Source organism: Amorphus sp. 3PC139-8 (assembly GCF_040750475.1).
GTDB lineage: Bacteria > Pseudomonadota > Alphaproteobacteria > Rhizobiales > Amorphaceae > Amorphus.
Genome location: NZ_JABJVY010000005.1, coordinates 56,175 through 113,588, shown reverse-complemented (window position 1 = coordinate 113,588; position 57,414 = coordinate 56,175). Strand labels below are relative to the sequence as shown.

52 protein-coding genes (2 of these 52 running past the window's edge) are annotated in these 57,414 nt (G+C 64.0%); 41 read left to right on the top strand and 11 right to left on the bottom strand.

Going from position 1 to position 57,414, the window contains the following annotated elements; genetic code table 11:
- From HNS03_RS07075 to HNS03_RS06990, 18 genes are all read left to right on the top strand, one after another.
- Positions 1-4,823, top strand: the 3' portion of a protein-coding gene (locus tag HNS03_RS07075; protein ID WP_367194054.1) for a hypothetical protein. The gene continues 1,411 nt to the left of window position 1, outside the view; 4,823 of the gene's 6,234 nt are visible here — the last part of the coding sequence; the start codon falls outside the window, past its left edge; it ends in the stop codon at positions 4,821-4,823.
- 426 nt (positions 4,824-5,249) lie between these two features.
- The gene (locus tag HNS03_RS07070; protein WP_367194052.1) at positions 5,250-6,839 is read left to right on the top strand and encodes a putative bifunctional diguanylate cyclase/phosphodiesterase; all 1,590 of its coding nucleotides are present in this window, start codon (positions 5,250-5,252) and stop codon (positions 6,837-6,839) included.
- 246 nt (positions 6,840-7,085) lie between these two features.
- Positions 7,086-7,856, top strand: a complete 771-nt coding sequence (locus tag HNS03_RS07065; RefSeq protein ID WP_367194051.1) for an SDR family NAD(P)-dependent oxidoreductase — start codon at positions 7,086-7,088, stop codon at positions 7,854-7,856.
- Positions 7,857-8,041: 185 nt separating this feature from the next.
- Positions 8,042-8,968: an ABC transporter ATP-binding protein gene (locus HNS03_RS07060; protein ID WP_367194049.1), complete on the top strand. Its 927-nt coding sequence runs from the start codon at positions 8,042-8,044 to the stop codon at positions 8,966-8,968.
- Positions 8,965-9,726 (top strand): ABC transporter permease, encoded by a 762-nt coding sequence (locus HNS03_RS07055; RefSeq protein WP_367194048.1) that lies wholly within the window; start codon positions 8,965-8,967, stop codon positions 9,724-9,726. The genes HNS03_RS07060 and HNS03_RS07055 overlap by 4 nt, the downstream gene beginning before the upstream one ends.
- 241 nt (positions 9,727-9,967) lie before the next feature.
- Entirely contained in the window at positions 9,968-10,597 is a 630-nt protein-coding gene (rimP, locus tag HNS03_RS07050) for a ribosome maturation factor RimP (RefSeq protein WP_367194046.1), read from the top strand.
- Positions 10,598-10,662: 65 nt separating this feature from the next.
- Complete coding sequence (nusA, locus tag HNS03_RS07045; protein WP_367194045.1) at positions 10,663-12,270, top strand: transcription termination factor NusA; 1,608 nt, start codon at positions 10,663-10,665, stop codon at positions 12,268-12,270.
- 72 nt (positions 12,271-12,342) lie between these two features.
- Complete coding sequence (locus HNS03_RS07040; protein ID WP_367194044.1) at positions 12,343-12,984, top strand: RNA-binding protein; 642 nt, start codon at positions 12,343-12,345, stop codon at positions 12,982-12,984.
- 32 nt (positions 12,985-13,016) lie between these two features.
- A complete protein-coding gene (gene infB, locus HNS03_RS07035; protein ID WP_367194042.1) occupies positions 13,017-16,097 on the top strand; it encodes a translation initiation factor IF-2 in 3,081 nt (1,026 codons plus the stop codon).
- A gap of 273 nt (positions 16,098-16,370) precedes the next feature.
- Complete coding sequence (gene rbfA / locus HNS03_RS07030) at positions 16,371-16,757, top strand: 30S ribosome-binding factor RbfA (protein WP_367194040.1); 387 nt, start codon at positions 16,371-16,373, stop codon at positions 16,755-16,757.
- A gap of 92 nt (positions 16,758-16,849) precedes the next feature.
- Positions 16,850-17,758, top strand: a complete 909-nt coding sequence (gene truB / locus HNS03_RS07025; RefSeq protein WP_367194199.1) for a tRNA pseudouridine(55) synthase TruB — start codon at positions 16,850-16,852, stop codon at positions 17,756-17,758.
- A gap of 345 nt (positions 17,759-18,103) precedes the next feature.
- Positions 18,104-18,373, top strand: coding sequence for a 30S ribosomal protein S15 (rpsO, locus tag HNS03_RS07020; RefSeq protein ID WP_367194039.1), 270 nt, complete (start codon positions 18,104-18,106; stop codon positions 18,371-18,373).
- Between the two features lie 280 nt (positions 18,374-18,653).
- Positions 18,654-20,783, top strand: a complete 2,130-nt coding sequence (gene pnp, locus HNS03_RS07015; RefSeq protein ID WP_367194037.1) for a polyribonucleotide nucleotidyltransferase — start codon at positions 18,654-18,656, stop codon at positions 20,781-20,783.
- A 171-nt stretch (positions 20,784-20,954) separates the two neighbouring features.
- Positions 20,955-21,659 (top strand): ZIP family metal transporter, encoded by a 705-nt coding sequence (locus HNS03_RS07010; RefSeq protein ID WP_367194036.1) that lies wholly within the window; start codon positions 20,955-20,957, stop codon positions 21,657-21,659.
- A gap of 123 nt (positions 21,660-21,782) precedes the next feature.
- The gene (locus tag HNS03_RS07005) at positions 21,783-22,520 is read left to right on the top strand and encodes an autoinducer binding domain-containing protein (protein ID WP_367194034.1); all 738 of its coding nucleotides are present in this window, start codon (positions 21,783-21,785) and stop codon (positions 22,518-22,520) included.
- Positions 22,521-22,628: 108 nt separating this feature from the next.
- Positions 22,629-22,940 carry a hypothetical protein gene (locus tag HNS03_RS07000; protein WP_367194032.1) on the top strand — a complete coding sequence of 104 codons (312 nt, stop codon included), beginning with the start codon at positions 22,629-22,631 and terminating at the stop codon, positions 22,938-22,940.
- Positions 22,930-23,391, top strand: coding sequence for a hypothetical protein (locus HNS03_RS06995; RefSeq protein WP_367194030.1), 462 nt, complete (start codon positions 22,930-22,932; stop codon positions 23,389-23,391). The genes HNS03_RS07000 and HNS03_RS06995 overlap by 11 nt, the downstream gene beginning before the upstream one ends.
- Before the next feature lie 7 nt (positions 23,392-23,398).
- Positions 23,399-24,277: a hypothetical protein gene (locus HNS03_RS06990; protein WP_367194028.1), complete on the top strand. Its 879-nt coding sequence runs from the start codon at positions 23,399-23,401 to the stop codon at positions 24,275-24,277.
- Positions 24,278-24,295: 18 nt separating this feature from the next.
- Here the strand turns inward: HNS03_RS06990 and HNS03_RS06985 are convergent, their stop codons facing one another.
- From HNS03_RS06985 to HNS03_RS06975, 3 genes are all read right to left on the bottom strand, one after another.
- Positions 24,296-25,111: an ABC transporter permease gene (locus HNS03_RS06985; protein ID WP_367194027.1), complete on the bottom strand. Its 816-nt coding sequence runs from the start codon at positions 25,109-25,111 to the stop codon at positions 24,296-24,298.
- Positions 25,108-26,106 (bottom strand): ATP-binding cassette domain-containing protein, encoded by a 999-nt coding sequence (locus HNS03_RS06980; protein ID WP_367194025.1) that lies wholly within the window; start codon positions 26,104-26,106, stop codon positions 25,108-25,110. Before HNS03_RS06980 ends, HNS03_RS06985 begins: the two co-directional genes overlap by 4 nt.
- Positions 26,107-26,494: 388 nt before the next feature.
- Positions 26,495-27,628 (bottom strand): acyl-CoA dehydrogenase family protein, encoded by a 1,134-nt coding sequence (locus tag HNS03_RS06975; RefSeq protein WP_367194024.1) that lies wholly within the window; start codon positions 27,626-27,628, stop codon positions 26,495-26,497.
- A 336-nt stretch (positions 27,629-27,964) separates the two neighbouring features.
- Here HNS03_RS06975 and HNS03_RS06970 point away from each other — a divergent pair, with 336 nt between their 5' ends.
- The 7 genes from HNS03_RS06970 (at position 27,965) to HNS03_RS06940 (ending at position 35,680) form a co-directional block, all read left to right on the top strand.
- Complete coding sequence (locus HNS03_RS06970) at positions 27,965-28,819, top strand: ABC transporter ATP-binding protein (protein ID WP_367194022.1); 855 nt, start codon at positions 27,965-27,967, stop codon at positions 28,817-28,819.
- Positions 28,819-29,697: a branched-chain amino acid ABC transporter permease gene (locus HNS03_RS06965; protein ID WP_367194021.1), complete on the top strand. Its 879-nt coding sequence runs from the start codon at positions 28,819-28,821 to the stop codon at positions 29,695-29,697. The genes HNS03_RS06970 and HNS03_RS06965 overlap by 1 nt, the downstream gene beginning before the upstream one ends.
- A gap of 4 nt (positions 29,698-29,701) precedes the next feature.
- Positions 29,702-30,745, top strand: coding sequence for a branched-chain amino acid ABC transporter permease (locus HNS03_RS06960; RefSeq protein WP_367194019.1), 1,044 nt, complete (start codon positions 29,702-29,704; stop codon positions 30,743-30,745).
- An 87-nt stretch (positions 30,746-30,832) separates the two neighbouring features.
- Positions 30,833-32,014, top strand: a complete 1,182-nt coding sequence (locus tag HNS03_RS06955) for an ABC transporter substrate-binding protein (RefSeq protein ID WP_367194018.1) — start codon at positions 30,833-30,835, stop codon at positions 32,012-32,014.
- Between the two features lie 2 nt (positions 32,015-32,016).
- Positions 32,017-32,871 carry an ABC transporter ATP-binding protein gene (locus HNS03_RS06950; protein ID WP_367194017.1) on the top strand — a complete coding sequence of 285 codons (855 nt, stop codon included), beginning with the start codon at positions 32,017-32,019 and terminating at the stop codon, positions 32,869-32,871.
- 8 nt (positions 32,872-32,879) lie between these two features.
- Positions 32,880-34,673, top strand: coding sequence for a long-chain fatty acid--CoA ligase (locus tag HNS03_RS06945; RefSeq protein WP_367194016.1), 1,794 nt, complete (start codon positions 32,880-32,882; stop codon positions 34,671-34,673).
- Positions 34,674-34,738: 65 nt separating this feature from the next.
- Positions 34,739-35,680: an NAD(P)H-dependent flavin oxidoreductase gene (locus tag HNS03_RS06940; RefSeq protein WP_367194014.1), complete on the top strand. Its 942-nt coding sequence runs from the start codon at positions 34,739-34,741 to the stop codon at positions 35,678-35,680.
- Positions 35,681-35,782: 102 nt separating this feature from the next.
- On the opposite strand, the gene HNS03_RS06935 is transcribed toward HNS03_RS06940, so the two are convergent.
- Entirely contained in the window at positions 35,783-37,669 is a 1,887-nt protein-coding gene (locus HNS03_RS06935; protein ID WP_367194013.1) for an FAD-binding monooxygenase, read from the bottom strand.
- 139 nt (positions 37,670-37,808) lie between these two features.
- On the opposite strand from HNS03_RS06935, the gene HNS03_RS06930 reads away from it, so the two are divergent.
- Entirely contained in the window at positions 37,809-38,267 is a 459-nt protein-coding gene (locus tag HNS03_RS06930) for a MarR family winged helix-turn-helix transcriptional regulator (RefSeq protein WP_367194011.1), read from the top strand.
- A gap of 116 nt (positions 38,268-38,383) precedes the next feature.
- Here the strand turns inward: HNS03_RS06930 and HNS03_RS06925 are convergent, their stop codons facing one another.
- Positions 38,384-39,139: an SDR family NAD(P)-dependent oxidoreductase gene (locus tag HNS03_RS06925; protein ID WP_367194010.1), complete on the bottom strand. Its 756-nt coding sequence runs from the start codon at positions 39,137-39,139 to the stop codon at positions 38,384-38,386.
- A 170-nt stretch (positions 39,140-39,309) separates the two neighbouring features.
- Here HNS03_RS06925 and HNS03_RS06920 point away from each other — a divergent pair, with 170 nt between their 5' ends.
- From HNS03_RS06920 to HNS03_RS06880, 9 genes are all read left to right on the top strand, one after another.
- Positions 39,310-40,713, top strand: coding sequence for an aldehyde dehydrogenase family protein (locus HNS03_RS06920; RefSeq protein ID WP_367194008.1), 1,404 nt, complete (start codon positions 39,310-39,312; stop codon positions 40,711-40,713).
- Positions 40,694-41,533 carry an N-formylglutamate amidohydrolase gene (locus tag HNS03_RS06915; RefSeq protein ID WP_367194006.1) on the top strand — a complete coding sequence of 280 codons (840 nt, stop codon included), beginning with the start codon at positions 40,694-40,696 and terminating at the stop codon, positions 41,531-41,533. Before HNS03_RS06920 ends, HNS03_RS06915 begins: the two co-directional genes overlap by 20 nt.
- A 35-nt stretch (positions 41,534-41,568) precedes the next feature.
- Complete coding sequence (locus HNS03_RS06910; protein WP_367194005.1) at positions 41,569-42,162, top strand: helix-turn-helix domain-containing protein; 594 nt, start codon at positions 41,569-41,571, stop codon at positions 42,160-42,162.
- Between the two features lie 108 nt (positions 42,163-42,270).
- Entirely contained in the window at positions 42,271-43,005 is a 735-nt protein-coding gene (locus HNS03_RS06905) for an ABC transporter ATP-binding protein (RefSeq protein WP_367194003.1), read from the top strand.
- Between the two features lie 114 nt (positions 43,006-43,119).
- On the top strand, positions 43,120-44,274 hold the full coding sequence (locus tag HNS03_RS06900) for an ABC transporter substrate-binding protein (RefSeq protein WP_367194002.1): 1,155 nt from the start codon (positions 43,120-43,122) through the stop codon (positions 44,272-44,274).
- A gap of 57 nt (positions 44,275-44,331) precedes the next feature.
- Complete coding sequence (locus tag HNS03_RS06895; protein WP_367194000.1) at positions 44,332-45,036, top strand: ABC transporter ATP-binding protein; 705 nt, start codon at positions 44,332-44,334, stop codon at positions 45,034-45,036.
- A 7-nt stretch (positions 45,037-45,043) separates the two neighbouring features.
- A complete protein-coding gene (locus HNS03_RS06890; RefSeq protein ID WP_367193999.1) occupies positions 45,044-45,943 on the top strand; it encodes a branched-chain amino acid ABC transporter permease in 900 nt (299 codons plus the stop codon).
- Position 45,944: 1 nt separating this feature from the next.
- A complete protein-coding gene (locus HNS03_RS06885; protein WP_367193997.1) occupies positions 45,945-47,081 on the top strand; it encodes a branched-chain amino acid ABC transporter permease in 1,137 nt (378 codons plus the stop codon).
- A complete protein-coding gene (locus HNS03_RS06880) occupies positions 47,068-48,462 on the top strand; it encodes a glutamine synthetase family protein (protein ID WP_367193996.1) in 1,395 nt (464 codons plus the stop codon). Before HNS03_RS06885 ends, HNS03_RS06880 begins: the two co-directional genes overlap by 14 nt.
- 185 nt (positions 48,463-48,647) lie before the next feature.
- Here HNS03_RS06880 and HNS03_RS06875 read toward each other — a convergent pair whose 3' ends face one another.
- The 6 genes from HNS03_RS06875 to HNS03_RS06850 all read right to left on the bottom strand — a co-directional run bounded on the left by HNS03_RS06875 (position 48,648) and on the right by HNS03_RS06850 (position 52,674).
- Positions 48,648-48,947: a monooxygenase gene (locus HNS03_RS06875; RefSeq protein WP_367193994.1), complete on the bottom strand. Its 300-nt coding sequence runs from the start codon at positions 48,945-48,947 to the stop codon at positions 48,648-48,650.
- A gap of 95 nt (positions 48,948-49,042) precedes the next feature.
- Positions 49,043-49,726, bottom strand: a complete 684-nt coding sequence (locus tag HNS03_RS06870) for a helix-turn-helix transcriptional regulator (protein WP_367193993.1) — start codon at positions 49,724-49,726, stop codon at positions 49,043-49,045.
- Between the two features lie 112 nt (positions 49,727-49,838).
- Positions 49,839-50,198, bottom strand: a complete 360-nt coding sequence (locus HNS03_RS06865) for a DoxX family protein (RefSeq protein ID WP_367193991.1) — start codon at positions 50,196-50,198, stop codon at positions 49,839-49,841.
- Positions 50,199-50,310: 112 nt separating this feature from the next.
- A complete protein-coding gene (locus HNS03_RS06860; RefSeq protein ID WP_367193989.1) occupies positions 50,311-50,889 on the bottom strand; it encodes a flavin reductase family protein in 579 nt (192 codons plus the stop codon).
- A 38-nt stretch (positions 50,890-50,927) separates the two neighbouring features.
- Positions 50,928-51,530: a superoxide dismutase gene (locus HNS03_RS06855; protein ID WP_367193987.1), complete on the bottom strand. Its 603-nt coding sequence runs from the start codon at positions 51,528-51,530 to the stop codon at positions 50,928-50,930.
- Between the two features lie 520 nt (positions 51,531-52,050).
- Positions 52,051-52,674 (bottom strand): flavin reductase family protein, encoded by a 624-nt coding sequence (locus tag HNS03_RS06850; protein WP_367193985.1) that lies wholly within the window; start codon positions 52,672-52,674, stop codon positions 52,051-52,053.
- A gap of 184 nt (positions 52,675-52,858) precedes the next feature.
- On the opposite strand from HNS03_RS06850, the gene HNS03_RS06845 reads away from it, so the two are divergent.
- The 6 genes from HNS03_RS06845 to HNS03_RS06820 all read left to right on the top strand — a co-directional run.
- On the top strand, positions 52,859-53,275 hold the full coding sequence (locus tag HNS03_RS06845) for a Zn-ribbon domain-containing OB-fold protein (protein ID WP_367193984.1): 417 nt from the start codon (positions 52,859-52,861) through the stop codon (positions 53,273-53,275).
- A 44-nt stretch (positions 53,276-53,319) separates the two neighbouring features.
- Positions 53,320-54,519: an ABC transporter substrate-binding protein gene (locus tag HNS03_RS06840; protein ID WP_367193982.1), complete on the top strand. Its 1,200-nt coding sequence runs from the start codon at positions 53,320-53,322 to the stop codon at positions 54,517-54,519.
- Positions 54,520-54,588: 69 nt separating this feature from the next.
- Positions 54,589-55,353, top strand: a complete 765-nt coding sequence (locus tag HNS03_RS06835; protein WP_367193981.1) for an ABC transporter ATP-binding protein — start codon at positions 54,589-54,591, stop codon at positions 55,351-55,353.
- Positions 55,346-56,089 carry an ABC transporter ATP-binding protein gene (locus HNS03_RS06830; RefSeq protein WP_367193979.1) on the top strand — a complete coding sequence of 248 codons (744 nt, stop codon included), beginning with the start codon at positions 55,346-55,348 and terminating at the stop codon, positions 56,087-56,089. Before HNS03_RS06835 ends, HNS03_RS06830 begins: the two co-directional genes overlap by 8 nt.
- A gap of 10 nt (positions 56,090-56,099) precedes the next feature.
- Entirely contained in the window at positions 56,100-56,987 is an 888-nt protein-coding gene (locus tag HNS03_RS06825) for a branched-chain amino acid ABC transporter permease (RefSeq protein WP_367193978.1), read from the top strand.
- On the top strand, positions 56,984-57,414 hold the 5' end (the start) of the coding sequence (locus HNS03_RS06820) for a branched-chain amino acid ABC transporter permease (RefSeq protein ID WP_367193976.1). 553 nt of this gene lie beyond the right edge of the window; 431 of the gene's 984 nt are visible here — the first part of the coding sequence; the start codon lies at positions 56,984-56,986; its stop codon lies off the right edge, out of view. Before HNS03_RS06825 ends, HNS03_RS06820 begins: the two co-directional genes overlap by 4 nt.

The window sequence follows — 57,414 nt, the reverse complement described above, 5'->3', positions numbered from 1 at the left end:
TGACGAACACGGGGACGATCAGCACCGAGGGTGCCGGTGCGGCGGCAATCCTGGCTCAGAGCGTGGGCGGGGGCAATGCCGCGGCCGCGGCCAATCCGCTGGATAATGCGCTGTCCGGCATCGACACGAGCGGGACCGGCGGAGGTACGGCCGGCGGCTCGTCCGGTTGGCTCTCCTTCGCCGAAAAAGGCGGTGACGGTGGTTCGGGCGGCGTTGGCGGTGCCATCACGGTAACCAACGAAGGCACCGTCATCACCAAAGGGGCGGTTTCGCCCGGTATCTGGATCCAGAGCCTAGGCGGGGGCGGGGCCTCTGGTGGCAGCATTGACTCCACGGGTGCCGTCTTGAACCTCTCCGCCGGCGGCGACGGCGGCAATGGCGGCGCCGGCGGTGACGTGACGGTGCTTGCCGGTTCCAGCCCTGGAAGCATCTCCACCAGCGGCCTCGTCTCGCCGGGTATCCTGGCTTTCAGCATCGGCGGCGGCGGCGGTGTTGCCGGCGGTGTGGACGCGACGACCTATTCGGTTGCGCTGCCTGCCATCTCCATCAATGTTGGCGGCAATGGTGGCACCGGTGGCACCGGTGGCACCATTACGATTGACAACACCTCGACGATCAAGACGGAGGGCATCGATTCCCACGGCGTCTTCGCCGCCAGCATCGGCGGTAGCGGTGGGGCGGGCGGCCAGGCGACCGACAAGTCGGAGGCCACCGCCTTCGACGAAGCCATGCCGAATGTCTCCGTCGGCTGGGCGGTCGGCGGGGACGGCGGCAGCGGTGGCGATGGCGGCGAGGTCAAGATCACCAACAAAGCCTCGATCACGACGTCGGACATGCAGTCGTTCGGAATTTCCGCCTCCAGCCTTGGTGGTGGCGGCGGGACCGGGGCGAATGCCTCGGCCACGGCCCAGGCCAGCGGCAAGGCGGTTGACGTGGCTCTCTCAGTCACACTCGGCGGGGTCGGCGGGGCCACCGGTCAGGGTGGCAAGGTGACCGTCGACAACAAGGCCGACATCACCACGAACGGGTTCTTCTCCTACGGCATCTTCGCTCAGTCGGTCGGTGGCGGCGGCGGCACCGGCGGTACCGGGTCCGCGCAGGACGGCGACGCCTCGCGGGCGACCCAGTCGGTGGCGGTCAATATCGGCCTGGGCGGCAAGGACAGCGCTGGCGGCGACGGCGGTACGGTGATCGTCACCAACGAAGCCACGCTCGTCACCACGGGCGCCGATTCCACCGGCATCCTGGCGCAGTCCATCGGTGGTGGCGGTGGTACGTCGACGGGCGGCAACGCGACGGCCACGACCTCGGCCACCGGCGATAAGAACAACGACGGGCTTCAGGTCGAAGTCGCCATGGGCTCCGACGGTGGCAACGGTGGCACCGGTGGCGAGGTCAAGGTGACCAACGACGCCAAGGCCACCATCAAGACCATGGGCGTCGGCTCGCACGGCATCCATGCCCAAAGCGTCGGCGGTGGTGGCGGTACGGGCGGCACCGTGGCGGCGAACACGCCCGATGCCGGCATGATGGCGCGCGCCGAAAACCGTGCGAAAGCGAATATGAAGAGCGCCGCGGAGACCTCGGCCTGGAACAAGATGACTGGCTCGAAAGGTAGTGGCTCGTCGTCCTCGAGCGACAATTATATCCGGCCCAGCTATTCGGCGGGCATGACCGTCGGCGGTAAGTCGGGCAACGGCGGCGACGGCGGCACCGTGACGGTCGAGAACGACGGCACGACTACGACCGACGGCAACGGTGCGTTCGGTCTGTTCGGCCAGTCCGTCGGCGGTGGCGGTGGCTCCGCCGGCGCGGCCTCGACCACCAGCTCGTCGACGTTCAACCTGGATGTCGCCATCGGCAGCCCCGGCGGGCTTGGCGGCACCGGCGGCACGGTGACGGCGGCCAATAGCGGCTCGATTGGAACCAGCGGCCACGGCAGTTTGGGCATCGTTGCGCAATCGGTTGGCGGCGGCGGCGGCCTTGCGGCCAGCACGGTCGCCACCAGCAGCGGCGATGCCTCGATCACTCACTCCTTCGGCGCCAGCGGGGGATCCGACGCGGTTGGCGGGACGGTGACCGTCGACAACAGCGGATCGGTGACGACCTCGGGCCAGGATGCCCATGGCGTGGTTGCCCAGTCGATCGGTTCCGGTGGCGGCATCGGCGTGCTTGGCGCGGTAGAGCTCAACACGGTCAAGGACAACGGCACCAACCCGTTCGAGACGGATCTGACGGTCGGCCATATTTTCGGCGGGACCCAAACGGACGGGGGCCATGGTGGCTCCGTCACCATCAACCAGTCCGGGACGGTCTCCACGACCGGGCGGACCGCGTTCGGCATCATCGCACAGTCGATCGGTGGCGGCGGCGGCATGTCCGTCGACGCGGCGGGACCGCTCGTGACGGCGACCGTTTCCGGAGCCCACCGCCTGAGCGGCAGCCATGCCAATGGGGCGAGCAACGGCGGCGACGTCACGATTTCGCTGGCCAAGGGCTCTTCCATCACCACCACGGGAACCGGCTCGGTCGGCATCGTGGCCCAGTCGGTCGGCGGTGGCGGCGGCTACACCGGAAGCTTCGGATCGCGGGGGATGAGCTACAGCGATTGGCTCAGCGCCATGGACAATCTGATCATCGACGATCCGGCCGGCACCGGCACCGGCGGGGCCGTCCTGATCCAGGATGCTTCGTCCGGCGGAGGCACGACCATCTCTACGACCGGCTCGCGCGCCCATGGCATCGTCGCCCAGTCGCTCGGCGGCGGCGGCGGCCTAGCCGCGGATGACGATGGCCTGCTCATGCTGACGACGCTGGTCGACGATAGCGGCACGACCTATCGCCGCAACGCGTTCGGGTCGGCCACCGGCAGCGGCGGCACCGTCACCATCGACCTGACCGGCTCGATCTCCGCGACGGGCTCGAACGCCTATGGCATCTGGGCCATGAGCGGTCAGCAGCTCGAAGATGGAACCCTCGATCCGAACAACCCAGGCGGCGTGATTTCAGTCACCTTCGACGGTGATATCACCGGCGGTTCCGATAGCGGTGCGGGTATCCGCGTCGATGGTGGCTCCAACAACACCGGCTTCAAGGGGACCAACTACATCAGCTTCTCGGGTGGGACGCTGCAGGCGGGGTCCGGCACTGCGATCATCGCGACCACGCCGATCGATGTGTTCAACACCGGCACGATCATCGGCAATCTCGACTTCGTGCGCGGCGGCACCTTCTCCAACGAGCCGGGGGGCCGGTTCGAGCCGGGCACCAGCCTCGATATGCTGGGCGACGGCACCTATGCCGCCGGTGGCGTGTCCGCGCAGGCGACCTTCATGAACTACGGCTCTCTGAACGTCGGCGGTGCCAACAAGGTCGCGCAAACGGCTTTGACCGGCTCCTTCAGCCACTTCCAGGGCGCCGACTGGACGGTCGACATGGACTTTGCCGCCGGGACCAACGACAGCCTGTCGGCGACCGGCGCGATCGCCTTCGTCGGCGGCTCCATAACGCCGCAGGTGCTGGCCCTGCCGTCGACCTTCGATCCGTCGACGCCATTCCAGGCGACGTTCGCCACCTCGACCCAGTCGGTCGATATCGGCCAGGCGACGGCCACCGACAGCCTGGTGGTCAACTACGACCTCCAACAGCCCGATCCGACTTCCGCGTCGATCGTGGTGTCGAGTGTCGACTTCGCCACGCCGGCGTCGAAGCTGTCGGATGCCTCCAACTACGCGTCGGCGGCGAGCTACCTGCAGCAACACTGGAATGCGGGCAATCTCGGTCAGCTCGGTAGCCACTATGTCACGCTCATGAACGAGCAGACCTCCTCGGGCTATCAGGAGGCGCTGAAGGACATCGTTCCGGAAACCAATGCGGTGACGGCGGCGACGGCGCCGAACAACGCCAAGACCTTCCAGAACCAGATCCATTCCTGCCCGGTGTTCGTCGGTGACAGCGCGAGTCTCAGCGAAGAGAGCTGCGTCTACGTGCGCGGCACCTATATGAGCCTCGATCACGGCTCGGACGGGCAGATCACCGGCTACGACGAGGATCAGAGCTCGATCCAGATCGGCGGCGAAGCCTCGCTGGAAGGCAACCCGTTCCTGGGCGACAACTGGTTTGTCGGTGCGGCGGCGCTCTACACCGACTCCTCCATCAAGGCGGATGACCACCAGTCCTCCGGCGACGGCGATGCCTGGTCCATCGGTGCCGTCTTGAAGTACCAACCGACCCCGAACTGGCTGCTCGCCGCTTCGGCAGGCTACACCTTCGGTCAATACGACTTCGATCGCTCCGTCTCCGTTGCCGGCGTGCCGGCTACGGCCAGCTCGACCCAGGATATCCACACCATTTCCGCCCGCATCCGGGCGGCCTACGATGTGGATCTCGGGCATTGGTATCTGCGGCCGGCCGCCAATCTGGACTTCATGTACGTGAACGTGCCGGCCTACAGCGAAAGCGGTGCCGGCGTGCTCAACATGAACTTTGAGTCCAGCAACGACAGCCAGGTCGGGTTCACGCCGGAAATCGAGATCGGCGGGCGTATCGATACGGCGATGGCCACGCTCCGGCCTTATGCCAATGCGGGCGTCACGTTCTGGAGCGACAGCTCCTGGACCCAGCGCTCGCGGTTGGCCGGTGCTCCGGTCGGCGCGGCGGCGATCGAGACGAGTTATGAGGGCGATGACATCATCGGCAACCTGAACCTCGGCCTCGACGCGATCATGAAGAGCGGGCTCGAGCTCAAGGCGCAGTATGGCCTGCAGGCGAGCGATGACTTCACCTCGCACACCGGAACGTTGCGGGTCGGGTACCGGTTCTGATCACCGGCCGACGAGTCCGGAGCAATGGGTTCGGTCTCAAGGAAGGTGCGCGGCGGAGAAACACCGCTGCGCACCGGCGCCCCAAAGCGTTTCCCGGCAAAGGGAGACCCCGTTCGCCGCCCGGAAGCGCGTCAAAACAATGCGTTAGAGCCGTTCCGCGATTCGGTAAAAAGCGGGACGGTTCGAGACGTGCAGCAAGATGCACTCGGCGGGGCGGGGCTGTTTGCTGTCGAGGAGCCCTTCCGGACCGAGATTGGCGTGACTTCCCGTCGCTGGCACGGGTCCTCGATCTTGGGCTCCTCAAAAATTTATGGGATTGTCCGTTCTCATCTGAGCGCCGGGACCGTGTGCCCGGGCTTTGGACGGAGGCCTAACCGAATGAGACCATCGCTTGGGCCGGCAGACCGCCAAAATGGTAAGGAGCCGATGGTGAGGCTCGCCTCCGACAGCGACGAATCAGGATTCGGCCTGTGCTACATCGCGTCCGATGTCGCGATTTATCTCTTTTCCGTCATCTGCTTCGTCATGGTTGCGGCCAACTGGGTGATCTTCGGGAACGTCCCCTTCCGCAATCTGATCGACATTTACGGCATCGATCTCCTGGAAATCGCGCTGCTCGCCATCTATTCGGCGGGCTTCGTGTTGATCTCCGTGCTTCGGGCGCGCCACCTCAAGCGCGAATTTCAGCGCCGGGTACAAAGCGAACGCGTCGTCTACGACCTTGCGCATTCCGACCAGTTGACCGGTCTTGCCAACCGAAGGCGGTTTCTGGGCGAGCTGGACGAGGCACTCACCAGGCCCGTGGAGCCGAACCGGGTTCATGCCGTCCTGCTGCTCGATCTGAATGGCTTCAAGACCATCAATGATGGGTTCGGGCATTCGGCAGGGGACGAGGTGCTGCGCGAAGTGGGCCATCGTCTGCAGCGCGCGCTGCGCCGGGGCGAAGGCATTGTGGCTCGGCTCGGGGGCGACGAGTTCGCCATTGTCGTTCAAAATATCAGTGAGGCCGATGTCGAAGGTCTGGCCCAAAGGGTCTTTGCCCTGTTCGATCGGCCGGTGCGGATCTACAACGTCAACTTCGCCGTCGATGCCTCTCTGGGGGCAGCCCTTGCCGAGCGGGACGGGGTGACCTCGTCCGATCTCATCCGGCGTGCGGATCTCGCCCTCTACAAAAGCAAGGCCAACGGTCTTCCGCGCAGCTTCACGCTCTTTACGCCGTCTTTGGAAAGCGGCTTTTGGTCGAACCTGGAACTCTGCGAGGATTTCGAGACGGCGTTGGAGGAAGGGCGGTTCGAGCCCTATTTCCAGCCGATCCTGAATCTGGAAAGCTGTCGGGTGGAGGCGTTCGAGGCGCTGGCGCGCTGGCACCATCCCCGTTTGGGCGTGATTGCGCCGGAAGTCTTCCTTCCCGTCGCCCATGCCCTCGGCAAGATGCCGGATCTTACCGACAGGATCCTTAGGCAGGCTGCGCGATTGGCGGTCCGCTGGCCGGACGACATCCGACTTGCGATGAACGTCTCGGCGGAGGAGCTGAAGGCGCCATCCTTTTCGGCGCGGATTCTGTCGATTTTGGATGGTTCCGGGCTGCCGCCGCACAAACTGGAAATCGAGATTTCCGAGGCGGTCGGGCCCAGCGAAATTGCCATAGCCGCCACCGGGCTCCAGTCGCTCCTGGAGGCTGGAGTGCAATTTTCGCTCGACGATTTCGCATCGGAAGACTGCACGCTTCCGGTGCTCGGGATGCTTCCTTTCTCACGGATGAAGATCGACCGGAGTGTGATCCAGGCGGATGCCTCAGATCGCTTCGAGGTGGCGGTCCTCAAGACCTCCGTCGAACTCGGCCGGACGCTCGAGATCAAGGTGACGGCGGAGGGCGTGGAGACGCCGGACCAGCTCCGGCGCTTGCGCGAACATGGCTGTACGAGCTGCCAAGGCTTTCTTTTTACCCTGCCCCTGAAAGGGGAGGAGATCGGCGCCTTTCTGGCCTCCGATCGTATCTGCGCTGAGGTGAGCTAGAGGCCTGAGGGCAAGGGGTGGCTCCCTCCCTCGCGGACAAAACGACCGCAAGAGCCCTTGTCGTCGGTGCGGTCGGCTGCGACAGTCCCCTGGCGAAACGCCCGCCTTCGAGCCCCCACCCGTCAGATCCGACCGATCTGGCCGATAGGGAGTCGCTTCAGCTTTTCAATCCGAAGCCGTTTTTCGTCGATCGGGTGTCCCACCCGATCTGAGATGGCGTCAACAACAAGAACGGAGTTTGACCCGATGGATCTCGCTAGCCGGCTTGCCGGACGCCGCATGCTCGTAACCGGAGCGTCGAGTGGGCTGGGCGCGCACTTTGCCACCGTTGCCGCGCGGTCCGGGGCCCATGTCGTCGTCGCCGCCCGCCGCAAGGACCGTCTGGACGGTCTCGTCGAGGAGCTGACGGCGGCCGGTGCCGCCTCCGCGCTGGCGGTCGAGCTGGATGTGACCGACGACACCTCGATCGAGACCAGCCTTGCGGAGGTGTTTTCCGCTATGGGAGGGGTCGACGTTCTGGTGAACAACGCCGGGATCGCCACCGAGGGGCATGCGATCGACCAGTCGGTGTCCGATTTCGACAACGTGATGGCGGTCAATCTGCGCGGCGTCTGGCTGATGGCCGTATCGGTCGCGCGGCGCTGGCGGGAGCAGCGCGTCGCGGGCAATGTGATCAACATCGCCTCGATCCTGGGCGAGCGAGTGGCGGCCGGGGTCGGTCCCTATGCGATCTCCAAGGCCGGCGTGGTGCAGATGACCAAGTCGCTGGCGCTGGAGTGGGCGCGGCACGGAATTCGGGTCAACGCGATCGCGCCGGGCTATTTCGAGACCGAGATCAATGCCGCCTTCTTCGAAAGCGAGGCCGGGCAGGGCATGGTGAAGCGGATTCCCATGCGTCGCATCGGCCAGATGGAGGAGCTCGACGGCGTGTTCCTGCTGCTCGCCACCGACGCGTCGAGCTTCATGACGGGGGCCGTCATTCCGGTTGACGGCGGCCATCTGGTTTCATCGCTCTGAAGGTGCTCGATCTGTTTTTTGCGTTGGAGTGGAGGCGAGCGGAAAACCGGTCCCCACTTTTCCTCACCCCGGTCTGGTCAGCCCCCTCTTATTTTTGTACTGAACGGTCCCAAATAAGGGGGCCGGTCGCGGCTTGATGTCGCGCTCCGGTCCCGCCGCTCGAGAATAGGGCTCAACCCGTTCCCATGGCTCCCGTGCTTTCCGTTCGTGGCCTTTCCAAGGTCTATGCGACCGGCTTCGAGGCTTTGAAGTCGGTCGATCTCGATATCGAAAAAGGTGAGATCTTCGCACTGCTCGGCCCGAATGGGGCCGGCAAGACGACGCTCATCTCCATCATCTGCGGTCTGGTCAATGCAAGCCAAGGTCGCGTCGTCATCGGCGGCCACGACACCGTGGATGCCTTCCGGGCCGCCCGCGAAATGGTCGGGCTCGTGCCCCAGGAACTCACCACCGACCAGTTCGAAAAAGTGCAGGATACCGTCGCCTTCAGTCGCGGCCTGTTCGGCAAGCCGAAAGATCCGGCGATCGTCGAGCGGGTCCTGAAGGACCTGTCGCTGTGGGAGAAGCGCGCCAACCAGCTTCGCACGCTCTCCGGCGGCATGAAGCGGCGCGTGATGATCGCCAAGGCGCTCGCGCACGAGCCGTCGGTTCTGTTCCTGGACGAACCGACCGCCGGCGTCGACGTGGAGCTGCGCCGCGACATGTGGGAGGTGGTTCGCCAGCTCCGGGATTCCGGCGTCACGATCATCCTGACCACCCACTATCTGGAGGAGGCGGAGGAGATGGCCGACCGCATCGGCGTCATCTCGCGCGGCGAACTGATGCTGGTGGAGGAAAAGGCCGCGCTGATGCGCCAGCTTGGCCGCAAGCGCCTGACCCTGATCCTGCAGGAGCCGCTCGACACCGTTCCCGAAGGACTGGCCGGTTACGATCTGGCGCTTTCGGAGGATGGATCGGAACTCGTCTACACCTATGACACCCAGGCCGAACGCACCGGCATCACCTCGCTGATGACCGATCTGCGGGCCGCCGAAATCCGTTTCAAGGATCTCTATACCGAGCAAAGCTCGCTGGAGGAGATCTTCGTCAACCTCGTGAGGGAGCGGCGATGAACACCCACGCCGTACGTGCGATTTACGCCTTCGAAATGAATCGGACGGCGCGCACGATTTTGCAGAGCATTATTTCGCCGGTGTTGTCGACGTCGCTCTATTTCGTCGTGTTCGGCGGGGCGATCGGTTCGCGCATCCAGGAGGTCGACGGTGTCAGCTACGGCGCCTTCATCGTGCCCGGCCTGATCATGCTGTCGCTTCTCACCCAGAGCGTGTCGAATGCGGCCTTCGGAATCTATTTTCCGAAGTTCACCGGCACCGTCTACGAGGTGCTGTCGGCGCCGATCTCGGCTTTGGAAATCGTGCTCGGCTATGTCGGCGCGGCCGCGACCAAGTCGATCATCCTGGGACTGATTATCCTGGCGACAGCGGCCCTGTTCGTGCCGATCCGCATCGAGCATCCGTTCGTGATGCTGACATTCCTGGTGCTGACGGCGGTCACCTTCTCCCTGTTCGGCTTTATCATCGGGATCTGGGCCGACGGTTTTGAGAAGCTGCAGCTCATTCCGCTGTTGTTCATCATGCCGCTGACCTTCCTCGGCGGTACGTTCTACTCGATCGCCATGCTGCCGCCGATCTGGCAGAAGATCACGCTGGTGAACCCGGTCGTCTATCTGGTTTCCGGCTTTCGCTGGTCGTTCTACGGCACCTCCGACGTGCCGGTGACGATCTCGCTCGCCATGACGCTGGTGTTCCTGGCGGTCTGTCTCACCGTGATTCGTCTGATCTTCAAGACCGGGTGGCGCCTGCGCCCCTGACCACCACAAGTGGCGGGCGCTGTCGTCTTGCGTTTCGGGTCGTTTGCGCTATATTCGTAAGCGATCCGAACATCTCTATCGGCATCGTTTCGATGCAGACTGAGAGTGGGGCCCGCGGGGCACCCGCTCTTTTTCGTTTACCCGGATCGTCTCGCGCCGCCGCGCGGGAACGATCGCACCTCTGACGCTCGGCAGGAACGCGCTCTGCGCGCCCCCGCCGAGGCGAACCAATGGATCGCGCGTGACTGCTGCCGACAAGCACGACGATATCGAACCTGATTTCGAGCCGGCCGAGACCGGGTCGGACGATGCGCTCGACGAGCCGCGCCTGGTGCGCGAGCAAGGTCTTGATGCGCGCATCGCCACCATCGTCGAGCCGGTGCTTGCCGACCTCGGATACCGTCTGGTGCGGGTCAAGGTCTCCAACCTCAACGGTTGCACGCTTCAGATCATGGCCGAACGGCCGGACGGGACGATGACGGTCGACGACTGCGAGGAAATCTCCAAGGGGATCTCGCCGGTGCTCGATCTCGAAGACCCGATCGACAAGGCCTACAACCTGGAGATCTCGTCGCCGGGAATCGATCGTCCGCTGGTCCGCCGGTCCGACTTCGATCGCTGGATGGGGCACGAGACCAAGATCGAGCTGTCCAGGATGCGCGACGGGCGCAAACGCTTTCGGGGCGTCCTGATCGGTGCGCGCGGCGACAATGCCGTGCTGCGCATCGAGGGCAAGGAGGGGGCGAGCGAGGTCGAGCTGCCGATCGAGGACATCTCCGATGCCCGACTGGTGCTGACCGACGCGCTGATCGAAGATTCGCTGAGGGCGGAGCGCAAGGCGCGCAAGGAAGGGTCGTCCCGCGACGCCTGAGGCGCGCGGTCGACATCAATTTGAGCGCGGCCCCGACCAAGGGCCGAGCGGAGGAAGAAAAGACTATGGCTGTCAGTGCAAACCGCTTGGAGCTTCTGCAGATCGCCGACGCCGTCGCGCGGGAGAAGTCGATCGACCGCGGCATCGTGATCGCGGCCATGGAAGACGCGATTCAGAAGGCTGCGCGGTCGCGCTACGGCTCGGAAACGGAAGTGCGCGCGGAGATCAATCCGCGCACCGGCGATATCCGCCTGCAGCGCCTGCTGGAAGTGGTCGAGACGGTGGAAAATCCGGTCGCCCAGATCGATCTGGATGAGGCCAAGCATCGCAATCCCGATGCTCAACTCGGCGACTTCATCTCCGAGCCGCTGCCGCCGCTGGACTTCGGCCGCATCGCGGCCCAGTCGGCCAAGCAGGTGATTGTGCAGAAGGTGCGCGAGGCCGAGCGCGACCATCAGTATGAAGAGTTCAAGGACCGCATTGGCGAAGTCGTGAACGGCGTCGTAAAGCGGGTCGAATATGGCAACGTGATCGTCGATCTCGGCCGTGGTGAAGCGATCGTGAAGCGCGATCAGCTCATTCCGCGCGAGCTGTTCCGCAACGGCGACCGCATCCGCGCCTACATCATGGACGTTCGGCGCGAGCAGCGCGGTCCGCAGGTGTTCCTGTCGCGCACGCATCCGCAGTTCATGGCGAAGCTGTTCCGCCAGGAAGTGCCGGAAATTTACGACGGTGTGATCGAGGTGAAGTCGGTCGCCCGCGATCCGGGCAGCCGCGCCAAGATCGCGGTGGTGTCGAACGATTCCTCCATCGATCCGGTCGGCGCCTGCGTCGGTATGCGCGGCTCCCGCGTTCAGGCCGTGGTGCAGGAGCTGCAGGGCGAGAAGATCGACATCATTCCGTGGAATCCGGATGCGGCGACCTTCATCGTCAACGCCTTGCAGCCGGCCGAGGTGGCCAAGGTCGTGCTCGACGAGGACGCAGAGCGCATCGAGGTGGTGGTGCCGGACGAGCAGCTTTCGCTCGCCATCGGGCGTCGCGGTCAGAATGTGCGGCTTGCCTCGCAGCTCACCGGCTGGGACATCGATATCCTGACCGAGCAGGAGGAATCGGAGCGCCGTCAGAAGGAATTCCAGGAGCGCACCGAGCTGTTCGTCGAAGGTCTGAACGTGGACGAGGTGGTTGGTCAGCTCCTCGCCTCGGAAGGCTTCACTTCGATCGAGGAAGTGGCCTACGTCGAAACCGACGAGATCTCCGGCATCGAGGGCTTCGACGAGGAGACGGCGGAAGAGATCCAGGCGCGCGCGCGCGAGCATCTGGAAGAGCGCGAGCGCCAGCTCGACGAGGAGCGCCGGTCGCTGGGTGTCGAGGACGAGGTCCGTTCAGTGCCGGGCATCACGACGGCCATGATGGTCGCGCTCGGCAAGGACGACATCAAGACGGTGGAAGATCTCGCCGGCTGCGCCACAGACGATCTGGTCGGCTGGGTGGAGCGCAAGCAGGGCGAGGTCGAACGCCACACCGGCGCCCTGTCCGATTTCGATCTCAGCCGGGCCGATGCCGAGGAGATCATTCTTGCCGCCCGAATCAAGGCCGGCTGGATCACGGAAGAGGATTTGGCGGCGTCCGACGTCGAGGACGATGCCGACGCCGAAGCGTCCGTGGAAAGCTGATAGCCGGCGCTCGGCCGAGGCCGAGCGCGTCGGTACGAGGAACGAGGACTGGAAGGGAGACGCATCGACACGATGCCGCGCAAGAACGAGCCAGCCGAGAGGCAGTGCCTGGTCACCCGAGAGGTGCGGCCGGTCGATCGGCTGATCCGCTTCGTGTGCGATCCCGAAGGTCGGGTGGTGCCGGACATCAAGGGTGACTTGCCGGGACGCGGCGTTTGGGTAACCGCGACACGGGAAGCGGTTGACGCGGCGGAGCGCAAGCGCTTGTTTGGTCGGGGGTTCAAGGCGCAAGTGACGGTCGAGCCGGGGCTCGCCGGTCGGATTGAAGTGCTCCTCACGGAGCGGGCATTGGCGTCGCTGGGGCTCGCCCGCAAGGCGGGCTCCGTTGTGGATGGGTTTCAGTCCGTCGAGGCGGCCATCGGCCGCGATCCGGTCGTCGCGCTGGTTGAGGCAAGCGACGGCGCGGCCGACGGACGTCGCAAGATTCGGCAAGCGGTGACGCGGCGTTTCGGCCGTGAAGACGCGCTTCCTCTTGTGGCAAGCTTTAACGCGGACCAATTGAGTTTGGCATTGGGCCGCGGTCATGTGATACATGCGTGCCTGAAATCGGGCCGGGCGAGCTCCGGATTTCTCGAACGTGTGGATCGACTTGAACGCTTTCGGATCGGGGCCGAGGCGGAAGCCCCCCGTTCGAGCGAGCCTATTATGAATTAAGCGGACCGTACGCCGCAGGATCGAAGGCAAGTATGAGCGAAACGAAAAACACTGGCGACAAGACCTTGAGCGTCGAGCGCAAGAAGACCCTCTCGCTCCGCCGTGGCGTGGAGCAGGGTACCGTGCGCCAAAGCTTCAGCCATGGGCGCTCGAAGTCAGTCGTCGTCGAGAAGAAGAAGCGTCGCGTGGTGGTGCCCGGCTCCCAGGACGCGCGTGGCCAGGAGAGCGCGTCGCCCGCAGCTTCCGAGCCCGCCGCCGAGGCCAAGGCACCGACCGCCCCCGCGTCCGCGCCGGAGGTGAGCGCGCCGGCGACGCCGGCTCCTGCCGCCGAAGCGCCGAAGCAGGCCGCCGAAGCCAAGGCACCGGAGGCACCTGCGCCGACCCCGGAGATCGAAGCGAAGGCGCCTGAAGTCGAGGCGCCGGCACCCGAGGCCAAGCCGGAAGCGCCGGCTGTGGAGGCCAAGGCGCCCGAAGCAAAGGCTCCCGAGGCTCCGACGCCCGAGGTCCCTGCGGCCGAGGCGAAGGCTCCGGCCGCGCCCGCCCCGGCGGTTGAAGCGCCGAAGCCGGCTGCGCCCGCGACCGAAGCCAAGGCGCCTGAAGCAAAGGCTCCCGAAGCCAAAGCGCCGACCCCGGCGGCAAAGCCTGCCGCTGAGCCGCGCCGCGCGCCACAGCAGCCCCAGGGCAAGGGCCAGCCGCAAGGCGGCCGTCGCCAGGACCGCAACGAGCAGCCGCAGCGCGGACGGGGACGCGACGACTCCCGTCGGGACGGCGGCCAGCGCTCCGGGGGGCGTGGGCAGCAGATCCATCGCACCCTGACCGACGCGGAATCCCGCGCCCGGGCGGCGGCGCTCGCCGAGGCGCGCTCGCGCGAGGCGGACGACCAGCGTCGCGCCGAGGAAGAAGCCCGTAAGGAGCGTGAAGAACTGGAGCGCATCCGTCGGGAGAAGGCGGAGGAAGAGGCCCGTCTCATCCAGGAGGCGGAAGAGCGCAAGAAGGCCGAGGAAGAAGAGGCCAAGCGCCAGGCCGAGGAAGAGGCGGCTGCCGCGGTCGCCGGTCCGGAAGCCGAGGCCCGCTCCGATCGCCGCACGCCGGGCAAGGCGAAGGACGAGGAGAGTACGCCGAGCCGCCGCAAGACCCAGGCCGAGCTCGACGACGAGGAAGCTGAGAAGGCCAAGGCCAAGCGCGCTCGCGTCGCGCCGTCCAAGCCGACTCCGAAGACCGACGAGCGTCGTCGGACCAAGCTGACGATTACGACCGCGCTTGAGGACGACAACGAGCGTGGCCGCAGCCTGGCCGCCATGCGCCGTCGTCGCGAGAAGGAAAAGCGGGCGGCCCAGCCTGGTCCCCGGGAGAAGATCGTGCGTGAGGTTGTGCTGCCGGAGACGATCACCATCCAGGAACTCGCCAGCCGTATGGCCGAGCGGGGCGTGGATGTGGTCAAGCTGCTCATGAAGCAGGGGCAAATGCACAAGATCAACGACGTCATCGACGCCGACACCGCAGAGCTGGTCGCGACCGAAATGGGTCACACGGTCAAGCGCGTGTCGGAATCCGACGTCGAGGAAGGCCTGTTCGATCAGCCGGACGAGAACTCCGATCTGGCGGGGCGTCCGCCGGTCGTCACCATCATGGGTCACGTCGATCACGGCAAGACGTCGCTTCTGGACGCCATCCGCAAGGCCAACGTCGTGTCCGGCGAGGCGGGCGGCATCACCCAGCACATCGGCGCCTATCAGGTCGAGCAGGATGGCCAGAAGATCACCTTCCTGGATACGCCGGGCCATGCGGCGTTTACCGCCATGCGTGCCCGCGGCGCGACGGCCACGGACATCGTGATCCTGGTGGTGGCCGCCGACGACGGCATCATGCCGCAGACGATCGAGGCGATTCACCACGCGCGGGCGGCAAACGTCCCGATCATCGTGGCGATCAACAAGATCGACAAGCCGGGCGCGGATCCGGGCAGGGTGCGCACCGAGCTGCTGCAGCACGAGATCGTCGTGGAATCGATGGGTGGCGATACGCTTGAGGTTGAGGTCTCCGCGCTCAAGCAGACCAACCTCGACAAGCTGCTCGAGGCGATCCTGCTGCAGTCGGAAGTGCTGGAGCTCAAGGCCAACCCGGATCGCCCGGCCGAAGGCATCGTGATCGAAGCTCAGCTTGATCGCGGTCGCGGTTCGGTCGCCACGGTGCTGGTGCAGCGTGGCACGCTGCGGGTCGGCGACGTCCTGATCGCCGGTCCGGAGTGGGGCCGCGTGCGTGCGCTGATCAACGATCACGGCCAGCAGGTCTCCGAAGCGGGGCCGTCGATGCCGGTCGAAGTGCTCGGCCTGCAAGCGACGCCCCATGCGGGCGACCGCTTCGCGGTGGTCGAGAACGAGGCGCGCGCCCGTGAGATCTCGGAGTATCGCCAGCGTCTGCGTCGCGAAAAGCAGTCGGCAAAGCCGATGGCCCGCGGCTCGCTGGAGCAGATGATGAGCGATCTGAAGGCCGCCGGTCGCGCCGAATTCCCGCTCGTCATCAAGGGCGACGTGCAGGGCTCGGTCGAGGCGATCATCGGCTCTCTGGAGAAGCTGAACACGGACGAGGTCGCTGCCCGCGTGCTGCACTCCGGTGTCGGCGCTATCACCGAGTCCGACGTCACGCTCGCGGAGGCGTCGGGTGCGGCGATCATCGGCTTCAACGTTCGTGCCAACCGCCAGGCTCGGGATGCGGCCGATCGGGCCGGTGTCGAGATCCGCTACTACAACATCATCTACAACCTGATCGATGATGTGAAAGCGGCCATGTCCGGCATGTTGTCGCCGGAGCGTCGCGAGACGTTCCTGGGCAACGCGGAGATCCTGGAAGTCTTCAACATCACCAAGGTCGGCAAGGTCGCCGGCTGCCGCGTCACGGAAGGCATGGTGGAGCGCGGTGCGTCGGTCCGCCTGCTGCGCGACAACGTGGTGATCCACGAAGGCAAGCTCGGCACGCTGAAGCGCTTCAAGGACGAGGTGAAGGAAGTTCAGGTCGGCCAGGAATGCGGTATGGCCTTCGAGAACTACCAGGACATCCGACCCGGCGACTTCATCGAGTGCTATCGGGTGGAAGAGGTGGCGCGGTCGCTCTAAGGCGACCGTAGCCAGCCGGGCAAAAGAAGGCATCGTCGTCGGGCTCGTCGGTGGAGACACCGAACCGTTCGCTCCGGCATGTGCCGACGCTGCGCTTCTTCCGGCAGCGCTCGACGCCATCTCCGACCGGATCGAAGCGCGATGCGCGATCTGGAACGGGCGGCTCGATCAGATTGAACGAGACGTCGGGCGGCTCGCGTTGCGCGCCGCTTTCGATGGCGGTGGCAAACGACAAGGCCGCTGAAAGCGGATCAAGCAAACTCGGTTTTCGATATGACGTTTTCACAACGCCAGTTGCGGGTGGGCGAACTCGTCCGCCACGCCCTGTCCGATATTTTCATGCGCGGCGATGTGCACGGCCTCGCGGTGCCGAGTCATCTCGTGACCGTGCCGGAAGTCCGGATGAGCCCGGATCTGAAGGTGGCGACCGTGCTTGTCATGCCGCTCGGCGGCGGCGACCGGGCCACGACGGTCAAGGCGCTGGAGGCCAGCCGGCGCGAGCTCAAGGCGGAGCTCTCCAAGCGCGTGGAGCTCAAATTCCTGCCCGATCTCAGGTTCGTCATCGATACGCGTTACGATGACGACGACCGCATCAATGCGCTCCTGGATTCGCCGGACGTGCGCAAGGATGTCGAGGACGGTACGGAGGACGAGGCGTGAGCGATCTTTCGACCGAGCCGAATGCGTCGGAGACGAACGCGACTGAGGCCGAACCGGCGAAACGCGGCAAGCCCCAGCGCCGCAAGCGCGACATCACCGGTTGGCTGATCCTCGACAAGCCCGTTGGCCTGACCTCCACCGAGGCGCTCGGCGCGGTGAAGCGACTGTTTCGGCCGCAGAAGGCCGGTCATGCCGGCACGCTGGATCCGTTGGCGTCCGGCCTGCTGCCGATCGCCTTCGGCGAGGCGACCAAGACGGTGCCTTACGTCGTGGACGGCCGGAAGGTCTACAGCTTCGTCGTCAAATGGGGCGTCGAAACCGACACCGACGACGCCGAGGGCGAAATCGCGGCAACGTCGGATATCCGTCCGGACGAGGCGGCGATTCGGACGATCCTTTCCGATTTCACCGGTGAGATAGAGCAGGTTCCGCCGCGCTACTCCGCAATCAAGATCGCCGGCGAACGCGCCTACGACCTCGCCCGTGCCGGGGAAGAGGTGGAGCTCCAGGCCCGCACCATTCGCGTCTACGATTTGAGGCTCGTCGATCGGCCGAGTGCCGACGAGGCGGTGTTCGAGGCGGAGTGCGGCAAGGGCACCTACGTGCGCGCACTCGCTCGCGACATGGGCCGGGCGCTTGGCACCTGCGGTCACGTCTCGCGTCTGCGGCGGCTCGCCGTCGGGCCGTTCGCCGAGGAGGATATGATTACCCTCGACGCGTTGCGCGAGATCGCCGAGGAGGAAGACGGCGCGGCCAAGTTGGACGATTGTCTCCTGCCGGTGGAAGAGGCGCTCGACGATCTGCCTCTGGTGACGGTGACCGGCAGCGACGCGGGTCGGCTGCGTCGGGGGCAGGCCGTGATCCTGAAGGGCCGGGACGCGCCGGTCTTTGCCGGCGAGGCCTACGCCATGGCGGCCGGTCGGCTGGTCGCGCTGGGCGAGGTGGAGCGCGGAACCTTCAATCCCAAGCGCGTTTTCCGCCATTCCGAACCGCGTCGGTGAGCGGATTCGGCAATTTTACTGGCGTCACCGCAAAGAATTGCTTATCTAGGCGGCGATGAGCCGGGCGGCCTTGCTGCTTCCCGGCTCTTGGTCATGGATTCGCACATGCGAACGCTCCGGCGACCGGGACGTTCGGATCTGTGAGTCCATGACCTTATCCATTGGCGACCCTGCTGGACGACATCCCGGCATCGGCCGCCAAGGGGAGGGAACGAAGGGTCTTGGTTCGGTCGCAGGCAGCCTCGGTTGCGATGATCGAAAAGACGGCCCGCTTGTCTGCTTCGCCTCCCCAACAAGAAAAAACCGGGCTGCATCTGCGGCCTTCAATGTTGTGAAAGGACCCCGATGTCGATCACTGCTGAACGCAAGCAAGAGCTCATCAAGGAATTCGCGAAGGCCGATGGCGACACCGGCTCGGCGGAAGTCCAGATCGCGATCCTGACCGAGCGCATCATCAACCTGACCGAGCACTTCAAGACCCACGCCAAGGACAATCACTCCCGGCGGGGCCTTCTGAAGCTGGTCAGCCAGCGGCGTCATCTTCTGGACTATCTGCGGAAGGTGGAAGAGAGCCGCTATCAGGACGTGATCAAGCGCCTCGGCATTCGCCGCTGAGCTGATTGCATCCTTCAGGCGCCGCGGCCGGCTGTTCCGGACCGCGGCGTCCTTGTTTTGCTTTTGGCGGCAGCCGGCTTTGCGCCCTGTCGCCTGACATAGGGCCGGGGCGAACCGTCGCCAGGTGCCCAAACCGCCCGCACGAACGGAGAAACTGCGTGGCCATGGGGCAGGATCGCACGGCAAAGGAGGGGGCCATCGGTCAGATGGCTGCCGCTCCTGTGTCTTGCCGTCTTGCCCATGGTCCGTCGTGCCGTTCCCGCATGACGTGAGGAAAACCATGTTCGAAATTTACAAAGAAACCATCGAGTGGGGCGGCCGTCCGCTCACGCTCGAGACCGGCCGTATCGCCCGCCAGGCCGACGGCGCCGTGCTCGCCACCTATGGCGAGACCACCGTGCTGGCCACCGTCGTCTCCGAGAAGGAGCCCAAGCCCGGCTTCGACTTCTTCCCGCTGACGGTGAACTACCAGGAGAAGGCATTTGCCGCGGGCCGCATCCCCGGTGGCTTCTTCAAGCGCGAAGGCCGGCCGGCCGAGCACGAGGTGCTGACCTCGCGCCTGATCGACCGCCCGATCCGTCCGCTGTTCGCCGACGGCTACAAGAACGACACCCAAGTGATCGTCACCGTCCTGTCGCATGATCTGGAAAATGCGCCGGACATGGTCGCCATGGTTGCCGCATCCGCCGCGCTCACGCTGTCCGGCGTGCCCTTCATGGGTCCGATCGGCGGCGCCCGCGTCGGCCTGATCGACGGCGAGTTCGTGCTGAACCCCGAGATCGACCGTATGGCCGATTCCAAGCTCGACCTGGTGGTCGCCGGCACCGCCGACGCTGTCCTGATGGTGGAATCGGAGGCGAAGGAGCTCTCCGAGGACGAGATGCTCTCCGCCGTCATGTTCGGCCACAAGGGCTTCCAGCCGGTGATCGACGCGATCATCCGTCTCGCCGAAAAGGGCGCCAAGGAGCCGCGCGAGCATTCCGTGCCGGACACCTCCGCGCTGATGGCGAAGGTCAAGGAGATCGCCGAGGCGGACCTGCGCGCCGCCTACCAAATCCCGGTGAAGTTCGAGCGTCGCGACGCCATCTCCGCCGTCAAGGAGAAGGTCGTCGCCAAGCTGTGCACCGAGGAAGGCGCCGCTGGTGGCGAGGTCTACGCCAAGGAGGCAGTCGGCGGTCAGTTCAAGGCGCTTGAGGCCGAGATCGTCCGCGGTCGGATCCTTGACGACAAGATCCGTATCGATGGCCGCGACCTGCAGACGGTGCGCCCGATCGAGGCCCAGGTCGGCATTCTGCCGCGGACCCATGGCTCGGCGCTGTTCACCCGTGGCGAGACCCAGGCGATGGTCGTGACCACGCTGGGCACCGGCGACGATGAACAGTTCATCGATGCGCTGGAGGGGACCTACAAGGCCACCTTCATGCTGCACTACAACTTCCCGCCGTTCTCGGTCGGTGAAACCGGCCGCATGGGCTCGCCGGGCCGCCGCGAAATCGGCCACGGCAAGCTCGCCTGGCGCGCGGTGCACCCGGTTCTGCCGCTGCATCACGAATTCCCGTACACGATCCGCGTGGTCTCCGAGATCACCGAGTCCAACGGGTCCTCGTCGATGGCCACGGTCTGCGGCTCTTCGCTGGCTATGATGGATGCCGGCGTGCCGCTGAAGCGTCCGGTGGCCGGCATCGCCATGGGACTCATCAAGGAGGGCGACCGCTTCGCCGTGCTCTCCGACATCCTCGGCGACGAGGATCATCTGGGCGACATGGACTTCAAGGTGGCCGGCACCGAAGCTGGCGTCACCTCGCTGCAGATGGACATCAAGATCGACGGCATTACCGAGGAGATCATGAAGGTCGCCCTCGCCCAGGCGAAGGATGGCCGGACCCATATCCTCGGCGAAATGTCCAAGGCGCTGTCGGAAGCCCGCACCGATCTTGGCGAGTATGCTCCGCGCATCGAAGTCATCACCATCCCGGTCGACAAGATCCGCGAAGTGATTGGCTCGGGCGGTAAGGTGATCCGCGAGATCGTGGAGAAAACCGGTGCCAAGATCGACATCTCCGACGACGGCACCGTCAAGGTCGCCTCGGCGGACGGCAAGGCGATCACGGCCGCGCTGAACTGGATCAAGGGCATTGCCGCCGAGCCCGAGGTCAACGCGATCTACGAGGGCACGGTCGTGAAGACCGTCGACTTCGGCGCGTTCGTGAACTTCTTCGGCTCCCGCGACGGGCTGGTGCATATCTCCCAGCTCACCAATGGCCGCCCGGAGAAGGTCACCGACGTGGTCAAGGAAGGCGACAAGGTCTGGGTGAAGCTGCTCGGCTTCGACGAGCGCGGCAAGGTTCGCCTGTCGATGAAGGTCGTCGACCAGGAAACCGGCAAGGAAATCGCGCCGGACGCCGCCTGATCGGTCGACCGGTCACAAGCGGGGCGTCTGTCCCGCCGGAAATTGACGAAGCCCCCGGCTCGCGCCGGGGGTTTTTTTGTTCTCGGGATTGAAAAGCGGGACAGCTCCAGCTCTCCCGGTAGTCCGGGCGCAAACGTGATATGGGTGGTTGGACAGGCGGGGAGGGGCACCATGTCGTCGACCGTTGCGGTCGCGCTCGGCTATACGTTGATCCCGGTTGCGGCCGCGGTCGTCGGGGCCTTGCTTGCGATCTTTCGCCGGCCCGGTCCGGTTCTGACCAGCGCCGTCCAGCATTTCGCCGCGGGCGTGGTGTTTGCCGCCGCGGCCGGTGAAATCCTCCCCGATATTCTCGACGAAGGCGGTGTGATGCCGACCCTGATCGGCGGTTTCGCTGGCATCGCCGCCATGCTCCTGGTCGGGCAACTGGAGAAAATCGCCAAAGGACCGGTCGGCCTGCTGACCACCGTCGGTGTGGATCTCTTGATCGACGGCTTGGTGCTGGGGATTGCCTTCGCGGCTGGCGCCTCTGCAGGGATTCTGCTCACGGCGGCGCTAACGCTGGAGGTCCTGTTCCTCGGCGTTTCGACCGCGATCGGGCTGGGGGAGGAGATGTCCTCGCGGCTGAAGGCGGTGCTCGCGACCGTCGCTGTCGTGCTCTTGATGCCCGTAGGCGTGCTTCTGTCGGCGCCGGTCGCCTTTGCCGAACCGGCGGTCAAGGCCGGCCTGTTCGCGTTCGGGCTGATTGCGCTCCTCTATCTCGTGACGGAGGAGCTGTTGGTTGAGGCGCATGAGCAAGCGGAGGATCGGCCCTGGGTCACCGCGCTCTTTTTTATTGGCTTTCTGGTCCTGATCTTGCTTCAGGAAGCGGTCGGGTAGAACGGGCCCGTCAGGTATTCCCACCTGATTGGAAAAGGCGCTATATTGTTACATTGTCGTGTTTCGGCGCCGCGCTCCGATTTCTATGTTTTCTAAATTTGCTCTATTGCGTGGAATTTGCCCATGCTTGAGGACAAAAAGCTTTTTGATTTCGCAGAGGCGATCCGGAACACCGGTCGTATGAATGAGGCATGGCAACTGATCAATCGGGAAATGGATCAGTTCGGCTTCACTGGCGGTACCTACATTCTTTATACCGAGCTCCGCAACGGCTCCATCAGCGATGATATGCTGTTCTTCTCGAGCTACGATGCCGATTTCCTGCAAACCTATATCGGCGAGGGCATGGCCGATCATGACTATGCTGTGTTGCATTGCGCCCATAGTGATCGGCCAGCCAGATGGAGCGATATCAAGGACAAATACCGCACGCCGAAGCGGGGGGTGTTCAACGAAATCTCCAGTGACTACGGGCTGCGAGAAGGGTTCGTGATCCCGATCAAGGATCGGCGCGGGCTTTTGATCAGCGGAATCGGATTCTGCATGTCGAACGAGCAGGAAGCGGAAGCAACGCGCCTGCTCACGGACCAGTGGGATTCTATTTCCCAGCTTTGTCTCGTTTTCGACGAGGCGGTAAAGACATCCGGAAAACTACGGGGCGGATACGGGCTTACATCCCGTGAGATCGACTGTATTAGATTGGTTTGTCAAGGCAAATACAATAAGGAAATCGCCGATATTTTGAAATTGGCCGACAAAACGGTCGAGAACTATCTTCAAAATGCGGCACAGAAGTTGCGTGCCCGCAATAAGCACCACTTGGCTGCCAAGGCTGCGGTGCTGGGCTTCGCTGCGCCTTAGGTCATGACCCAATGTCCCGTAGGGGGAAATCCCCGTATTGCTGCGTCTGTCGCAGCCCTCTAAAGTTGTACCGGGTATTGATGTGAACAAAGCTTGCGAGTGACAGCGATGGTGAAGACGGCTCTTCGCAAGATCAATGCTGGCCTTGGGGATCAGGGCGGAGGATACGGCGCTGGCTACTTTGTCGCGCATCTTATCTCCTGGGTGGGCGTGGTCTTGTTCATTATCGCCGCTATCGCGGCGTTCTATCTGTTCGTACTGATACCGTATGGTGCACGCGGAATTGCCGTCCGCATCAGCTTCACGGCACCGGCGATCGCCTATATGGCCGGCGGACTTTTGCTCCTGCTGTTCGGCCAGATGGCCAAGGCTGTCTTCGATATTTCGCTGAAATTACAGAGATCCGACGATGGCGCGTAGCGACATGGCGCGGCAAGGCGCGTTGAGACGGATTGCGCTCCTGCGCGCGGCGGTTCTCTTTCTGGCATTCACGTGCGCGTCCACGCCCGCTTTGGCGGTCGAATTTCCGCCCGAGATCATCGGGAGCTATGCGCCCGGCGGCAAATGTACCGGTTTCTGGCGGGTGCAGGTGCACCCGGAAATGATCGAGTTTCACGACGACATGGGCGACAGTCTCAGGATGACGCTCTGGGACGTCTGCTACGCCTGTGCCGGCGGCGCGAGCTACCAGGGCATCGAACGCTGGGTCAGCCCGATCGTCGACGATTGGGGCAAAGTGCCGGTGTTTCGCTTTAATGCCGATGAGGTGCCGGGTCGTCTGGTGATCGTCTACCGGGGCGAGAGCTTCCGCGGGATTTTGCCTCGGCTCCAGGACGCGATTGAGGCGTCGCCGCTCCAGAAGTGCGAGTGAGGCTGGCATGGTCTACAATCAAGACAAGAGCCATGAGACGACCGCCGCGGTCACCGGGGTCAAGACCTACGGACTGGGCGGCGAGACCGAAGCCAGCCGGCTGGGCTCGGCCATTCGCTCCGCCAATCAGATCCCGGTTACGCCTCCGACCCAAAGTCCGGGAGCTTCGGAAGCTTCGGGAGACTGGGTCGGTTATGTCGGTATCCTCGTCCTGGTCGCGCTGGGTGGGTTGTTTTGGCTGTTCCTGCAATGGGTTGATGCCTTCGGGACCGGCATGCGCATCGAGGCCACCCGCCGCGCCTGGTTCCCGCTCGGCCAAGGGGCCGTCATCCTCTTTGTCGGGCTATGGCCGATTCTGACGGCGTTCCTGCTGGCGGTCTCGCTCGGTTTCGTGACCCGCGACAGCGATCGGGCCGCGTCGCTGCTGCGTGTCACATCGCTCGCGATCATCGTCTTTGCGACCTATCTGATCGGCAGCATCTTCCTGATCGAATTCGTGCCGTTGCACGGGCGTCCGCCGCTGGTCTGGGCGAACTTTACGGGGGCGGTGCTGGCCCCCGTATTCGCGTTCGGCCTGCTCCTGGTCACGCGGTGGCTGACGCGGCCGGACTGGCCGCCTGGAAAGCCCCTCGCGTTCCCGCGCCGCCGCAGGATCCTGCTGGCGATCCCGGCGCTTGCAGTCTTTGCCATCTCGATCCTGTTTGCCGTCTCCATGGTCCAAGCCCTCTCGCGGGGGCTTCGCTCGGCAGAGCGCTATGGCTGGGAGGCCCTTCGGCCAGACGACATTTACGCCTGGATCATGATGGGCGGGATGCCGACCCTGGTGGCGCTCTTGCTCGCCTCGATCATCTTCGCGGCCCGGAGCAAGGGACAGGCAGCGGCCTGACCGGGCCATAGGGCCCGGTCACCGCCTCATGTAGAGCCAAAGCGTCACCGGGGCGAGCAGGACTGTCAGCAGCACGGGCGCAATCAAGGCCAGGCCGATGGCTTCCAGCGTCGCTCCGCCGCTCAGTACACCGCGCAACGCGGTGGCGATTAGCGACACGGGATTCACGTCGACGAACACCCGCAGCCAGTCGGGCATGGTAGACGGATCGACCATGACGTTGGAGGCGAACACCAGCGGAAACAGAAAGGTGAAGCCGGCCGTCATCACGGTGGTGGGCGTGCTGATCAACAGCCCGAGCACGATGAAGATCCAGCCCATGCCGAACCCGACGGCGACCAGGAGCGCGAACGCGCCGATCACTCCCGGGACACCGTTTTCCGGGCGGAAGCCGAGCGCGAGGCCGATGGCGAGAATGATCGACGCGGCGATCAGATGGCGCAGCACGTCGCCCACCATCAGTCCGGCGAAGGGCGCCAACGGCCAGATCGGAAGCGAGCGAAAACGGTCGAACAGGCCTTTGGAAAGGTCGGTGGCAAGCCCCATGCCGGAGTAGACGGAGTTGAACATCACCGTCTGCACCAGAATGCCCGGCAGGAAATATTGCAGATAGGCGCTCGTGGAGCCGGCCAGCGCGCCGCCAAACACGAACGTGAACAGCAGCGTGAACATGATTGGCGTCATGATCAGATCGAACATCTGCTCGGGCACGTGCTTGAACTTCAACACGGCGCGCCATCCGAACGCCAATGCGTTCGAAAGCGGCGAAGGGCGGCGCGGACGTGCGATCGTGCTCGGTGCTGCGATGGCCTGAAGGGGTTCCGCGTCGCTCATTCTGCTCTCGCTTCACTGGCTTCGCCGGTAAGAGCGAAGAACACCTCTTCCAGGCTCGGCGAGCCCATGGAAAAGGCCGAGACCTCGATGCCGGCTTCGGCGAGATGGATCAACGCTGCGTTCGCCTCCGCCGCACTTGCCGCAGCCACCGAGAGGACGGCACCTTCGGCATTGGTCTGTACGCTTGCCGAAAGGGTATCGTGGAGGAGCCGCTCCGCTTCGGGCGCACGGATGGGGTTCGCCAAGGTCACGTGCAGGAAGCCGGAACCGGTCGCCGCCTTCAGCTCCCGGCTGGTGCCCTCCGCGATCTTGCGGCCATGATCGATCACGGAGATGCGCGCGGCGAGCTGGTCGGCCTCCTCCAGATACTGGGTGGTCAAAAGGATGGTCACGCCGGAGGCGGCAAGCGCCCGGATCATCCGCCACACACCTTGGCGCGCTTTGGGATCGAGGCCGGTCGTCGGTTCGTCGAGAAACAACACACCGGGCGTGACAACCAGCGAGGCTGCGATATCGAGCCGCCGGCGCATCCCGCCGGAATAGGCTTTCACCTGCTTCTTGGCGGCGTCGGAGAGCTGAAAATCGTCCAAAAGCTCGGTTGCGCGCTGGCGCGCGCTGCGCCCGCGAAAGCCCCACAGCCGGGCGAGCAGGACCAGGTTTTCCCAACCGGTCAAATCTTCGTCGAGGGAGGCGAATTGCCCGGTCATGGCAATGGAGGCTCGCACGTCGCGGGCGCGCGTCACCAGGTCGTGACCCATGATCGTTGCCTGTCCGGCATCCGGTGTGGTCAGCGTGGCGAGCATGCGCATCAACGTGGTCTTACCCGCGCCGTTCGGCCCGAGGATCGCGAAGATCATGCCGCGCGGCACGTCGAGATCGATGCCGTCGACAGCCGTCAAAGACCCGAAGCGCTTGGTCAGGCCGCAGGCCGAGATTGCCGCCGACGCGTCGGGGGCGGTTGGTGCCGCCTGGGGCGTGAGCAGGATCTCGGTCACTTGTGAGCTCCGATGTGTGTTCGCGGAGCGCGCGCGATCATGCCGGATCGGAGCGTCACCGATAGCAGGGATTGTCGAAATGGCAATCGCCTACGGCCGGGATCGTTTCCGGTCGGGCAGGAGCGCCTTGATGTGGTGTTTTGCGTCGGTGAGCAATGCCTTTTTCGTCCGGACCGTGTGATCGGAACGCGATGCGCATGGGCGGGCAGGGCTCAGCGTCGGTCCAGACTCGTTCCGCTTTTCCAGGAAGCACGGAACGGGTCCAAGTTATCGTTTCAACGCATTTCCGGACGGCCGAGCGGTTTCCCATTGGCCAGGAAAAGCTCTGGCAGCGCACCGGTCGGCGCGTTTTCTGGGCCTTCTCAGCCCACCCTTTTCAAAGAAGCGCTCAGCTTGCGAGCGCGCGCGCGATAACCAGGCGTTGGATGTCGCTGGTGCCCTCGTAGATCTGGCAGACGCGAACGTCGCGGTAGATCCGCTCGACCGGGAAGTCGGCGGTGTAGCCGTAGCCGCCGAAGGTCTGGATCGCGTCGGAGCAGACTTTTTCGGCGATCTCGGAGGCAAACAGCTTCGCCATCGAGGCCGCCTTCAGAGCCGGCTGTCCGGCGTCGCGCAGGCTGGCGGCATGGAGAACAAGCTGGCGGGCAGCTTCCAGCCGGGTTGCCATGTCGGCCAGCCGGAAGGCGACGGCCTGGTGGCCGATCAGCGGCGACCCCATGCTTTCGCGCTCCTTGGCATAGGCAAGTGCGGCCTCCATGGCGGCGCGGGCCATGCCGACGGACTGGGCGGCGATGCCGATGCGCCCGCCTTCCAGGTTGGAAAGCGCGATCTTGTAGCCTTCGCCCTCGGTGCCGAGCAGGTTTTCGGCGGGAATTTCGAGGTCGTCAAAGGCGATTTGGGCGGTATCGGAAAGGTGTTGGCCGAGCTTCTTTTCCAGCGACGCGACCCGATAGCCGGGTGTGTCCGTCGGCACGATGAAGGCGGAAATCCCCTTCTTGCCTGCGTCCGGATCGGTCACGGCGAACACGATCGCGACATCGGCATTCTCGCCGGAGGTGATGAACTGCTTGACGCCGTTCAGGACCCAGCCGGAGTTGGTGCGCTTCGCATGGGTCTTCAGGTTGGATGCGTCGGAACCGGCATGTGGCTCGGTCAGGCAGAATGCGCCGAGCAGCTCGCCTCGGGCCATCGGCCTCAAAAAACGCTCTTTCTGCTCCTCGCTGCCAAAGCGCAGGATGGGCACGCAACCGACGGAGTTGTGGACGCTCATGATGGTGGAGACGGCGCCGTTGCCGGCGGCGATTTCCTCCAACGCCAGCGCATAGGCCACATGGTCCGAGAGGGAGCCGTCCCACTCCTCCGGCACCAGCATGCCCATCAGCCCGAGCGCGCCCATCTCTGCGATCTCGGCGGCCGGGAAAGTGTGGTCGCGGTCCCACTCGGCGGATTTCGGCGCGAGCTTTTCTTCCGCGAAACGGCGCGCCATCTCGCGGACCATGTCCTGGGTGTCGGTCAGGATCATTGACTACTCCCGTCTCTCACGTGCGGACTGATGACCCTTGAACAGTGCCGGAAGCGGGTGCGGCAGCGACTGAACCTGGCACGAACGCCTCTCCTGAAGCCAATCAAAGATTGACCTTGTTTTACTCGTCAGTATAAGCCTTACGCAAGGGAAAGAAATGAATCGGCTTTGGCTCGCAGCCACTCGTTGGCCGAACGAAAGTCGGTTCCGTCGGAGCCGAAGTCGCGCAACAATAGGTGGCGATCGGCCACCGCCGCGGTATGGTGAACAAGCGAGACCTCCCGACAAAGGGAGGCGGCAGCGCCCCGAAAAAATGGGGCCTCGAGGGGAACGGCCATGGAGGAGCGTGACCGCTCGTCCGCTGCTGGTGCCGGCAGGGCGCCGGCGCTTGCGGTTGAAGATATCTCGCTGTCGTTCGGCGGGCTGAAAGCCCTGCGCGAGGTCAGCTTCGCCGTGCCGCCGGGGCAGATCACTTCCGTGATCGGGCCCAACGGCGCGGGCAAGACGTCGCTATTTAACACGATCTCCGGATTTTACCGTCCCCACGGGGGATCCATCCGCTATTTCGGCGAGAGTCTGGCCGGGGTGCCGGCGCCGGAGCGTGCGCGCCGCGGCCTTGCCCGCACCTTCCAGAACATCGCGCTGTTTCGCGGCATGACCGTGCTCGACAACATCAAGCTCGGTCATCACGCCCACATGAAAACCAGTGTGCTGGATGCGCTGATCTACACCGGCCGGGCCAAGCGCGAGGAAATGGCGCTGCGGCAAACGGTGGAAGAGAAGATCATCGATTTTCTCGAGATCGACCATATCCGCAAGGCGCCGGTCGGAAGCCTCTCTTATGGTCTGCAGAAGCGGGTGGAGCTGGCCCGCGCGCTCGCCATGCAGCCGCGCGTCCTGATGCTGGACGAGCCGGTCGCCGGCATGAACCGGGAAGAGACGGAGGACATGGCCCGCTTCATTCTCGATGTGAAGGAAGAGTGGGACGTGACCGTGCTGATGGTCGAGCACGACATGGGCATGGTGATGGATATTTCCGATCATGTCGTCGTTTTGAATTTCGGCGAGGTGATCGCCAACGGCCTTCCCCGGGAAGTTGCCGCGGATTCCCGCGTCATCGAAGCCTATCTCGGCTCAGGCGACGTGCAGGAACTGCGTGCGCGCGTCCGCCAATCGCGGGATGCCGCCTGATGGATTGGCTGTTTTTTACCGAAGTGTCTCTGGCGGGACTGGGTGGCGGCGGGCTCTACGCAGTCGCCGGCATCGCCTTCGTGCTGATCTACAAGGCAACCCGGGTTGTGAATCTGGCGATCGGCGAGCTCTTGATGCTCGGGGGCTATCTGTTCTTTGGCTTTGCGGCCGGGCTTGCCCTTCCGCACTGGGCGGCGATCCTGGCGGCCCTTGCGGTTGCGGGTGCCACTGGCTGGGTGATCGAGCGGCTCCTGATCCGCCCGATGCTGGGCGAAAACCCGATCAGCGTGTTCATGCTGACGATCGGGCTCGGCAGCATCCTGGTTGGCGTGGTGGAACTGATCTGGGGCGCCAATCCGCTCCGGCTGCCGGAGTTCATGCCCAACGCCCCGTTGTTCATTGGCGAGGCCTACGTGTCCGCCAAGATCGCCACGTCTTTTGCGGTCGCCGTGGTGGTGATGGCCGGCTTCCTGCTCTTATTCCGCTTCTGGCGGGGCGGCGTGGCGTTGCGCGCAACGGCGGCGGACCAGGCGGCGGCCTATTCGGTTGGGATCAACGTGCCGCGGGTGTTCTCGCTCGCCTGGGTGATCGCTTGCGTGATCGCCGCTGGGGCGGGCATGCTGGTGGGCGCGATCGGCGGGGTGTCGCCGACGACGGGCGCGTTCGGACTGTCGGTTCTGGTGGTGGTCATCGTCGGCGGGCTGGACAGCGTCGCCGGAGCGGTGGTCGCCGGCATTCTGGTGGGCCTGATCGAGGCTTGGGCCGGCGCCTATCTCGGCGGCCAGTACAAGCCGCTCGCCACCTTCTCGCTCCTGGTCGTGGTGTTGATGATCCGCCCCTACGGGCTGTTCGGCACCCACGAGATCGAACGGCTCTGACGACATGCGGATCGGTGACGCCAAAACCTCCTACGCGGCCGATGAAGCGCTGCTGCAGAATTCCGATCAGAAGCTCGGCCTGGTCGTGCTGCTGCTCGTCCTTGCGCTCTACCCGTTCGTCGCCGGGCCCTATTGGGTCTATCTGGCCTGTCTTGTCGCCATCAACGTGGCGTCTGCGACCGGACTCAACATCCTGACCGGCTTCACCGGCCTGGTCAGCCTCGGCCAGGCGGCTTTCATGGGGGTCGGGGCCTATACGGTCGCCTGGATGCAGATCCATCTCGGCACGCCCGTGGCGGTCAATCTGATCGCCGGAGGGCTGACGGCCGGGGTGGTGGGGATCGCGGTCGGCATTCCAAGTCTCAGGGTGAAGGGGCTTTATCTGGCGATTGCGACCATTGCCGCTTCGGTGATCCTGCACTTCGTGTTCCAGAACTGGACCTCCGTCACTGGCGGCACCACGGGGCTCTCCATGCCGGCGGCCAGCGTGTTCGGCATCGAGCTCGACCGGCCGGAAGAACTCTACTGGCTGATCGTGCCGGTCGCCTGCCTGATGGTTCTGGGCGCCGCGAACCTTTTCCGCACCCGCATCGGCCGTGCCTTCATCGCGATCCGGGACCGGGACATTTCGGCGGAGGTGCTGGGGATCCCGTTGCTTCGCTACAAGCTCATCTCGTTCGGGCTTTCCAGCTTCTATGCCGGAGTCGCGGGTGGCCTCTGGGCCTATTTCTTCCGCGTGGTGACGCCGGAAAGCTTCCCGCTCGTGATGTCGATCTTCTTCCTGGCCGCCATCATCGTGGGCGGCATGGGATCGATCCTGGGCGGCATTCTCGGCGCGGTGTTCATGACGCTGGTGCCGGAGGTTCTGAAGATGGCGGTCGGCTGGCTGGCGCCGATCCTCCCGGACGCAGTGGCCGTGCTGTCTCCGGTGCGCACTATCGTGTTCGGCGCGCTGATCGTCGGCTTCCTGATCTTCGAGCCGCAGGGACTTGCGGAGATCTGGCGCCGATTGCGGCGTTTCTTCCATCTCTGGCCGTTCAGGACATGAGCGGCCGGGTCCACACGCCTGCCACGATGACAATGAGGGCAGGTCAAGAAAAAGCAGAAGGCCTCGAACCCCAATGGGAGGGAACCTATGACAAGCGTTAATCGGAGGACGGCACTCAGCCTTGCCGCAGCTCTTGCCGCATTCGTCGCCACCGGGCCCGCGCGCGCGGCCGACGATATCGTTCTTGGCGGCTCGATCCCGCTCACCGGCGTCTTCGCCTTCGCTGGCGAAGGCATTCATGCCGGCATCCAGGACTGGGTGAAGATCACCAACGAAGCCGGCGGCATCGACGGGCGGATGCTGAAATACGTGCCCGAAGACACCGCCTACAAGGTCGACGCCTCGGTGGCCGCCTTCAACAAGATCGTCGCGGAGTATCAGCCGAACCTCTACTACGGCGACTCAACCGGATTCTCCAAGACGATCAACGACCAGCTGGAGAAGTACGGTAAGGCCATTATGGCCGGCGCGTCCTTCGCCTCCGAGATCAACAATCCAGAGAAGTATCCGCTGCAGTTCATCGCCGGCCCGGACTATACCGAGATGGTCAGCATCTTGCTGGAATATATCGCGGACGAGAAGCCGGGTGCCAAGGTGGCTTTCGTGAACTCCGACACCGAGTTCGGCCGCGATCCTTTGGAGACGAGCATCGCGCGGTCGAAGGAGCTCGGCCTGGAGGTGGTGGAAAGCATCATCACGCAGCCCGGCTCGGTCGACGTGTCCACCGAGGTTCTGAAGCTGCGCAGGGCCCGGCCGGACTACACCATTTTCCATGGCTACGTGCTGGCGCCGATCCCGGAGTTCATTCAGCAGGCCCGTCAGATGGGCATGGACACCAAGTTCATGGGCACCTTCTGGACCATGGACAACTCCATGGTCATGAAGATGGGCGATGCAGCAGACGGCTTCATGGGCGTAATGCCCTATCGCTATTACTACGATGAAGCCGACGATGCGCCGATGCTCAAGAAGATCCGTGAGATGCGGCCTGAGTATCAGTCCACCGCCTACATGCAGGGTTTCCTGACGGCGATGCTGATGACGGAAGCGGTGAAGCGGACGCTCGCCGACGGCGACGAGCTGACCGGCACAAACCTCAAGGCGTCGCTGAACTCGTTGAAGGACTTCGACACCGGCGGCATCATCGGGGTGCCGATCTCGATTCCGGGCAACTCGATCCCGGTCGGTCGGATCTACCAGGCGAACGCGGAAAAGCAGAAGATGGAGCCCGTGTCCGACTGGATCCGCCTCGACCAGAGCGGCAACTAGGCATGGCGGGGCCTGGCCTCACTGAGCACGCGTCCGGAGCCACGGCTCCGGACGTTGCCTCGGGCCCTGTGCTCGAGGTCAACAATATCGAGGTCGTCTACAACCACACCATTCAGGTGCTCAAAGGGATGTCCCTCGCCGTGCCGAAGGGCGAGGTGGTGGCGTTGCTGGGGTCGAATGGTGCCGGGAAGACGACGCTGCTGAAGGCGGTCTCCGGCCTCTTGGAGCTTGAAAACGGCGAGGTGACCGCCGGGGAGATCCGCTTTGCCGGCAGGCCGATCAGGGGACGCAAGCCTCACGATCTGGTGCGCGACGGGCTGTTCCACGTCATGGAGGGGCGCCACGTCTTCGAGGATCTGACGGTGGAGGAGAACCTGACGGCGGCGACCTATGCGCGCGCGGGCGCATCGGGGCGCGATTTCGATCGGGTTTATGCCTACTTCCCGCGCCTGTTCGAACGGCGCAAAGGGCTCGCGGGCTACCTATCCGGTGGCGAGCAACAGATGCTTGCGATCGGGCGTGCTCTGGTGGCCGAGCCCAAGGCGATCCTGCTCGACGAGCCGTCGCTCGGCCTGTCGCCGCTTTTGACCGAAGAGATTTTCACCGTCCTGGCGCGGATCAATGCGGAAGAGGGCACCTCCATGCTCGTGGTCGAGCAGAACGCCGCCATGGCGTTTGCCATTTCGTCCTATGCTTACATCATCGAGACCGGCCGCATCGTGATCGACGGGCCGACGGAGCGGCTGATGGGCGACGCCGACGTGCGCGAGTTCTATCTCGGCGTCGGCGAAGAAGGCGCCTCGCGCAACTATCGTGAGGTCAAGCACTACAAGCGGCGCAAGCGCTGGCTGTCGTGAGGGGCGACATGAGCGAGCTGCCCGACCTCACCATGGTTCAGATGCTGCGCCGGCGGGCCCAAGAGACGCCGGACCGGATCGCGCTCTATCAGAAGGATTTCGGGATCTGGAACCCGATCACCTGGGCCGGCTATTGGGAGCGCTCGCGTGCCTTCGCTCTCGGGCTTCAGGCTCATGGTCTGTCGGACGGTGGGCACGTGGGGATCCTGTCGGAAAACCGTGTGGAATGGGTGCTCGCCCAGTTCGGCGCCGGGGCGGCGGGGGCGGTGGCCGTCGGGGTCTATCCGACCAGCCCGGCGCCGGAGGTCGCCTACGTTCTCGCCCACGCCGATGCGGAGGTGGTGGTCTGCGAGGATCAGGAGCAGGTCGATAAGGTGCTGGAGAGCGCCGGGGAGCTGCCGAGGCTCAAGACGATTGTCGTGATTGACATGAAGGGGCTTCGCGCCTACCGCGATCCCCGGATCGTTTCTTTCGCCGAGGTCGAGGCCAAGGGCCGTACCCAGGATCCGGCCGGGATAGACGCCCGGGTCGAAGCGCAATCGATGACGGCGATCGCGCTGATGATCTACACTTCGGGTTCGACCGGGCAGCCGAAGGGCGCGATGATCTCCTGGCGCAATCTGCGCGCGGAGGCCGATGCCGTCATCGATCGGCTCAGCGAGGGGCCGCATAGCACGCATCTCAGCTACCTGCCGCTCTGCCACGTCGCCGAGCAGATCTTCACCACCATTGGGCCGGTCTATGCGGGGGGCCGGGTAAGCTTCGGCGAGAGCCTGCGCACGGTTCAGGAAGACCTGCGCGAGGTGGCACCCACCTGTTTCCTCGGGGTGCCGCGGATCTGGGAAAAACTGCACTCCGCTATCCACATCAAGATGATGGAGACGGGGGCGCTGCGTCGTCGGCTCTACCGCGCGGCGATCGCTGCTTGTGAGCCGTTTGCCGAAAAGCCGGTCGTGCAACGCAGCGCGCGAGAGCGACTGGTCGCCTTCATCTGGTACTGGCTGGTGTTTCGCGCGCTGCAGAACTTCATCGGCCTGCGCCGGGCGGAGATCGCGCTCACCGGTGCGGCCCCGGTGCCGCGCGAAATCATCCGCTATTTCCGTACCCTCGGGGTCCCGCTGGTGGAGGTTTACGGCCAGACGGAGACCACCGGTGCGGTGACCGGCCAGAGCGTGGCGACCGGGGTGCCCGGGGCGGTCGGCACGGCGATGAAGGGCGTGGAGTGCCGGATCGGCGAGGCCGGCGAGCTCCTGGTGCGCGGGGCGATGGTGTTCGAGGGCTACTATAAGGACCCCGAAAAAACGGCGGAAACGATCCGCGACGGCTGGCTGCACACGGGCGACGTGGTGGAGCTCGGCGGCGATGGCCAGTATCGGATCGTCGACCGGTTGAAGGACATTATGATCACGGCTGGCGGCAAGAATCTGAGCCCGACGGAGATCGAAAAGGCGATGAAGGCGAGCCCCTTCATCAAGGAGTGTATCGTCATCGGCGAGCGCCGGAAGTTCGTGTCCGCGCTGATCCAGATCGATCTGGAGACGGTCGGCAAATGGGCGGAGGAACACCGGATCGCCTACACGAATTTCCGCAATCTTGCCGAAAATCCGAAGGTGCGCGAGCTCGTCGACGCGGAGGTCGCAAAGGCGAACGCCTCTCTCGCACCGGTTTCGCATGTGCGCAAATTTGCGCTGCTCACCAAAGAGCTCGATCACGACGACAACGAGGTGACGGCGACGATGAAGATCCGCCGGGCCAACATTGCCGAAAAATACGGCGTGGAGATCGAGGCGCTCTACGCCTGACCCGCTTCCGCTTCGCATCGACACTTCGCTGCGCGGCGAGCGAATTTGAAAAGGAAAGGACTGCGATGCCGCTCCCGGACACTCTTCGAGGAAGGCTGCGTGCCCCCGCCATTGCCGCGCCCATGTTCCTGACCTCTGGCCCGGACCTGGTCGTGGAGGTCTGTCGGTCCGGCCTCCTTGGCACGTTTCCGGCGCTGAACCAGCGCACCACGGATGGCTTTTCCGCCTGGCTCGACGAGATCGCACAGCGCCTTGACGAAGTCCCGGGGGCGGCACCGTACGGCGTCAATCTGATCGTGCACCGCTCCAATCCCCGGGTGCAGGCGGATCTGGAGGTGATCGTGCGCCATAGGGTGCCGCTGGTGATCACTTCGCTCGGCGCCATCAGCGATGTGGTGGACGCGGTCCACTCTTATGGCGGGCTGGTGTTCCACGACGTCGTGAACGTGCGCCACGCGCAGAAGGCGGCGGAGGCGGGTGTCGACGGCATCATCGCCGTGTGTGCCGGGGCCGGTGGTCATGCCGGGACGTTGAGCCCGTTTGCGCTGCTGCCGGAAATCCGGTCGTTCTTCTCCGGCACCCTGGTGCTGTCGGGGGCGATCAGCACGGGTCGTCAGATCGCCGCCGCCCGAATGATGGGGGCGGATCTCGCCTATATGGGCACGCGCTTCATTGCGACGCAGGAGGCGATTGTGCCGGAGGCTTACAAGGAGATGGTCGTGGGCGCGCACGCCGCCGACATCATGTACACGCCCAACATTTCCGGCGTGCCGGCCAGCTTCCTGCGTCCGAGCCTGGTGGCGGCGGGCCTCGATCCGGACAATCTGCCGTCCCACAGCGAGCTCGATATGCACAACGAGGCGCGGGCGTGGAAAACGGTCTGGTCGGCGGGGCAGGGCGTTGGCTCGATCGACGACGTGCCGCCGGCGGCCGAGCTCTGCCGGACCCTCATTTCGGAGTATCGCAGCGCGATCGACGAACTCGCCGAGGAGGTCGCCCGCGTCTGAGAGTGGGTTCGTGCGGGACAGGAAAAGCGGGTGCCGGATTTCCGCCGGCATCCCGCTACCGGACGCGCTCGCATTTCGTGACCGAGGCGGTTGCCGCGCCGGTCAGTCTTTGGCACGCAGAATCGCCTTGAAATAGGCGGCGAGATCGGCGGTGCCGTCGAGCGGCAGGACGGTGCCGATATATTGGTCCGGACGGACGACCACGAGGCAACCTCGGGTCCGATCGATACCGCGCAGGTCGAAGATGTCGCCGCGCCGGAAATCCGGGCAATACATCTTCTCATAGTCCTTCAGGGCGAGCTTGCCCTTGATCGGCTTCAAAAGTGCCGGCATCGCCTCGAAATTCAGATCGCGGTGATAGTGTTGGAACACCGCACGCACGTCGATCACGCTGTCGATGTCGGCGCCATTCGGTGTGTGACGCTTGAGCGGCGAGGCCGGGTCGCCGGCGAGGAAGCCGCAAAGCGCGGCGATTTTGGAGCCGCTCGCCGTCGGGTCGCCGTCGTCTGAGAAGGCGAAGACGCGGAAGCGCCCGTCGGCGGTGACCGCATGGCCGAGCTCCATCGGCTTGGCGTCGCCGAGACGGATCACGGGCGCGGAGTGGAAGCGCGCGCCAACGTTGAAGCCGGTGGCGAGATCCTGGTGGGGCGTTGCGGCGGTGAGCCGGGAGGGGCGGTAGAGCGTCGCCGTGCCGGCGGTGTAGCGGCCGTGACGGACGAAATAGTCCTGGGTCTTCTCCGCATCGTCCGCGGAGAGCACGCTCACCCATTCGCGGTCGAAGTCGATCAGCTCTTTGGCGATCGCCTGACGCTCTTCGGAGTAGGTCGCGAGCAGGTCGGGATCCGCCAGCCCACGCAGCACGGCGGAGAGCTTCCAGCCGAGATTGAAGGCGTCCTGCATGGAGACGTTCATGCCGAGCCCGGCCTTCGGGCTGTGGGTGTGGCAGGCATCGCCGCAAATGAAGACGCGAGGCAGCCGGTCTTCGCCTTCGTCGACGTCGTCGAACTTGTCGGTCAGGCGCTGGCCGATCTCATAGACCGACCACCACGCGATCTCCTTCACGTCCAATGTGTGAGGGTGAAAGATGCGCTGGGCGGCGGCAACGAGATGGTCGGAAGTGATGTTGCGGCTTGCGATGCGTTCGCCCGCCTTCAGCTTATCGAGTTCGATATAGAGCCGCACCAGATAGCCACCTTCGCGCGGAATCTGGACGATGTTGCCCTCCGCCTCCGACTGGATCAGCGATTTCAGGCGGAAATCGGGAAAATCCGATTCCGCGAGCACGTCCATCACGCCCCAGGCCTGGTTCTGGGAATCGCCCTTGAGTTCGCGTCCGAGCGCTTTGCGCACGGAGGAGCGCGCCCCGTCGCAGCCCACGACGTACCGGGCGCGCACGGTTTCGCGCTCGCCTTCGTGCCCGGGATCGGTCCGCTCCAATGTGACGGTGACGGCGGGCGCCTCGATTGCGGCCTCTCGGTCTACCGAGAGCTCGACGACGCGCCGCGAATAGTCCGGCCTGAGACGGCTCGGCGACTTGCGCATGATGTCGAGATAGAACTCGTGCACCCGCGCCTGGTTGAGAATGACGTGGGGGAACTCCGAAAGCCCGTCCTCCACGTCCTGGATGCGGCCGGAACGGCGAATTTCGTCCGGACGGTCCGGGTCCGGGCGCCAGAAGGTCGTCTCGTTGACCCAGTAAGCCTCGCGCAGCACCCGTTCCACGAAGCCGAACGCCTGGAACATCTCCATGGTCCGACAGGCGATGCCATCGGCCTGGCCGAGCTCCAGCGGGCCGGATTTCTGCTCGACGATGCGGGTGGAAATCTGCGGAAAGGCGGCAAGCTGAGCGGCGAGCGTCAGACCGGCCGGACCACAGCCGACGATCAGCACATCGACCTCGGCCGGCAGTTTGTCGCTTTGCGATTCTGGCCGGGCGGCCTCGAACAGGTCGGGGTCGCCGGTACGAAAGCCGTTTTGATGAAACTGCACGAGAAGACCTCCCCATGACGCGTCGATGCGCCCATTTCGAGCTTGGAAATTATAGTAAGTATACTGATTATCGGTATGCTGGTCAAGCAGTTGGATGTTGGGGTAGACTTCGGTGACGCAGTTTCGTTCGGAGCGTGGGATGACGGATCTTTACGACAGGCCAGGTCATCTGGCGCGGCGCTTCCAGCAGATCGCGGTTGCGATCTTCCATGCGGAGGTGGCGGCCGCCGGCTTTGACCTGACACCGGTCCAATATGCCGCGCTCGCGGAGGTGGCGGTGCGCCCCGGCATAGACCAGGCCACGCTCGCTGGCCGGATCGCCTACGATCGCACGACGATCACGGGTGTGGTCGACCGGTTGGCGCAGAAGGGCTTTCTGACGCGGGATCTGAGCCCGCGCGACCGCCGGGCGCGTGTGCTGATGGTGACGAAGGCCGGCGAAGAGGTACTCGCGGCGATCGAGCCGGCGGTCGACGCTGCTCAGCGCAAGATGCTCGATGGGCTCACCCCGGAGGAGGTGGGGACTTTTCTCGCGCTTCTGAAGAAGGCGATCAATGCGGGCAACGCGCTGAGCCGCGCACCCTTGAAGGTGGGGTAAACAACGCCAAGGAAAGCGAGAGTCGGATTTTCGTCCGGGACGATGGGAAATAAAAAAGCCTTCCCGCTGTCAGAAAAAAGAGCGGGAAGGCTTAAGAAATACGTCTGCTTGGGCGGTTACATCCGCATCAAAAGGCCGCCATCCACGGCAAGCTCGATGCCGGTGATGTAGCTCGCCGCATCCGACAACAAGAACAGCGCCGCATTGGCCATGTCGTCGGAGGTGCCGATCCGGCCGAGCGGAGAATAGTTGGCGACGGCTGTCAGGATCTCGTCGCTGTCCCAGCGCGCCTGCAGCGGGGTCAGCGCCATGCCCGGGCAAATCGCATTGGAGCGGATGCCGTCTTTGGCAAGCTGCATTGCCAGTGATTTCGACAGCGCGCAGACGCCGGCCTTGGAAGCCTGGTAGGCATCCTGGGGGTTGGGATCGCCCCGATACCACTGGATCGTGGAGAAATGGACCATGGCGCCGCCTTTGCCGTCGCGCATGTGCGGCACCACGGCGCGGGCGGTGTAGACGAAGGACTTCAGATTGATCTCGAACACTTTGTCCCAAACGTCGAGATCCATCTCCAGGGCGGACTTGTCACGGTCGAACCAGAGCACACCGGCGACATTGGCAAGATAGTCGATGCGGCCATGAGCCTGGGCGGCATCCGAAATGGTGCGTTCCACGAACGCCTGATCGGTGAGGTCTCCCTGGGCGTAGCGGACCTTGTCTCCAAGCGTTGCCAGGCTTTCGGGGCACGGCTTCAGGTCGATCGCGGTGACCGTCGCGCCAGCTTCGGCGAGGGCGCGCGCGATCGCTTCGCCCATGCCGCCACCGGCACCGGCCACAACCGCGTGCCGACCGTTGAAGTCATACTGAATCATCCCGCCAAGCCCTTTTCTGTCGGCGAAAAATCGCCATTCAGGATCGACCTTATGCCTCCCTCCATGGGGCATCAAGCGGATATGGAAAAAATTTGCCGAAATGGAAAAATATTATTATGATCTTTGCGTTGGGGGCGGAGGCGCCGCCCGATCGTTCAGCGGGAAGTCGGATGCCATCTCATCTCTCAGACGCCACATTCACGGTGATTTCGCCCGTCGACGGATCGGTCTACGCGACGCGGCCCTATGCCGATGCAGCCGCGATCGCAACGGCGGTGGACCGCGCCAATACCGCGCGGGCCGCCTGGCGCCGCACGCCGCTGTCTGAGCGCCTGGCCGTGGTGCACCGCTTCGCGGAAGAGATGACGGCGCGCGCAGGTCCGCTGGCCGAGGCGGTGACCTGGGAAATCGGGCGCCCGCTGTGGCAGGCCGACGAGACGCCGCGTCTGGCCCTCGTCGCGGATCTCCTGGCGGACGAAGCGGCGACGGCGCTCGCCGACGAGGCCTATCCGAGCGACGAGACGATCCGCCGCTATGTGCGTCATACGGGAAGCGGCGTGCACCTGTCGATCTGCGCCTGGAACTATCCGACGGCCATGCTCGGCTATCTGGTGATGCAGCCGCTGATCGCCGGCAACGTGGTCATTTTCAAACATTCTCCGCAAACTCCGGTGATCGCGGAGATCGCCGAGGATGCCTTCCGGGCCGCCGGAGGGCCGGAAGGCGTGTTCCAGGTCCTGCATCTGAGCCATCCCGAGGCGGAGCGCCTGATCGGAGCCGGGGTCTTCTCCGCCGTCAATTTCATTGGGTCGGTGGCCGGCGGGCGGCGAGTCCATGCCGCAGCGGCCGGTACTTTTACCGACGTGCACCTGGAACTTGGCGGCAAGGATCCGGCCTATGTTCGCGCCGACGCCGATATCGCGCTTGCGGCGACCGACATTGCCGAGGGCAGCTATTCCAACGCCGGTCAGTCGTGCTGCTCGGTGGAGCGCATCTATGTCGACGCAGCAGTCCACGACCAATTCGTCGATGCGCTGGTGGCGGCGACAGAGACCTGGACGCTCGGCCATCCGATCACAGAAAAGCCGATGGTCGGGCCGGTGGTGCGTGCGAGCGCGGCCGACCAGATCCGGGGGATGACCGATGCCGCCGTGGCGTCGGGCGCGCGGCGGCTGATGCCGGCGGACCGCTCCAAGCTTACGGAGATGGGCCCGACCTACGTGGCGCCGGACGTGCTGGTCGGCGTCGACCATTCCATGCAGATCATGCGCGATGAATTGTTCGGGCCGATTGCCTGCGTTCAGACAGTCTCCGGCGACGACGAGGCGTTGAAGCTGATGAACGATTCCAGCTACGGGCTGAGTGCCAGCGTGTGGACCCGCGACATCGAGCGCGGGATTGCGCTCGCCGACGAGGTCGAGGCCGGCACCGTCTACGTCAACCGATGCGACCACGCCGATCTCTACCTGCCCTGGGGCGGGGTGAAGAATTCCGGCATCGGGCGCACCAATGGCCGGGCCGGGCTGCTCGAGGCCAGCATTCAGAAGGCGTATCATGTCCGCTCGGTCGCGTGAGGTGGGCCCCGTGCGGCTGGCGGAGGACGAGATCCGCAAGCTTGCGGCCGCAGCGGGCGATGTCCTGGAGCCGGGCTCGGCAAGTCCCTATCTCCTGATCGCCGAGCATGCCGGCAACCAGGTACCGGAGCCCTGGCAGGATCTCGGGCTCGCGCCGGGGCTGCTTGCCACCCACTACGGGCTCGATATCGGGATCGACGCGGCGACCCGCTGCCTGTCGGGCAAGCTCGCCGCGCCGGCCGTCATCGCGCGCTATTCGCGGCTTTTCCTCGATTTCAATCGTCCGTCGGACGAATGGGATGTGCTGAGGCCGGATCTCGGCGGCATACCGGTTCCGGCCAACCTGGCGGCGGACGCCGACGAGCGGGCGTTACGCGAGGAAATCGCCCGCGCGCCGCTGGATCGGATGATCAAGACCTGTGCCGCCGGGCGCCATGCCATGGTCTCGATCCATTCCTTCACGCCGGTGATGAACGGGCACCGCCGCGACGTCGATATCGGCGTGTTGTGGTGCGAGCCGTCGCCCTTCATCGAGGCCGTTTTCAAGCGGTTGCGGCCGGCGGCGGAGGCTTGCGGGCTCAAGGTCGGCGACAACGAGCCCTACGATTGGCGGCGCGAGAACGGCTACACCTTGGATCGGCACGGGCTCGACCGCGGGATCGCAGCGGTTTACCTGGAAATTCGCAACGATCTCCTGTCCGATCCGGAGGTGGCGAACACGATCTGCGATCTTCTCGCCCGTGCCTTGACGGAAGTTGCCGAGCAGTTATGGCCCGACGCCGTTCGCGCGATGCTGGACCGTCCGACGCCTTCGATCTAGATCACGGGGCGGTGTGGATGTCCGGTGGTGCGAGAATGCAGGGAAATGTCGGGGCGAAAATTCGCGAGGCGCGCAAGGCGCAAGGTCTGACGCTGCAAGACCTGAGCGAACGGTCGGGCCTGTCGATCTCCCAGCTATCCAAATTGGAAACCGGCAAGGCCCGCCTGACGGTGGACACGGCTTTGGTGATCGCCGGTGTCCTGCATGTCCCCGTGGGGGCGCTTCTGTTCGTGCCGCGGGGCGTGGCCAAGGCGCGACGCTCCATTACGCGGGCGGGGACCGGCGTCGTCCATCGCGGCAACGCCATGAGCTTCGAAGTGCTCTGCAGCGATTTTCGCGACAAGGCCAACATCTTCTGGCGCGTGACCCTCCATGCCCGATCCTTCGAGGAGAATGGCGGGTGGCGCAGCCATGCCGGCGAGGAATTCATCTACGTTCAGGACGGCAGTCTGGAGCTGCACACGATCCATTACGATCCCGTGGTGCTCAATCCAGGCGACAGCATCCAGTTCGACGGCGAGATGGACCACGCCTATGTTGCGCTCGGGGACAAGCCGGTCGTCATGTTGATGTCGAACTCGGTGCCGGGTGACGCGGGTGTCGTCCCGCCGGGTCTTGCCGAGGCTTGAATTTTCTAAATTGGAAAAAAATGCTTGTTCCGGAAAAGGGTCGGGGCTAGCATCTCCTCTTAAGGCCCGAAGAACAAAGTCCAAAGGGCTGAACGGGGAACAGTTTCCATGCTGGCGATTGAGGAGATCAGCAAGACGTTCGGAGGCGTGCGGGCGCTGAGCGAGGTGTCGCTGAGCTGCGGCGCCGGAGAAATCCTGGGCCTTATCGGTCCCAACGGCGCCGGCAAGTCGACCCTGGTCAACGTGATCTCCGGGGTGGTGACCCCGGACAAGGGTGCGATCACGCTCGCCGGCGGTGATATCGGAGCGATGGCGACGGAGGGCCGGGCTCGCGCAGGCGTGGCGCGCACCTTCCAGAACATCAAGCTCTTCAAGGACTTGACGGTTCGTCAGAATGTCGAGGTGGCGCACATCACCTGCGTCTCAGCGCGTCGTGATGTGGCGGCGACGATCGATATCGACACGCTATTGGAGCGCTACGGACTTGCGGCGCTGGCCGATCTTGCGGCCGGAACGCTTGCCTACGGGGCCCAGCGCCGGCTGGAGCTGGTGCGCGCCTTGGCGCTTGGCCCGGTGCTGCTCCTTCTGGATGAGCCGGCGGCCGGCCTCAACGAGCTGGAGTCGGAGGCGCTGGCGGAAGCGATCGAGGATATCCGCGCCACCGTCGGGTGCGCGGTGATCGTCATCGACCATGATCTCGGCTTCATCAATCGGCTGTGCGACCGGCTGTGCGTGATGGACCAAGGCCGCGTCATCGCGGACGGCGGAACGGAAGACGTCTGGAGCAATCCGAAGGTGATCGAGGTCTATGTGGGCACCTCGACGGCGCACTCGGCTCACTAGGGTCTTAACCCTGGCTTTAGGCAGCAAGTGCGCGCCGGCGTAGCCACCACAGGGATGGAGGGTGGTGGTGGCGCGGCGCACGACACGGACGGCAAGCAAGCGGAGGGGAATTGGATGAACGGATTGTGGATTGGCGGGGCCGCGTTGGCGGCGACCGCGCTCGTACCGGCGACGGCTCAGGCGGCGGATGAGTTGAAGATCGGCCTGGCGACGGCGATGACCGGCGACTATGCACCTTACAGCGAGGCCGAAGGCGCCCGCTGCATGGCCGACAGGCTAAACGCGGAAGCGGGCCCGAACGATCCGAAGATCGAACTGATGATCGAGGACAATCGCTCCGATCCCCAGCTCGCCGTGGCGCTCGGCGAGAAGTTCCTGGACGAGGGCGCCCAGGTCATCACCGGCGTTCCGTTTCCGGATTCGCTGATCCCGATGGCGCAGTCCGCCCAGCCCTACGGCGCCACGGTCTTTTCCGCACCCAATACCCAGGTGGAGATGCAGCGCGCCGGCTTCGACAATTTCATCGCCGGCGCGGTGCCCGATCCGATCAATGCTGCTGCGACCGCCCACGCGGTCTACGACAAGGGCGCGCGGACGGTGATCTTGATGACGTCGCCGGACGCGGGCTCCTATTCGGAAATGCTGCCGGAATGGTTCGGCGAAGTGTTCGAGCATCTGGGTGGCGAGGTCGTCTCGAAGCTTTCCTATTCCTGGGGCACCACCGACTGGTCGCCGCAGATTGCCGAGATCAAGGCGTTGCCGGACGCGCCGGACGCCATCCATGTGTGTGACGTGTTGCCCGATGTCGGCATCCTGATCCGCCAGCTTCGCGCCAACGGTTATGAGGGCTGGATCGTCGGCTGTGATGCCTTCGACGACAAGTCGCTGGAAGGCACGGTCGCGGACGCGTCGAGCCTCGACAAGGTGATGTTCGCGACTCATGGCGCGACCGGCATGAACACCGACATCGACGCTTTCCTGGCCCAGTGCGTCGCCGATGGCTACAAGGTGAACGGCATCTTCGATGCGCTTGGCGCCGACATGGTCCGCGTCACCTACGAGGCGGCAAAGAAGGCCGGTACCGTAGAGCCAGAGGCGCTGCGAGCGTCGATCCGCGCGCCGGGCGGCTATCCGGGGGTGACCGCGCCGACGATCTCCTTTGCCGAAAACGGCGGCTATCCGGTCAAGACGGTTCCGGTGATCGGCTTTGCCGATGGCAAGCGCATGCTCGTCACCGACACGCCGCCGGCCTACGTGCCGGACTTTTGAGGCGAGATCATCTGAGATGACGCGTCGCGCTTCTTTCCCGGTCGGGTCTCGCCCGTCATGCTGACCATCGAAGGGTTGCGGGTCAGCTACGGGGCGATCACCGCCGTGCGCGACGTGTCGCTGAGTGTCGGGGAGGGCGAACTGGTCGCCCTTCTCGGGCCGAACGGGGCGGGCAAGACCTCGACCATCGCCGCGGTTAGCGGCCTGGTCCCGGCCCAGGCGGGGCGCATCCTCTTCAACGGGGAGGATGTGACCCGCGTTCAGGCGGAGGATCGCATCCGTCGCGGGTTGACGGTTACGCCGGAAGGTCGGCGCGTCTTCGCCAATCTCACCGTGGGGGAAAATCTGCGCCTTGGCGCCGCCATCCGACGCGATCCGCGCGGTGTCGCCGACGACTTGGAGCGCTTTCTCGAGCTCTTTCCGGTCCTGCGCGAGCGTTACGCCCAGCCGGCGGGCACGCTGTCGGGCGGAGAGCAGCAGATGCTTGCGATCTCGCGTTCGTTGATGTCGCGGCCGAAGATGTTGCTCCTGGACGAGCCTTCGCTTGGGTTGGCGCCGCAGATCGTCGCCCGGATCTTCGATTTCATCGGCGGCTTGAAGCGGGAAGGGCTGACGCTTCTGGTCGTGGAACAGAATGCCGAACAGGCGCTGCGTTTTGCCGACCGCGCCTACGTCATGAGCTCCGGCACGCTGCGCTATAGCGGCCCTCCCGGCGATCTTCTCGACGATCACGGCTTGCTCAAGCTTTATATCGGGGGCTGACCGTCCGATGGATTATTTCCTTCAGCAACTCCTGAATGCGCTTGCCTTCGGCGCAGAATATTCCTTGGTCGCGCTCGGCCTGGCGGTCGTCTTTTCCATCATGGGGCTGGTAAACTTCGCCCACGGCGAGATCATCGCGGTCTCGGCCTATACGGTGCTGTTCGCGGTCGCGCTTGGTTTGCAATCGCCGCTGTTGGCGATCCTTCTGGCCGTGGTGGCGGCCGGCGTGGTTGCGATCGCCTTCGAGCGGGTCGCCTTTCGGCCGGTCCGCAATGCACCGGTGACGACCGGGCTTTTGACGGCCTTCGGCGTCAGCATCGTGGTGCAGAACCTGTTCGTGCTGTTCGTTTCGCCGAAGCCGCAGGCCGTCTCGATCCTGAATGGCATCAACCAGATCTGGTTCGTCGGGCCGCTGGCGATCTCCGCCCTGCAAGTCATGGAGCTGGTGGTGGCGGCGGTGACCATCGTTGCGTTGGTCCTGTTCTTGAACAAGTCGACCCTGGGCCTTGCGATGCGCGCCGCTTCGCGCGACTTCGCGACGGTTCGGCTCATGGGGGTCAAAGCCAACCGGGTGATCGCAGCAGCGTTCGCGATCTCCGGAACGCTCGCCGGAATCGCCGCCGTCTTCATCATCGCCCGGCGCGGCAGCGTCACCCCGGACATGGGATTTTCGCTGGTCTTGAAGGCGTTCGTGGCTTGCGTGATCGGCGGCTTCGGCTCTCTGGCAGGTGCGGCGGCCGGGGGCATGCTTTTGGGCTTCATCGAGGTCGGCCTGCTGGTGGCGCTGCCGCAGGAATATGGCGGGCTGCGCGACACCTTCACCTATCTGCTCATCATCGCGCTTCTGGTCTATCGGCCGGAGGGGCTGCTTGGCCGGAAGGTCGAGCTCGGCGACAAGGAGATCTGAGGTGGCGACCGAAGCTCCCGCCGCGGTTCGACAGCAGGCCCGTACGCCTTCCGGGTCGGGCAGATCGCTTGCCCGCGCGACCCTTGGTGGAATTGTCATTGCCCTGCCGGTGCTCGTGCTCGCGGCTGTGATCCTGTGGTTTGCGCCGACCTACTATGTGCGGCTGGCGACAGTGGCGTTGGTCAACCTGATTATCGTGGTCGGTCTGCAGACGTTCATGGGCAACTCCAACACGGCGCATCTCGGCCACAGCGCGTTCGTGGCGATCGGCGCTTATGCCGTGGCGATCCTGGCGACGCCGCTCAACATGAAGAAGCTGTCGATCCCCGACGCGCCGTTCGGACTGTCGCACGTGGTGCTCGATCCGGTGGTCGCCGGCGCGGTCGCGCTGTTGGTGGTCGGCGTGCTTGCGGCCGTCACCGGCCGCATCATCGCGCGGCTGTCGGGCATTGCGGCGACGATCGTGTCGCTGGCGTTCCTGATCGTCACCCATTCGACGATCCTGAACTGGACGGACCTGTTCAAGGGCAACCAGGGTTTCTTCGGAATCCCTCGGGTGGTCGATATCTACTGGATGCTGGCCTTCGCCACGCTGTCGATCGTGGCCGCGCGGATCTTCAAGGACTCCAAGTACGGGCTGCAGCTCAGGGCGAGCGCCCAGAGTCCGCAAGCCGCCGCCGCCTTCGGCGTCAACGCGAAGGGGCTGCGCTTCGGCGCCTGGATCCTGTCCGGACTGATCTGCGGTCTCGCCGGCATCCTCTATGCCTATTTCGTCGGGACGATCAGCCCGCGCGTCTTCTATTTCCACCAGGTGATGATGACGCTGGCCATGCTCATCCTGGGCGGTATGGGCACGGTGACGGGCGCGGTGACAGGCGTGATCGCGCTTTCTGTCCTTCTGGAGTTCATCCGTGGGATCGAATCCGGCGTCACTGTCGCCGGAATCCAACTGCCGCAGGTGCTGGGGCTTTCCGGCGTTGCGCTCGGTGCCGTCATCGTCCTGTCCATGGCGTTCCGTCCGGACGGGATCGCAGGTCGCTACGAGCTCGACGAACAGATCGCGCGACTGTTCTCCCGTCGTCCGCCGGCATCCGACCCTTCGACCGCAACCGTGGAGGCTTCGCGTGAACTTCTCTGACAGGACCGCCGCCAACGAGGCTCGCCTCAACGAGCTGAGCTCGACGCTCGGGGCGGAAGGGGTCGAGTTCGTCCAGGTCCACGTGGTGGACACCGTCGGGGCCGTGCGCTCGAAGATCGCGCCGTTCAAGCTGTCGACATCCGGAGAGGCGGTGAACGGCATCCTCTACTGCGTGGTGTCGGGCGACGGCCAGCCGGTCGGCGACGTGATCTTCGATTCCCCCATCGCCAACGAGGCCAACGGCTATCCTAACATCATGGGCATGATCGATCCGGCCTCGGTGGTGCGCCATGGCTGGGACCCGAGCTTCGCCTCCGCCTTCACCTTCACATACATGCTCGACGGTTCGCCGTGCCCCTATGACCCTCGCCAGATCCTGGAGCGTGTGGAGGAGCGGGCGCGGGCCACCGGCTACGAGGCGCAGGTGGCGCTGGAATATGAGTTCGGCATCTTCCACGCCGACGCGGAGCTGATGCAGGCCGGCCGCTACAGCGAGCTGAAGCCATGGGGCCATTCGCTCCTGAACTACAATCTCGTGCGCGGGCGCGACTTTCAGGATTTCTTCGCCGAGTGGATGCGGCGGCTGAAATCGATCGGGATCGGGGTTTCTTCGATCGTGACCGAGTTCGGCTACGGCATGTACGAATACGCGCTGCAGCCGATGACGCCGCTGGCCGCAGCGGACGCGGCGATCCGCGCCAATCTGCATCTGAAGGAGCTGTGCGCGGAGCGTGATTTGGTGGCGACCTTCATGCCGCGTTTCCAGCCGCCGGGGCGCGAAAGCGCGTGCGGTGCGCACCATCACGTCAGCCTGTGGAAGGATGGTGCGCCGGCCTTTGCCGCCGGGCTCAATCAGCTCACGCCGGTGGCCGAGCAGTTCATGGCGGGCATGCTCAACCGCATGATCGAGACCCATGCGATCTTCCGGCCGACCATCAATGCCTATCGCCGCTTCGATCGCGGTTCGTGGTCGCCGGAAGACGTGGCCTGGGGCTACGAGAACCGAACGGCGGCGGTGCGCGCAATCACCACCCCGTCGCCTGGCGCCTGCCGGTTCGAGCATCGGGTGCCGGGCGCCGACGTCAATCCGTACCTTTCCATCGCGGCGGTCTTGGCCGCCGGTGCGGACGGTATCGAGCGTGGGCTGGAGCTGGAGCCGCCGGTGACCTCGGTGCTCGCCGATTTGGACAAGCCAGCCCTACCGCGCACACTCGCGGGCTCGATTGAACCGTTCGCGGCCTCGGAGTTCGTGGCGGAGTGGATGGGCGAAGCCTTCCGCGATAACTATGCTGAGAGCCGGTGGGCCGAGATTGCCGCGTTCGAAGCTTGGCAGGCCTCCCACATCACCGACTTCGAGTGGCAGCGCTACTTCTTGGGATAGCGGACAACCGCTTTCCAGTGCGCACCTAGGTCAGCCTTTGATAGAAACGCTGAACCGTTCTAACTCTTTGTTCTAAAGCGGCTCCGGACGGCCAACCGGTTTCCAGTTGGCCTAGCCTTGCTCAAGCTATTGAATCTGGAGTCATTTCTTGTCGCTCGGATGTTTCCGTCTGAGCGGAAAAAGCTTTAGCGTCCGCGCGTTATGACGGACAGAGGGTCGTTGACGGAGTATTCGCGTACCTGGATATCGGTGATCCCGAAGTTTGTCAGTCGAGCGGCATGTTTTTCGGTGTAGGCGCGGGCCGCGTCTTCCGTCTCGAATAAATAGACGCCGCCGGCGACGCCTTTTTCCGAAGATTCCGTCCAAACCTTCCAGATCAGGTTCGGCTCCTGGGAAATGTCCTCGGCAAGCTCGCGATAGGCTTCGGCGGCAGCACCCCCAAAGGGGCCTTCGGACGGAAACTCGAAAACCAGCAACGTCGCCATCGGTCCGCTCAACTCTCTTCTGATCGAAGCGACAGCTTAGAGCGCCGGGCGAAAAAGGGGAAACCGGTTTTTAGAAAACTGGTGTTCGCTTCCCCTCAGCCCGCCGGGACTTGAGCGGATACGCTGTCGCGAATGACATAGGTGCAGCGCCGACCGCCCTTGACGATGTGTTCCGAGCGCTCGATCTCCGCATCCGGGCCGAGCACGGATCGGAACACGTTCATTTCGGCGCGGCAAAAGCCCTGGCACGCCGTTGCGGCGGCGCAGATCGGGCAGTGATTTTCGATCAGCAGGATCGAGCCGTCGCTTTCTTCCCGCCAGTCCGCCATATACCCCTCCGCCGACCGAAGTTCGACGAGCGCGACGACGCGGTCGCGCAACGCGGCGCGGCCGCTCATGGCTGCTCGATATTGCGCCGACGTTTCCGCCTCGCGTTGGCTGATAACACGGTCGAGCGCGTCTTCGCCGAGGCAGTTGCGAATGCTGTCGAGAATGCCGACGGTCAATGCCGCGTGCGTATCGGGGAAGCGCGCATGGCCTGCCGCGGTCAAGCTCCATCGCTGGGTCGGACGTCCGACGCCGGTCGGCGTGCTGGCGGATGTGACCAGGCCCTCGTCGGCCAGCCGCGCGAGCTGCTGGCGTGCGGCCTCGCCGGTCGTGCCCAGCTTCTGACCGATTGCCGAGGCGGCGAGGGTCCCGTGCATCTTGAGCATCATGAGGACCCGCTCGGCCGGATTGCGTGGAGACCAACCGAGGCTTTGCGTCTCCTCCTGCACCATCTCTCCTCCGTGATTGCTCGAAAGGTCTGGGGGCGACCTATGGCTTTACCAAGCGCGGCACAAGGACTTCCGTGTCGGTTTCTGGCACCGGGCTTAGCGTTGCCATGTCAAGCTACGACTGTCTCCGTCCGCTGCGATCGGACCAGAGCCAGAAATTGAGGCAAAGCAGAAAGAGCACAATGAGCGGCAAAAGGGCGTGCAGATATTCGGAGTTGGAAAGTACGGTGAGTGTGGCCCCCACCATCACCACCGCCCCGAGCGCAGAGCCGATGCGGCGGGTCGTCGTGAGGGCCATCAGGATGGCGCTCGTAAGCTCCATGATGCCGGTCACGTAGTGGAACCAGTCAGGGTAACCCCAGCGGCGATACTCTTCGAGCGCTCCGCCGAGCGCGAAAATATTCGCAATGCCACCGATCACGAAGAATACGACCAGCAGCCAGGCCAACCCGACGCGCCCTGCGCGATAGGTCATCGTGCTTCACTCCCATTTGGCTCACATCCCCTCCCGCATAGCACAAAGAGCCGTCAAGGGCGTCGCGCGTAAGCGGATCGAGGGCGGACGAACGTGACTTGAGCGCTCCGATCTACCGATCTCGGCCGGGCGCGCCATGCGGAGCGAGCCGCTTATATTGGCGATTGTGCCACATCAGCGGTTTGCGCTCGGGAATCGTCTTCACCTCGGCGACGGCCCCAACGAACAGGGTGTGCTCCGCACCCGAAACGGCACCGATGACTTCGCAGTCGAGCGCGGTTGCCGCGCCAAGGAGCCTCGGGTGGCCGGATGGCCATTGATCCCAAATGCCGACATGGAAGCGCGCTTCCGCATCAAGCCAGCCAGCGAAGGCGTCTCCCACCATTTCCTGATCTTCCGCCAAAACGGCATAAGAGAAACCCTCCGCCTGCGTGACAAGCTCCGCCAACCGGCTTCGGTTGGCGATGGAAACGAGGATCGCCGGCGGACTGATGGCAAAAGACATGGCCGCCGTGACGGTCCGTCCAACCGCCTCCTCACCGACGCGCGCGGTTGCCACGCCGACACTTGCGGCCATGGCAACCATTGCGGAGCGGAAGTCGCGTTCGTCGACGACCGAGCGCTGCGGCGATCTTAGCCGTAGCTCGTCCGGTGAGCCGGACGGAGGAGAAGGGGCTGCGCATAGATTCATGACGATGTAATCCCTATCCGCAGCCGCGCTTGATCGGCTCAGCCCAAATTGGCCTCGGCAAACTCGTAGTTCGCCAGCTTGTCGAGGAAGTTGGTCACATAGTCCGGGCGTCGATTGCGGAAATCGAGATAGTAGCTGTGCTCCCAGACATCGAGGCCGAGCAGGGGCTTGCCTTCGCCGGTGGCGAGGGGGTTGGAGCCGTTCGGCGTCTTTGCCGTCTTCAGCCGTCCGTCGTCACCAACCACTAGCCAGGCCCAGCCGGACCCGAACTGACCGGTGGCGGCTGCCTTGAAGGCTTCCTTGAAGGCGTCGACAGAGCCGAAATCCTCAACGATCCGGCCTTCCAGCCTGCCTGGCATGCGGCCGCCGTCCGGGGAAAGCGCGTTCCAGAAATGGATGTGGTTCCAGTGCTGACCGGCATTGTTGAAGACCGGCGCCAGATCGGGCTTGCCGACCGTCTGCGCGATGATCTCTTCGAGCGACTTGCCCTGCAGATCGGCATTCTTCTCGACGAAGCCGTTGAGCGTGGTGACGTAGGTCTGATGATGCTTTCCGTGATGCAGCTCCAGGGTTTCCTGGCACATCCCACGGTCCGCAAGGGCGGAATAGGCATAGGCGAGCGAGGGGAGTTCGAACGGCATGAAAAGGCTCCTTTGCTGCTTTGACCGACCCGCCGGCGGCACGCCACCTACTCGGAACCAAAGGTCGGCAGGCCACCGGCGCGTCTTTTTCCAAGCTTTATCTTCTAAAAAGGAGCCGGCTTAATTTGTCAAGAAATTGCTTTGAAAAATAAGGCGGGCGCATCACGCTGACGGTGCCTCGCCGCCGATACTAGCTCGGGCATGTGGCGCGGCATTGTCCGAACCCGCCCGGCAAGGCTGACGGTCTGGCCATTGCGGAGATCCGACCCGGTGCCTCGACCTGTGGATTTATGGGTCCCGGCTTCAGTCTATGTGCCCGAGCGCGCCGCCAAACACGACCGAAGGACGCACGAAGGAGTGTCCGTCCGTGTCGGACAATCTCTGCGAAGGTCAGGGCTCGTGGGCAACATCTTACCGGCACGGGGATTGGGTTTTGGCGCGGCATGGCGCGGCATGGCGCGGGTGGACGCATTGTAAAATGCGCCCAGACCTAAACGCGTTCCCATATCCACATCAGCAACTAAAGCTGCCAACTCCTATTGTGGTTGGCAGCAATGCTGAACCGGTCTTTCGTCGACGTGTATTCGGAGCCTGCCATCCGCCCGATCGGCTTCAGGATATCTTGGGAAACGTGGAAGCGCTCATTGATGAGGCCGTCCTGAGCGTGGATTGACACGATCTCGCCGACGATGATGCTTCGTTGCCCCCGCTCGCCATAGATGAGCTCATCTTTGAGTTTGCATTCCAGGCAGGCCAGAGAGACGGTGATCCGCGGAGGAGCGACGTTCGAGGATGGCGACGCCTCCAGTCCTGCTTCCTCAAGCTCATTGATGCCAGCAGGATAGTCGGATCCGCAGATATTCATCTGCGCAGCTATCTGCTCTCCGACCAGATTGACGACGAACTCCTTCGTTTTCTGGATATTGATCAACGTGTCCTTAGGTTCGCCGCTTTCGCGCCGATCGAGCCCGAGCACGACTAGCGGCGGATCATGACTCACCACGTTGAAGAAGGAGAACGGAGCCGCATTGACCTCGCCGGCGACGCTGACCGTCGTAATGAGTGCGATCGGCCTGGGCACAACGAGGCCGCATAGAAGCTTGTAGCGCTCTTTCGGGCTCAAAGGGTCCAGCTCGACTTCCATACTCGCGATCTCCGCCGCCTCGCGCAGGTTCGCCTGCGCGGCGAATTGCCTATTGCCAATCCCCATCGATTGCAATAGGCAATGGTTAGACCATAAGAAGGGCGAAAGGGATGAACATGCCAGGAGCGAGTTCGCCAGCCATCGGTTTCCGCTGCTTGGGCGCCATCGCGTTACGGATTCGATAATGGCCGGCTTTGCCGCCTCAATTGTTCTGGATTCCTCCAAGGACCCGGCTTGGGGCAGCTATTGGCGCTGTCTCGAAGACGGACGCCTGACCTTCCAGGCCTGTCAGGAGTGCGGGCACAAGTGGCTGCCGGTGCGATCCCATTGTCCGTCCTGTCTCGGCAAGACTTGGCAATGGCAGACGGCGTCCGGCGATGCTCGGCTCGTGAGCTGGGTCGTCTATCACAGGTCTTATCATCCAGAGGTTGAGGCGGACGTTCCGTATGCAGTCGGGCTCGTTCAACTGGATGAAGGACCTCGGCTGTTGGCCCGGCTCTTTGGGCCTTCAAACCTTGAAGACTTCCATGTCGGACAGAGTCTCACTCTGACGATCAATTCCAGAAATGGCGTCAGTCTGCCGGCTTTCATACCGGCGTGACCCGGATTTTTGACCAGAACCAAAAAAGCGAGGAGGGTGGAAACGTGTCGAAGCGACTGTTAGCGGCAGCAGCACTTACCGCGGCCGGCGTGATGATGTCGGCATATGCGAGTGCGCAGGATACGGTTAAGGTTGGCGTCCTGACCGACATGTCTTCAATTTATGCGGACATCAGTGGCGAAGGATCGGTCGTCGCCGTAGAGATGGCGATCGAGGACTTCGGTAAGGATCTCCTCGGGTCGCCGATCGAAGTCGTCAGCGCGGATCATCAGAACAAAGCCGATGTCGGAACGAATATCGCCCGGCAATGGTATGACCTAGATGGCGTTGATGCGATCGTCGATGTGAACAACTCCGCGGTTGCGATAGGCGTGAGCCAAATCGCGACGGAGAAGGACAAGATCGCTCTGTTCGTCGGTGCGGCAACGACGGCGTTGACCGGAGAATTCTGCACCGCAACGACGGCCCAGTGGCTCTACGACACCTATTCGGTTGTCCGGGGCACGGTCGAGGCGTTGCAAGAAAGCGGCGCCACAAGCTGGTACTTCATCACCGCCGACTATGCCTTCGGTCACTCGCTGGAGGAGGAGGCCACCCGCTTCATCGAGGAAGGGGGCGGTGAGGTGCTCGGAAGCGTTCGTGCGCCGATCGGGACGACGGATTATGCGTCCTTCCTCTTGCAGGCACAGGCGTCCGGTGCCGATGTTATCGGCCTCGCGCTCTCCGGCGCCGATCTTGTCAACGTCGTGAAGCAGGCTTCCGAATTCGGCATTCGCCAAAGCGGGCAGCAGCTTGCCGCGATGCTTGCGACCGAGGCGAATATCCATTCGCTCGGGCCGAAAGCGGCCGCCGGGATCAAGTTTTCGTCCCCGTTCTACTGGGACTTGAATGACGAGACCCGCGCGTTCGCGCGTCGCTTCGAAGAGCGGATGAAGCGCCCCCCGACGATGATGCAGGCCGGCGTCTACAGCGCGGTCAATCACTACTTCAAAGCCGTGGAGAAGGCGGGCACCACTGACGCTGAAGCCGTCATGGCCGCGATGCGCGAGCTCCCGATCAACGACTTCATGACCGAGAATGGAACGTTGCGCAAAGACGGCCGAGCGGTCCGCGACGTCTATCTGTTCGAGGCGAAGTCGGCCGAGGAGTCGAGCGGTGAGTGGGATCTCTACAAGGTTATCAGCACCACTCCCGGTGACGTGGCCACGCGTCCGCTCGACGAGGCCTGCTTCCTCGTTCGTTAGGTGCTAGTGCCTCGATCGGCGCCGGTCCGATTCTTCGGGTCGGTGCCGATTGCTCGTGAGGATGTGTTCATGTCAGCTGCCACAGATGACATTCTCGTGGCTGAACGTATTTCCAAAACGTTCGGCCGCTTCTCTGCCGTCAGTGATGTGAGTCTTCGTGTCCGGCGTGGCACCATTCATTCCTTGATTGGCCCCAATGGCGCGGGAAAGACAACTTGCTTCAATCTGCTGACGAAGTTTTTGCGGCCGACAAGCGGGCGGATCTACTATAAAGGGCGCGACATCACCGCCTTGCGGCCGTCGCGCGTCGCCGAGCTCGGCATGGTCCGCTCTTTCCAGATCTCGGCGGTCTTTCCGGATCTCTCCGTGCTTGAGAATGTCCGCGTGGCCGTACAGCGGCAACATCGCGGCAACTCCTTCGACTTCTGGCGCTCCGACAGCCTGCTGCGCCGATACGATGCGCGCGCGCACGAACTGATCGAGCTGGTGGGGCTCGGTACTTTCGTCAATTGGCGGGCCGGAAAGCTCGCCTATGGCCATAAGCGCAACCTGGAGCTCGCCACCACCCTCGCGCTTGAGCCCGAATTTCTTCTGCTGGATGAGCCGATGGCAGGGATGGGGCCCGAGGACGTGGACCGGACGGCCGAGTTGATCAAGACGATCGCGGCCAATCGAACCGTTCTCATGGTGGAGCACAATCTTTCGGTGGTCGCGCGCCTGTCCGACGTCATCACGGTGCTTGCGCGCGGGCAGGTGCTGGCCGAAGGCAGTTACGAGGAGGTCTCTCAGGACCCCGCCGTGATCGAGGCCTATATCGGGACCGGCCATGACTGAAGCTCAAGCCACAGCCTGTCCACCGTCGAAAGCTGACGAGGCGCTTTTGAAAGTAGCGAATCTCGAAGCGTGGTACGGCGAAAGTCACGTTCTCCAAGGCATCTCGTTCGACGTTTTTCCGGGCGAAGTCGTGACACTTCTCGGCCGAAACGGGGCGGGCCGGACAACGACGCTACGGTCGATCATGGGGCTTGTCGCCAGCCGGACCGGCTCGATCCTCTACGATGGAAGCGAGACCATCACTCGTTCGGCGCGTGCAATCGCGCGGTCGGGCATTGCGCTCGTGCCGGAGGAGAGGGCCGTCTTCGCCACGCTCTCCGTGCGGGAGAATCTCTTGCTGCCTCCCGTCGTGAAGGAGGGCGGGATGTCGCTGGAGGAAATCTTCGGCCTCTTCCCAAATCTGCGAGAGCGCCTCGACAGTCCCGGCACGAAGCTGTCGGGCGGCGAGCAGCAAATGCTTGCGATCGGGCGCATTTTGCGCACTGGGGCCCGACTGATCCTTCTCGACGAGCCGACCGAAGGACTCGCTCCGGTGATCGTTCAGCAGATCGGGCGAACCGTCGCGGCCCTCAAGCGTCAGGGCTACACCATCGTTCTCGTCGAGCAGAACTTCCGCTTCGCCTCGACTTTGGCCGACCGCCACATCGTTATCGAGCAAGGTCGCGTGGTCGATCAGATCGCGGCCGACGAAGTCGCCAGCAACGAAGCAAAGCTTCACGACTATCTCGGAGTGTAACGGAGGGCTCATGGTCACTATTCTCGGAGTGCCCTTACAGGCTTTGCTCGGTCAGCTCCTCGTCGGGGCAATCAACGGCGGCTTCTACGCGCTTTTGTCGCTCGGCATCGCGATTATCTTCGGGATGCTACACATCATCAATTTCGCGCATGGCGCGCTCTATATGATGGGCGCGTTCATGGCGTGGATTTTACTCAATTATTTTGGGCTGAATTTTTGGTTCGCGCTGGTGATCGCGCCGATCGTGGTAGGGCTCGTTGGCATCGTGCTCGAACGCACGCTTCTGAGTCGGCTGTACAATCAGGATCACCTCTACAATCTGCTTCTGACCTTTGGTCTCGGCCTGATCATCGTCGGTCTGTTTCGCATCGGCTTCGGTGGGTCGGGGAAGCCGTATTCGCCGCCCGAGGCACTGATGGGCGCGCTCAACCTCGGCTTTATGTTCCTCCCGGTCTACCGGGGGTTCGTGTTGGCGGTGGCGCTCGTCTCGTGTCTGGTCGTCTGGCTTGTCATTGAGCGAACACGGCTTGGCGCCTATCTGCGGGCGGCGACGGAAAACGCTGAAATAGTCGAGGCCTTCGGCATCAACGTTCCGCTTCTTATTGCGTTGACCTATGGCGGAGGCGTCGCCCTTGCCGGGTTTGCCGGTGTTCTCGCAGCGCCGATTTACTCGGTTTATCCGAACATGGGGCACGACTTGATGATCATCGTGTTTGCGCTTGTGGTGATCGGCGGCTTGGGCTCGATCTTCGGGGCGATTGTGACCGGCTTTTCGCTTGGCATCATCGAGGGGCTGACGAAGGTATTCTATCCCGAAGCGTCGACCACGGTCGTCTTCGTCCTCATGGCCGTCGTTCTTCTTGTGAAGCCGGCTGGCCTGTTCGGCAAGGAGGCTTGATCGTGACGACGGCTGAAACCTCAATCACTGCCGCAGCTTCGTCCTATCGTCCCCCCTCGCGTCTCCCGGCCGGTCTGGTCTTCCTCGCGATGGTTGCTTTGCTCGTGGTTGCCCCGTTCGTCGCATATCCGCTGTTCGTGATGAAGGTTCTGTGCTTCGCTTTGTTCGCTCTGGCGCTGAACCTTTTGCTCGGCTACGGCGGACTCCTTTCGTTCGGCCACGCGGCCTATTTCGGTATGTCGAGTTATGTCTCGGCCCATGCCGCGAAGATGTGGGGTCTGACCCCGGAGCTTTCGATCGTCTGCGGCGTGGCTGTCGCCCTTGTGCTCGGCCTCGTTTTCGGCCTGCTCGCGATCCGGCGAAAAGGCATCTACTTCGCGATGATCACGCTCGCATTCGCGCAGATGGTGTTTTTCTTTTCGCTCCA

Bases quoted from the DNA above. Each gene is read 5' to 3' on its own strand.
- HNS03_RS07070 (WP_367194052.1), top strand. From the start codon at position 5,250: ATGGTGAGGCTCGCCTCCGACAGCGACGAATCAGGATTCGGCCTGTGC.
- HNS03_RS07065 (WP_367194051.1), top strand. From the start codon at position 7,086: ATGGATCTCGCTAGCCGGCTTGCCGGACGCCGCATGCTCGTAACCGGA.
- HNS03_RS07060 (WP_367194049.1), top strand. From the start codon at position 8,042: ATGGCTCCCGTGCTTTCCGTTCGTGGCCTTTCCAAGGTCTATGCGACC.
- HNS03_RS07055 (WP_367194048.1), top strand. From the start codon at position 8,965: ATGAACACCCACGCCGTACGTGCGATTTACGCCTTCGAAATGAATCGG.
- nusA (WP_367194045.1), top strand. From the start codon at position 10,663: ATGGCTGTCAGTGCAAACCGCTTGGAGCTTCTGCAGATCGCCGACGCC.
- HNS03_RS07040 (WP_367194044.1), top strand. From the start codon at position 12,343: ATGCCGCGCAAGAACGAGCCAGCCGAGAGGCAGTGCCTGGTCACCCGA.
- infB (WP_367194042.1), top strand. From the start codon at position 13,017: ATGAGCGAAACGAAAAACACTGGCGACAAGACCTTGAGCGTCGAGCGC.
- rbfA (WP_367194040.1), top strand. From the start codon at position 16,371: ATGACGTTTTCACAACGCCAGTTGCGGGTGGGCGAACTCGTCCGCCAC.
- rpsO (WP_367194039.1), top strand. From the start codon at position 18,104: ATGTCGATCACTGCTGAACGCAAGCAAGAGCTCATCAAGGAATTCGCG.
- pnp (WP_367194037.1), top strand. From the start codon at position 18,654: ATGTTCGAAATTTACAAAGAAACCATCGAGTGGGGCGGCCGTCCGCTC.
- HNS03_RS07010 (WP_367194036.1), top strand. From the start codon at position 20,955: ATGTCGTCGACCGTTGCGGTCGCGCTCGGCTATACGTTGATCCCGGTT.
- HNS03_RS07005 (WP_367194034.1), top strand. From the start codon at position 21,783: ATGCTTGAGGACAAAAAGCTTTTTGATTTCGCAGAGGCGATCCGGAAC.
- HNS03_RS07000 (WP_367194032.1), top strand. From the start codon at position 22,629: ATGGTGAAGACGGCTCTTCGCAAGATCAATGCTGGCCTTGGGGATCAG.
- HNS03_RS06995 (WP_367194030.1), top strand. From the start codon at position 22,930: ATGGCGCGTAGCGACATGGCGCGGCAAGGCGCGTTGAGACGGATTGCG.
- HNS03_RS06990 (WP_367194028.1), top strand. From the start codon at position 23,399: ATGGTCTACAATCAAGACAAGAGCCATGAGACGACCGCCGCGGTCACC.
- HNS03_RS06985 (WP_367194027.1), bottom strand. From the start codon at position 25,111: ATGAGCGACGCGGAACCCCTTCAGGCCATCGCAGCACCGAGCACGATC.
- HNS03_RS06975 (WP_367194024.1), bottom strand. From the start codon at position 27,628: ATGATCCTGACCGACACCCAGGACATGGTCCGCGAGATGGCGCGCCGT.
- HNS03_RS06970 (WP_367194022.1), top strand. From the start codon at position 27,965: ATGGAGGAGCGTGACCGCTCGTCCGCTGCTGGTGCCGGCAGGGCGCCG.
- HNS03_RS06965 (WP_367194021.1), top strand. From the start codon at position 28,819: ATGGATTGGCTGTTTTTTACCGAAGTGTCTCTGGCGGGACTGGGTGGC.
- HNS03_RS06960 (WP_367194019.1), top strand. From the start codon at position 29,702: ATGCGGATCGGTGACGCCAAAACCTCCTACGCGGCCGATGAAGCGCTG.
- HNS03_RS06955 (WP_367194018.1), top strand. From the start codon at position 30,833: ATGACAAGCGTTAATCGGAGGACGGCACTCAGCCTTGCCGCAGCTCTT.
- HNS03_RS06950 (WP_367194017.1), top strand. From the start codon at position 32,017: ATGGCGGGGCCTGGCCTCACTGAGCACGCGTCCGGAGCCACGGCTCCG.
- HNS03_RS06945 (WP_367194016.1), top strand. From the start codon at position 32,880: ATGAGCGAGCTGCCCGACCTCACCATGGTTCAGATGCTGCGCCGGCGG.
- HNS03_RS06940 (WP_367194014.1), top strand. From the start codon at position 34,739: ATGCCGCTCCCGGACACTCTTCGAGGAAGGCTGCGTGCCCCCGCCATT.
- HNS03_RS06930 (WP_367194011.1), top strand. From the start codon at position 37,809: ATGACGGATCTTTACGACAGGCCAGGTCATCTGGCGCGGCGCTTCCAG.
- HNS03_RS06925 (WP_367194010.1), bottom strand. From the start codon at position 39,139: ATGATTCAGTATGACTTCAACGGTCGGCACGCGGTTGTGGCCGGTGCC.
- HNS03_RS06920 (WP_367194008.1), top strand. From the start codon at position 39,310: ATGCCATCTCATCTCTCAGACGCCACATTCACGGTGATTTCGCCCGTC.
- HNS03_RS06915 (WP_367194006.1), top strand. From the start codon at position 40,694: ATGTCCGCTCGGTCGCGTGAGGTGGGCCCCGTGCGGCTGGCGGAGGAC.
- HNS03_RS06910 (WP_367194005.1), top strand. From the start codon at position 41,569: ATGCAGGGAAATGTCGGGGCGAAAATTCGCGAGGCGCGCAAGGCGCAA.
- HNS03_RS06905 (WP_367194003.1), top strand. From the start codon at position 42,271: ATGCTGGCGATTGAGGAGATCAGCAAGACGTTCGGAGGCGTGCGGGCG.
- HNS03_RS06900 (WP_367194002.1), top strand. From the start codon at position 43,120: ATGAACGGATTGTGGATTGGCGGGGCCGCGTTGGCGGCGACCGCGCTC.
- HNS03_RS06895 (WP_367194000.1), top strand. From the start codon at position 44,332: ATGCTGACCATCGAAGGGTTGCGGGTCAGCTACGGGGCGATCACCGCC.
- HNS03_RS06890 (WP_367193999.1), top strand. From the start codon at position 45,044: ATGGATTATTTCCTTCAGCAACTCCTGAATGCGCTTGCCTTCGGCGCA.
- HNS03_RS06875 (WP_367193994.1), bottom strand. From the start codon at position 48,947: ATGGCGACGTTGCTGGTTTTCGAGTTTCCGTCCGAAGGCCCCTTTGGG.
- HNS03_RS06870 (WP_367193993.1), bottom strand. From the start codon at position 49,726: ATGGTGCAGGAGGAGACGCAAAGCCTCGGTTGGTCTCCACGCAATCCG.
- HNS03_RS06865 (WP_367193991.1), bottom strand. From the start codon at position 50,198: ATGACCTATCGCGCAGGGCGCGTCGGGTTGGCCTGGCTGCTGGTCGTA.
- HNS03_RS06860 (WP_367193989.1), bottom strand. From the start codon at position 50,889: ATGAATCTATGCGCAGCCCCTTCTCCTCCGTCCGGCTCACCGGACGAG.
- HNS03_RS06855 (WP_367193987.1), bottom strand. From the start codon at position 51,530: ATGCCGTTCGAACTCCCCTCGCTCGCCTATGCCTATTCCGCCCTTGCG.
- HNS03_RS06850 (WP_367193985.1), bottom strand. From the start codon at position 52,674: ATGGAAGTCGAGCTGGACCCTTTGAGCCCGAAAGAGCGCTACAAGCTT.
- HNS03_RS06845 (WP_367193984.1), top strand. From the start codon at position 52,859: ATGGCCGGCTTTGCCGCCTCAATTGTTCTGGATTCCTCCAAGGACCCG.
- HNS03_RS06835 (WP_367193981.1), top strand. From the start codon at position 54,589: ATGTCAGCTGCCACAGATGACATTCTCGTGGCTGAACGTATTTCCAAA.
- HNS03_RS06830 (WP_367193979.1), top strand. From the start codon at position 55,346: ATGACTGAAGCTCAAGCCACAGCCTGTCCACCGTCGAAAGCTGACGAG.
- HNS03_RS06825 (WP_367193978.1), top strand. From the start codon at position 56,100: ATGGTCACTATTCTCGGAGTGCCCTTACAGGCTTTGCTCGGTCAGCTC.